Annotated in this window: 42 protein-coding genes, 13 tRNA genes, 3 rRNA genes and 8 pseudogenes (2 of these 66 running past the window's edge); 58 read left to right on the forward strand and 8 right to left on the reverse strand. The window is 39.2% G+C overall.

All coding sequences use genetic code 11. The features are described 5' to 3' along the window. The 9 genes from fmt to STRIC_RS08300 all read left to right on the forward strand — a co-directional run. Positions 1–337, forward strand: the 3' end of a protein-coding gene (gene fmt / locus STRIC_RS08260) for a methionyl-tRNA formyltransferase (RefSeq protein WP_008090017.1). The gene continues 599 nt to the left of window position 1, outside the view; only the last 337 of its 936 coding nucleotides appear in the window; its start codon lies off the left edge, out of view; it ends in the stop codon at positions 335–337. Further along, positions 327–1,649, forward strand: coding sequence for a 16S rRNA (cytosine(967)-C(5))-methyltransferase RsmB (gene rsmB / locus STRIC_RS08265; RefSeq protein WP_040832310.1), 1,323 nt, complete (start codon positions 327–329; stop codon positions 1,647–1,649). Before fmt ends, rsmB begins: the two co-directional genes overlap by 11 nt. Before the next feature lie 36 nt (positions 1,650–1,685). After that, positions 1,686–2,423: a Stp1/IreP family PP2C-type Ser/Thr phosphatase gene (locus STRIC_RS08270; RefSeq protein ID WP_008090192.1), complete on the forward strand. Its 738-nt coding sequence runs from the start codon at positions 1,686–1,688 to the stop codon at positions 2,421–2,423. Beyond that, positions 2,423–4,321: a Stk1 family PASTA domain-containing Ser/Thr kinase gene (gene pknB, locus STRIC_RS08275; protein WP_008090292.1), complete on the forward strand. Its 1,899-nt coding sequence runs from the start codon at positions 2,423–2,425 to the stop codon at positions 4,319–4,321. The genes STRIC_RS08270 and pknB overlap by 1 nt, the downstream gene beginning before the upstream one ends. Before the next feature lie 139 nt (positions 4,322–4,460). Continuing rightward, a complete protein-coding gene (gene liaF, locus STRIC_RS08280; RefSeq protein WP_040832312.1) occupies positions 4,461–5,153 on the forward strand; it encodes a cell wall-active antibiotics response protein LiaF in 693 nt (230 codons plus the stop codon). Further along, entirely contained in the window at positions 5,150–6,151 is a 1,002-nt protein-coding gene (locus STRIC_RS08285) for an envelope stress sensor histidine kinase LiaS (RefSeq protein WP_008090052.1), read from the forward strand. The genes liaF and STRIC_RS08285 overlap by 4 nt, the downstream gene beginning before the upstream one ends. Beyond that, on the forward strand, positions 6,144–6,785 hold the full coding sequence (locus tag STRIC_RS08290) for a response regulator transcription factor (protein WP_008089757.1): 642 nt from the start codon (positions 6,144–6,146) through the stop codon (positions 6,783–6,785). Before STRIC_RS08285 ends, STRIC_RS08290 begins: the two co-directional genes overlap by 8 nt. Positions 6,786–6,820: 35 nt before the next feature. Next, positions 6,821–8,221, forward strand: coding sequence for a bifunctional Cof-type HAD-IIB family hydrolase/peptidylprolyl isomerase (locus STRIC_RS08295; RefSeq protein WP_008089870.1), 1,401 nt, complete (start codon positions 6,821–6,823; stop codon positions 8,219–8,221). Continuing rightward, entirely contained in the window at positions 8,221–8,583 is a 363-nt protein-coding gene (locus STRIC_RS08300) for a S1 RNA-binding domain-containing protein (RefSeq protein ID WP_008089664.1), read from the forward strand. The genes STRIC_RS08295 and STRIC_RS08300 overlap by 1 nt, the downstream gene beginning before the upstream one ends. Here the strand turns inward: STRIC_RS08300 and cysK are convergent. Next, positions 8,469–9,431: pseudogene (cysK, locus tag STRIC_RS08305) on the reverse strand (cysteine synthase A). The gene STRIC_RS08300 and the pseudogene cysK sit on opposite strands and share 115 nt — an antisense overlap. A 116-nt stretch (positions 9,432–9,547) precedes the next feature. Further along, positions 9,548–10,189 carry a YigZ family protein gene (locus STRIC_RS08310; RefSeq protein WP_008090309.1) on the reverse strand — a complete coding sequence of 214 codons (642 nt, stop codon included), beginning with the start codon at positions 10,187–10,189 and terminating at the stop codon, positions 9,548–9,550. Between the two features lie 55 nt (positions 10,190–10,244). On the opposite strand from STRIC_RS08310, the pseudogene STRIC_RS08315 reads away from it, so the two are divergent. The 20 genes and pseudogenes from STRIC_RS08315 (at position 10,245) to STRIC_RS08410 (ending at position 20,510) form a co-directional block, all read left to right on the forward strand. Further along, positions 10,245–11,524: pseudogene (locus STRIC_RS08315) on the forward strand (DEAD/DEAH box helicase). Further along, positions 11,521–12,204 (forward strand): ComF family protein, encoded by a 684-nt coding sequence (locus tag STRIC_RS08320; RefSeq protein ID WP_008089971.1) that lies wholly within the window; start codon positions 11,521–11,523, stop codon positions 12,202–12,204. Before STRIC_RS08315 ends, STRIC_RS08320 begins: the two are co-directional and overlap by 4 nt. Before the next feature lie 56 nt (positions 12,205–12,260). Then, the gene (gene hpf, locus STRIC_RS08325; protein ID WP_008089825.1) at positions 12,261–12,809 is read left to right on the forward strand and encodes a ribosome hibernation-promoting factor, HPF/YfiA family; all 549 of its coding nucleotides are present in this window, start codon (positions 12,261–12,263) and stop codon (positions 12,807–12,809) included. Between the two features lie 334 nt (positions 12,810–13,143). Next, positions 13,144–14,692: ribosomal RNA gene (locus tag STRIC_RS08330) — 16S ribosomal RNA — on the forward strand. A 51-nt stretch (positions 14,693–14,743) separates the two neighbouring features. Beyond that, positions 14,744–14,816: transfer RNA gene (locus tag STRIC_RS08335), tRNA-Ala, on the forward strand. 272 nt (positions 14,817–15,088) lie between these two features. Next, positions 15,089–17,991, forward strand: a 23S ribosomal RNA gene (locus STRIC_RS08340). Between the two features lie 89 nt (positions 17,992–18,080). After that, a 5S ribosomal RNA gene (gene rrf / locus STRIC_RS08345) occupies positions 18,081–18,196 on the forward strand. The 16S, 23S and 5S rRNA genes sit together here with 13 tRNA genes alongside, the layout of an rRNA operon. 14 nt (positions 18,197–18,210) lie before the next feature. Further along, positions 18,211–18,283: transfer RNA gene (locus tag STRIC_RS08350), tRNA-Val, on the forward strand. 8 nt (positions 18,284–18,291) lie between these two features. Further along, a tRNA-Gly gene (locus tag STRIC_RS08355) sits at positions 18,292–18,362 on the forward strand. A gap of 32 nt (positions 18,363–18,394) precedes the next feature. Continuing rightward, positions 18,395–18,468: transfer RNA gene (locus STRIC_RS08360), tRNA-Ile, on the forward strand. Between the two features lie 12 nt (positions 18,469–18,480). Continuing rightward, positions 18,481–18,552 (forward strand) — tRNA-Glu (locus STRIC_RS08365). Between the two features lie 10 nt (positions 18,553–18,562). Beyond that, positions 18,563–18,652, forward strand: a tRNA-Ser gene (locus STRIC_RS08370). A gap of 10 nt (positions 18,653–18,662) precedes the next feature. Continuing rightward, a tRNA-Met gene (locus tag STRIC_RS08375) sits at positions 18,663–18,736 on the forward strand. Between the two features lie 20 nt (positions 18,737–18,756). Next, positions 18,757–18,829 (forward strand) — tRNA-Phe (locus tag STRIC_RS08380). 17 nt (positions 18,830–18,846) lie between these two features. Continuing rightward, positions 18,847–18,927, forward strand: a tRNA-Tyr gene (locus STRIC_RS08385). 6 nt (positions 18,928–18,933) lie between these two features. After that, positions 18,934–19,004, forward strand: a tRNA-Trp gene (locus STRIC_RS08390). A gap of 11 nt (positions 19,005–19,015) precedes the next feature. After that, positions 19,016–19,088, forward strand: a tRNA-His gene (locus STRIC_RS08395). An 8-nt stretch (positions 19,089–19,096) separates the two neighbouring features. Beyond that, positions 19,097–19,168, forward strand: a tRNA-Gln gene (locus STRIC_RS08400). An 18-nt stretch (positions 19,169–19,186) separates the two neighbouring features. Beyond that, a tRNA-Leu gene (locus STRIC_RS08405) sits at positions 19,187–19,270 on the forward strand. Positions 19,271–19,488: 218 nt separating this feature from the next. Further along, positions 19,489–20,510 (forward strand): annotated as a pseudogene (locus STRIC_RS08410) (IS30 family transposase). 459 nt (positions 20,511–20,969) lie between these two features. Here STRIC_RS08410 and STRIC_RS12985 read toward each other — a convergent pair. Together STRIC_RS12985 and STRIC_RS11935 are read right to left on the reverse strand one after the other, a co-directional pair. Further along, on the reverse strand, positions 20,970–21,233 hold the full coding sequence (locus STRIC_RS12985; RefSeq protein ID WP_050897397.1) for a hypothetical protein: 264 nt from the start codon (positions 21,231–21,233) through the stop codon (positions 20,970–20,972). A gap of 69 nt (positions 21,234–21,302) precedes the next feature. Next, positions 21,303–22,208 (reverse strand): annotated as a pseudogene (locus tag STRIC_RS11935) (tyrosine-type recombinase/integrase); the annotation flags it as partial. 131 nt (positions 22,209–22,339) lie between these two features. On the opposite strand from STRIC_RS11935, the gene STRIC_RS08420 reads away from it, so the two are divergent. The 4 genes and pseudogenes from STRIC_RS08420 to STRIC_RS08435 form a co-directional block, all read left to right on the forward strand. Beyond that, positions 22,340–22,861: an NUDIX hydrolase gene (locus STRIC_RS08420; RefSeq protein WP_008090325.1), complete on the forward strand. Its 522-nt coding sequence runs from the start codon at positions 22,340–22,342 to the stop codon at positions 22,859–22,861. A 178-nt stretch (positions 22,862–23,039) separates the two neighbouring features. Next, on the forward strand, positions 23,040–23,939 hold the full coding sequence (locus STRIC_RS08425; protein WP_008089635.1) for a prenyltransferase: 900 nt from the start codon (positions 23,040–23,042) through the stop codon (positions 23,937–23,939). Positions 23,940–23,954: 15 nt separating this feature from the next. Next, positions 23,955–25,163 carry an NAD(P)/FAD-dependent oxidoreductase gene (locus STRIC_RS08430; protein ID WP_008089987.1) on the forward strand — a complete coding sequence of 403 codons (1,209 nt, stop codon included), beginning with the start codon at positions 23,955–23,957 and terminating at the stop codon, positions 25,161–25,163. A gap of 81 nt (positions 25,164–25,244) precedes the next feature. Beyond that, positions 25,245–25,616 (forward strand): annotated as a pseudogene (locus STRIC_RS08435) (cytochrome ubiquinol oxidase subunit I); the annotation flags it as partial. A gap of 56 nt (positions 25,617–25,672) precedes the next feature. On the opposite strand, the pseudogene STRIC_RS08440 reads toward STRIC_RS08435, so the two are convergent. Next, positions 25,673–26,693 (reverse strand): annotated as a pseudogene (locus STRIC_RS08440) (IS30 family transposase). Positions 26,694–26,772: 79 nt separating this feature from the next. On the opposite strand from STRIC_RS08440, the pseudogene STRIC_RS08445 reads away from it, so the two are divergent. The 4 genes and pseudogenes from STRIC_RS08445 to cydC all read left to right on the forward strand — a co-directional run. Further along, positions 26,773–27,843 (forward strand): annotated as a pseudogene (locus STRIC_RS08445) (cytochrome ubiquinol oxidase subunit I); the annotation flags it as partial. Next, complete coding sequence (cydB, locus tag STRIC_RS08450) at positions 27,844–28,866, forward strand: cytochrome d ubiquinol oxidase subunit II (RefSeq protein ID WP_008089704.1); 1,023 nt, start codon at positions 27,844–27,846, stop codon at positions 28,864–28,866. Further along, the gene (gene cydD, locus STRIC_RS08455; protein ID WP_008089674.1) at positions 28,866–30,581 is read left to right on the forward strand and encodes a thiol reductant ABC exporter subunit CydD; all 1,716 of its coding nucleotides are present in this window, start codon (positions 28,866–28,868) and stop codon (positions 30,579–30,581) included. Before cydB ends, cydD begins: the two co-directional genes overlap by 1 nt. Next, positions 30,581–32,323: a thiol reductant ABC exporter subunit CydC gene (gene cydC, locus STRIC_RS08460; protein WP_008089809.1), complete on the forward strand. Its 1,743-nt coding sequence runs from the start codon at positions 30,581–30,583 to the stop codon at positions 32,321–32,323. The genes cydD and cydC overlap by 1 nt, the downstream gene beginning before the upstream one ends. A 75-nt stretch (positions 32,324–32,398) precedes the next feature. On the opposite strand, the gene STRIC_RS08465 is transcribed toward cydC, so the two are convergent. Beyond that, on the reverse strand, positions 32,399–33,379 hold the full coding sequence (locus STRIC_RS08465; RefSeq protein ID WP_008089948.1) for a polyprenyl synthetase family protein: 981 nt from the start codon (positions 33,377–33,379) through the stop codon (positions 32,399–32,401). Between the two features lie 204 nt (positions 33,380–33,583). On the opposite strand from STRIC_RS08465, the pseudogene ispE reads away from it, so the two are divergent. The 4 genes and pseudogenes from ispE to STRIC_RS08485 all read left to right on the forward strand — a co-directional run bounded on the left by ispE (position 33,584) and on the right by STRIC_RS08485 (position 36,467). Further along, positions 33,584–34,425 (forward strand): annotated as a pseudogene (gene ispE / locus STRIC_RS08470) (4-(cytidine 5'-diphospho)-2-C-methyl-D-erythritol kinase). A gap of 67 nt (positions 34,426–34,492) precedes the next feature. Continuing rightward, a complete protein-coding gene (locus STRIC_RS08475; protein ID WP_008089804.1) occupies positions 34,493–34,936 on the forward strand; it encodes a zinc-dependent MarR family transcriptional regulator in 444 nt (147 codons plus the stop codon). Between the two features lie 3 nt (positions 34,937–34,939). Further along, positions 34,940–35,659 carry a metal ABC transporter ATP-binding protein gene (locus STRIC_RS08480; RefSeq protein ID WP_040832315.1) on the forward strand — a complete coding sequence of 240 codons (720 nt, stop codon included), beginning with the start codon at positions 34,940–34,942 and terminating at the stop codon, positions 35,657–35,659. Beyond that, positions 35,652–36,467 (forward strand): metal ABC transporter permease, encoded by an 816-nt coding sequence (locus tag STRIC_RS08485; protein ID WP_008090439.1) that lies wholly within the window; start codon positions 35,652–35,654, stop codon positions 36,465–36,467. The genes STRIC_RS08480 and STRIC_RS08485 overlap by 8 nt, the downstream gene beginning before the upstream one ends. A 566-nt stretch (positions 36,468–37,033) precedes the next feature. Here STRIC_RS08485 and STRIC_RS08490 read toward each other — a convergent pair. Together STRIC_RS08490 and tyrS are read right to left on the reverse strand one after the other, a co-directional pair. Then, positions 37,034–38,071, reverse strand: a complete 1,038-nt coding sequence (locus tag STRIC_RS08490) for a DNA/RNA non-specific endonuclease (RefSeq protein WP_040832317.1) — start codon at positions 38,069–38,071, stop codon at positions 37,034–37,036. Between the two features lie 284 nt (positions 38,072–38,355). Further along, entirely contained in the window at positions 38,356–39,612 is a 1,257-nt protein-coding gene (gene tyrS / locus STRIC_RS08495; protein WP_008090163.1) for a tyrosine--tRNA ligase, read from the reverse strand. A gap of 91 nt (positions 39,613–39,703) precedes the next feature. Here tyrS and pbp1b point away from each other — a divergent pair, with 91 nt between their 5' ends. The 17 genes from pbp1b to STRIC_RS11600 form a co-directional block, all read left to right on the forward strand. After that, positions 39,704–42,016 carry a penicillin-binding protein PBP1B gene (gene pbp1b / locus STRIC_RS08500; protein WP_156033610.1) on the forward strand — a complete coding sequence of 771 codons (2,313 nt, stop codon included), beginning with the start codon at positions 39,704–39,706 and terminating at the stop codon, positions 42,014–42,016. A 264-nt stretch (positions 42,017–42,280) separates the two neighbouring features. Continuing rightward, positions 42,281–45,847 (forward strand): DNA-directed RNA polymerase subunit beta, encoded by a 3,567-nt coding sequence (gene rpoB, locus STRIC_RS08505; protein WP_008089909.1) that lies wholly within the window; start codon positions 42,281–42,283, stop codon positions 45,845–45,847. A gap of 90 nt (positions 45,848–45,937) precedes the next feature. Then, positions 45,938–49,576: a DNA-directed RNA polymerase subunit beta' gene (rpoC, locus tag STRIC_RS08510; RefSeq protein ID WP_040832320.1), complete on the forward strand. Its 3,639-nt coding sequence runs from the start codon at positions 45,938–45,940 to the stop codon at positions 49,574–49,576. 126 nt (positions 49,577–49,702) lie between these two features. Then, on the forward strand, positions 49,703–50,068 hold the full coding sequence (locus STRIC_RS08515) for a DUF1033 family protein (RefSeq protein ID WP_008090041.1): 366 nt from the start codon (positions 49,703–49,705) through the stop codon (positions 50,066–50,068). An 81-nt stretch (positions 50,069–50,149) separates the two neighbouring features. Beyond that, positions 50,150–51,094 carry a competence type IV pilus ATPase ComGA gene (comGA, locus tag STRIC_RS08520; RefSeq protein ID WP_008089649.1) on the forward strand — a complete coding sequence of 315 codons (945 nt, stop codon included), beginning with the start codon at positions 50,150–50,152 and terminating at the stop codon, positions 51,092–51,094. Next, complete coding sequence (gene comGB / locus STRIC_RS08525; RefSeq protein ID WP_050897398.1) at positions 51,027–52,061, forward strand: competence type IV pilus assembly protein ComGB; 1,035 nt, start codon at positions 51,027–51,029, stop codon at positions 52,059–52,061. Before comGA ends, comGB begins: the two co-directional genes overlap by 68 nt. Beyond that, a complete protein-coding gene (comGC, locus tag STRIC_RS08530) occupies positions 52,062–52,388 on the forward strand; it encodes a competence type IV pilus major pilin ComGC (protein WP_008090323.1) in 327 nt (108 codons plus the stop codon). Further along, positions 52,363–52,791: a competence type IV pilus minor pilin ComGD gene (comGD, locus tag STRIC_RS08535; RefSeq protein ID WP_008090412.1), complete on the forward strand. Its 429-nt coding sequence runs from the start codon at positions 52,363–52,365 to the stop codon at positions 52,789–52,791. Before comGC ends, comGD begins: the two co-directional genes overlap by 26 nt. 7 nt (positions 52,792–52,798) lie before the next feature. Then, a complete protein-coding gene (gene comGE / locus STRIC_RS08540; protein ID WP_234944206.1) occupies positions 52,799–53,038 on the forward strand; it encodes a competence type IV pilus minor pilin ComGE in 240 nt (79 codons plus the stop codon). Next, positions 52,998–53,459, forward strand: a complete 462-nt coding sequence (comGF, locus tag STRIC_RS08545; protein ID WP_050897399.1) for a competence type IV pilus minor pilin ComGF — start codon at positions 52,998–53,000, stop codon at positions 53,457–53,459. Before comGE ends, comGF begins: the two co-directional genes overlap by 41 nt. Positions 53,460–53,481: 22 nt before the next feature. Next, on the forward strand, positions 53,482–53,766 hold the full coding sequence (comGG, locus tag STRIC_RS08550; protein WP_162097589.1) for a competence type IV pilus minor pilin ComGG: 285 nt from the start codon (positions 53,482–53,484) through the stop codon (positions 53,764–53,766). Positions 53,767–53,814: 48 nt separating this feature from the next. Further along, positions 53,815–54,768 carry a class I SAM-dependent methyltransferase gene (locus STRIC_RS08555; protein ID WP_008089827.1) on the forward strand — a complete coding sequence of 318 codons (954 nt, stop codon included), beginning with the start codon at positions 53,815–53,817 and terminating at the stop codon, positions 54,766–54,768. 56 nt (positions 54,769–54,824) lie between these two features. Beyond that, positions 54,825–56,018 carry an acetate kinase gene (locus STRIC_RS08560; protein ID WP_008089899.1) on the forward strand — a complete coding sequence of 398 codons (1,194 nt, stop codon included), beginning with the start codon at positions 54,825–54,827 and terminating at the stop codon, positions 56,016–56,018. A 143-nt stretch (positions 56,019–56,161) separates the two neighbouring features. After that, positions 56,162–56,368: a helix-turn-helix transcriptional regulator gene (locus STRIC_RS08565; RefSeq protein ID WP_008090214.1), complete on the forward strand. Its 207-nt coding sequence runs from the start codon at positions 56,162–56,164 to the stop codon at positions 56,366–56,368. 4 nt (positions 56,369–56,372) lie between these two features. Then, entirely contained in the window at positions 56,373–56,825 is a 453-nt protein-coding gene (locus tag STRIC_RS08570; protein WP_008090045.1) for a hypothetical protein, read from the forward strand. Between the two features lie 8 nt (positions 56,826–56,833). Next, the gene (locus STRIC_RS08575; protein WP_008090147.1) at positions 56,834–57,514 is read left to right on the forward strand and encodes a CPBP family intramembrane glutamic endopeptidase; all 681 of its coding nucleotides are present in this window, start codon (positions 56,834–56,836) and stop codon (positions 57,512–57,514) included. Positions 57,515–57,586: 72 nt separating this feature from the next. Beyond that, positions 57,587–57,671, forward strand: the 5' end (the start) of a protein-coding gene (locus STRIC_RS11600; RefSeq protein ID WP_008090293.1) for a hypothetical protein. 755 nt of this gene lie beyond the right edge of the window; 85 of the gene's 840 nt are visible here — the first part of the coding sequence; it begins with the start codon at positions 57,587–57,589; its stop codon lies beyond the right edge, outside the window.

Here is a 57,671-nt window from a genome sequence, read left to right on the forward strand (position 1 = left end):
TTTTTCTCCTAATATCTCTTCAGAAGAAGAAAAGTTAGATTGGACAAAAAGTGCCCAAGAGCTTTTTAATCACGTTAGAGGCATGAATCCCTGGCCGGTAGCTCATACTCTCTTGGAAGGGCAACGCTTTAAACTTTATGAAGTTGTTCTATGTGATGGTCAAGGAGCACCTGGTGAAATTATCGTGAAAGATAAAAAGCAACTGATCGTAGCAACAGGTCAAGGAGCGCTCTCTCTAAAAGTTGTTCAACCAGCTGGAAAACCTAAAATGGCAATTACAGACTTTTTGAATGGTGTGGGAAGAAAGCTTGAAGTAGGTGATTTCTTTGGCGAATAACTGGAAAAGCTCTGCTAGAGGAAAAGCTCTCGTGATTATTGAAGAGATTTTGGACAATGGTGCTTATTCTAATCTAGCTTTGAAGCAAGAACTCAATCAAAAAGGCCTCAATGACAAAGACAAAGCTTTAATCACAGAGATTGTCTATGGTACCATCTCAAGAAAATTGACCTTGGAGTGGTATTTATCTCATTATATTCAAGATCGCGATAAACTTGATAAGTGGGTCTACTATTTATTGATGATTAGCCTTTATCAAATGCTCTATTTAGATAAAATTCCAAATCATGCTATTGTCAATGATGCTGTTACGATTGCTAAGAACAGAGGGAATAAAAAAGGGGCTGAAAAATTTGTCAATGCTATATTAAGACAGTTTACTGACAAGCCTTTGCCTGAAATAAGCAGTATCAAACGAAAAAATAAAAGATACGCCATCCAGTATTCTTTGCCAACTTGGTTGGTCAAAAAACTTTATGATCAATTTGGAGAAAATCGTGCCCTAGCCATTATGGAAAGCTTATTTAAGCGAAGTAAAGCAAGTATTCGAGTGGTTAATTCTGCCTTGTTTGAACAAATCAAGGAGGACACAGGAGCGCAAGAGTCTCTTTTGGCAGAAACTGCTTTAACAAAAGCATCTGGACATTTTGCTGCATCTGACTATTTTAAAAATGGTAATATCACCATTCAAGATGAAACCAGTCAGCTTGTTGCCCCAACTTTAGAGATTAAGGGTGATGAGAAGATATTAGATGCCTGTAGTGCACCGGGTGGCAAAACTGTCCATATGGCATCTTATCTAACGAGTGGTCAGATTACAGCTTTAGATTTATATGACCACAAGTTAGCCTTAGTTAGAGAAAATGCTGAGCGTTTAAATCTTTCAGATAAAATTGAGACAAAGGTTATGGATGCTCGTGAGGTCCATAAGGAGTTTGCTAAAGATAGCTTTGATAAGATTTTAGTAGATGCGCCTTGCTCGGGTATTGGATTGATTAGACGAAAACCAGATATCAAATACAATAAAGATAGCCAAGATTTTATGACGCTACAAGAAATACAATTGGAGATTCTGTCTAGTGTTTGTCAAACCTTGCGCAAAGGTGGTATAATAACCTATAGTACATGCACTATTTTTGATGAGGAAAATAGTCAAGTCATCGAAAAATTTTTACAAAGTCATCCTAACTTTGAACAAGTAAAACTAAATCATGAACGAGCAGATATCGTCAAGGATGGATGTCTTACGATTACACCAGAACAATACCAGACAGATGGCTTCTTTATTGGACAAGTCAGACGCGTCTTGTAGTTTTTAGGAGGAAACTGACCCAGTCAGAAAAAACATATGAAGATTTCATTAAAAACAGATATTGGGCAAAAGCGCTCAAACAATCAAGATTTTATCAACAAATTTGATAATAAAAAAGGAATCACTTTAGTCATTTTAGCAGATGGGATGGGAGGACACCGAGCTGGTAATATTGCTAGCGAGATGACTGTTACCGACCTCGGTAGAGAATGGGTGAAAACAGATTTTACCGAACTGAGTCACATTCGAGATTGGTTACTTGAGACCATCGAAGCTGAAAATCAAAGGATTTATGATTTAGGTCAAAGTGAGGACTATAAAGGTATGGGGACGACTGTTGAAGCAGTAGCTTTGGTAGAGTCTAGCGCTATCTATGCTCATATAGGTGATTCTCGGATTGGTTTAGTTCGTGAAGGAGTATACACCTTACTTACTAGTGATCATTCATTGGTGAATGAACTTGTGAAAGCTGGTCAACTAACTGAAGAAGAAGCAGCTAGTCATCCTCAAAAAAATATCATTACACAGTCTATAGGACAAGCTTCTCCCCTTGAACCAGATCTAGGTATTAAAGTCTTAGAAAAAGGCGATTACCTAGTGATTAACAGCGATGGATTGACCAATATGATTTCAAATGATGAAATTGTAGACATCTTAAATCAAGATATTAGCCTAGATGACAAAAATCAGGAAATGGTTAATTTAGCTAATTTAAGAGGAGGTCTTGATAATATCACTGTCGCCTTGGTTCACCACGAAAGCGAGGAAGAATGATGATACAGATTGGCAAGTTATTTGCTGGTCGTTATCGTATTCTTAAATCTATAGGCCGCGGTGGAATGGCGGATGTTTATTTAGCTAATGATTTGATTCTTGATAATGAAGATGTGGCCATAAAGGTTTTACGAACGAATTATCAAACAGATCAGGTAGCAGTTGCGCGTTTTCAACGTGAAGCACGCGCGATGGCTGAGCTAAACCATCCCAATATAGTTGCCATCAGGGATATAGGTGAAGAAGACGGTCAGCAGTTTTTAGTGATGGAATATGTGGATGGGTCTGATCTGAAAAAATACATTCAAGATCATGCCCCACTCTCTAACAATGAAGTTGTTAGAATCATGGAAGAGGTCTTATCAGCTATGACTTTGGCCCATCAAAAGGGGATTGTTCATAGAGATTTAAAACCGCAAAATATTCTTCTCACAAAATCTGGAGTGGTCAAAGTTACTGACTTTGGTATTGCGGTAGCTTTTGCTGAAACAAGTTTGACTCAAACCAACTCTATGCTAGGAAGTGTTCATTACTTATCACCAGAACAAGCGCGTGGTTCCAAAGCAACCATTCAAAGCGATATTTATGCTATGGGAATTATGCTATTTGAGATGTTGACAGGTCACATTCCTTATGATGGGGATAGTGCTGTTACCATTGCTCTACAACATTTCCAAAAGCCGCTTCCATCTATTATTGAGGAAAATCATAATGTCCCTCAGGCGTTAGAAAATGTCGTTATTAGAGCAACAGCTAAAAAGCTAAGTGATCGTTATGGCTCAACATTTGAAATGAGTAGAGACTTGATGACAGCATTGAGCTACAATCGTAGTCGCGAGAGAAAAGTTGTTTTTGACGACGTTGAAAGCACTAAACCGTTACCAAAAGTAACGCCAGCTCCAATTACGACACCAAAAACAAGTCCTGTGACACCGACCACTACTGAAAGCCGATTAGAGCAAACGAATCAAATGGATACCTTACAGAAACCCCAGAAGAAGAAAAAAAATGGTCGTTTCTTAGGAACTCTATTGAAAATATTATTTGCCCTCTTTATTGTAGGTGTTGCTTTGTTTACTTACCTTGTCTTGACCAAACCAACCTCTGTTAAAGTGCCTAATGTAGTTGGTTCTAGCTTAACTGTGGCTAAACAAGAATTGCAAGCTAAAGGTTTAAAAGTTGGTGCAGTTCATCAAGTAGAGAGTGATACGGTTGATGAAGGGCATGTCATTAAGACAGATCCTCAAGCTGGGACAGCAAGACGTCAAGGTGCTAAAGTAGCTATTTTCCTTTCTATTGGCAATGCTGGTTTTGAAATGGAAAATTATAAAGGAATTGATTACCAAGTTGCCATGAGTAGCTTAATGGAAACCTATGGTGTTCCTAAGTCAAAAATTAAAATTGAGCGTATTGTAACGAATGAGTACAATGAAAACACAGTGATTAGTCAATCACCAAGTGCAGGAGAAAAATTCAATCCAAAAGGTAAATCGAAGATTACCCTAAGTGTGGCAGTTAGTGATACTGTTATTATGCCTATGGTGACAGAGTATAGTTATGCAGAAGCTGTTAATACGCTAACAGCACTAGGTATTGATGCTTCACGTATTAAAGCTTATATACCAAGCTCCACTTCTTCAACAGGATTTGTCCCCCTTAATTCACCAAGTTCAAAAGCCATTGTTAGTGGTCAAAGTCCCTATTATGGGACACAACTGAGCTTATCAGAAAAAGGGGAAATTAGTCTTTACCTTTATCCTGAAGAAAGCAGCCCATCAAGTAGTAGTTCCACTCATTCTGAAACCTCTACCACAAGTAGTAGTTCTTCAGGTGAAAACACAGGAAGTTCAAGTAACACTGAATTAACACCAGTTGATCCAGCAAATGGAACACCTTAATGAAAGTTAATTAAAAAGAGTGCTTTAGCCAGATGAGTCATTCTGGAAAAGGTATTCTTTTTCTTTTTGAGAACTTATGACTAGCAGATGAATTTTCTCTACTTTTTTGATAAAATGGCAAGGTAAAGAAAGGGGAACGATGAAAAAATTTCAATTCTTTCTACTTGTTGAATGTATGTTATTGGCTATGGGAATTATGACCATTTTGGCCAATGATTTGTCAAGTTTTATCCTCATTTTGGTTCTCATTTTGCTAGCCTTACGTTTTTATAATCAAGATAGTCGCAATAATTTTTTATTAACAGTTAGTTTACTGCTCTTATTTTTGATTTTTATGCTCAACCCCTACATTATTATGGCTGTACTTTTAGGGATTGTTTATATCTTTATTAATCACTTTTCCCAAGTCAAAAAGAAGAATCGTTTTGCTTTAATCCGTTTTGCTCAAGAAAATATTGCTGTCAAACAGGTTAAAAATCAGTGGATAGGTGCAGCTAACTACGAAAGTGACTATTATTATTTTGAAGATATCAACATTATTCGTATCTCAGGAAATGATACTATTGATTTAACCAATGTTATTGTCACGGGCATGGATAATGTCATCATCATTCGAAAAATTTTTGGCAATACCAAACTATTAGTCCCTATTGATGTGGCTGTTACTTTAGATGTCAGCTCTATCTATGCTAGTGTTGACTTTTTTGAAACTCAAGAATATGATTTGCGTAATGAGTCTATTAAACTAGGGCAACCAGAAGAAAATGCTCTCAAAAAAGTGAAAATTATAGTGACCACGATTGCAGGAAATGTTGAGGTGGCCAGACGATGACAAAACGTTATTATGCTTTAGTATGGCTCTATTCGACCATTACCATTCTCTCTATCGTTTTTGTGGTTATGGATAATCTGGGGATAACCTTTGAATATCTGAGACAAAATGTCTGGCAGGTAGAACGGCTCGCCTTCTCGATTCTCCTTTTGATTGTTTCAGTAACTCTGCTTTTGTTGCTCTTGTGGATTATCTTAGATGATAACAGTAAGCGCAACATCAATCAAAATTTAAGAAGAATCTTGAATAATCAGCGAATTTACTTAGAGGATAGTTCAGAAACCAATGCCAATCTGATTCGCTTATCCGAGAAGATGTCACATCTAACAGCCAATATGCAAAAAAAAGAAAGTGCCTATTTAATAGATGGTCAAAAAATTGTTCAGCAAGAGCGAAAACGCATTGCTAGAGATTTGCATGATACTGTTAGTCAAGAATTATTTGCTTCTTCTATGATTTTATCCGGGGTCTCTATGAGTCTAGAAAATTTAGATAAGGAAGCCCTTCAAACGCAGTTAGTAACAGTTGAAGCCATGCTCCAAAATGCTCAAAATGATTTACGAATCTTGTTGCTCCACCTAAGACCAACGGAATTAGCCAATAGAACCTTATCAGAAGGATTGAACATGATCTTAAAAGAGTTAACGGATAAAAGTGATATTGAAGTGGTTTATAAAGAAAATATCCTCTCCTTACCAAAGGCTATGGAAGACAACCTTTTTAGAATTGCACAAGAGTTTATCAGCAACACACTCAAGCATGCCAAAGCTAGTCGACTAGAAGTCTACCTCAATCAAACAGAAGCCGAAGTTCAACTTAAAATGATTGACAATGGGATTGGTTTTGATATGGATCAAGTGAGAGATTTAAGCTATGGCTTGAAAAATATTGAAGATCGTGTCGATGATCTTGCAGGAACCATTAAGCTGATAAGTCAAGAAGGCAAAGGAGTTTCAATGGACATCAGATTACCAGTAGTAGGAGAGAATAATGACTAAATTAAAAATAATACTTGTAGATGATCATGAAATGGTTCGTATGGGCCTCAAAAGTTTTTTTAATTTACAAGCTGATATTGAAGTAGTAGGAGAAGCCTCTAATGGACGTGAGGGTGTAGACTTAGCTCTTTCTCTCAAACCAGATGTTGTGGTTATGGATTTAGTCATGCCAGAGCTTGATGGAGTTGAAGCGACTTTAGAAATTCTAAAAGAATGGAAAGAAGCCAAAGTCTTAGTTTTGACGTCTTATCTTGATAACGAAAAGATTTATCCTGTCATTGATGCAGGTGCCAAGGGCTACATGTTAAAAACCTCAAGTGCAGCTGAAATTTTAAATGCAATTCGAAAAGTAGCTAAAGGTGAATTAGCTATCGAAACAGAAGTGGATAAAAAAATCAAAGCTCATGACCAAAATCCTGATTTGCATGATGACTTAACAGCAAGAGAATATGATATTTTACATTTGCTGGCTAAAGGTTATGACAATCAAAGAATCGCAGATGAACTCTTTATCTCTTTAAAAACAGTTAAAACACACGTGTCCAATATTTTAGCTAAATTACAAGTCGAAGATCGAACACAGGCTGTTGTGTACGCTTTCAGACACCGTTTAGTGCCCGAAGACGATAATTAATGTTATAATAAGGGTATAGTTTAATGGAGGATTGTATGGACGCAAAGCTAAAGTATAAAGCTAAGAAAATTAAGATGGTTTTCTTTGATATTGATGACACATTAAGAGTGAAAGAAACAGGCTACATGCCTCAATCAATTCAGAGAGTCTTTCAACAATTAAAAGAAAAAGGTATTTTAGTTGGGATTGCTTCCGGCCGTGCCAGATATGGCGTTCCTCAAGAAGTTCAGGATTTAGAGGCTGACTATTGTGTTAAACTTAATGGTGCCTATGTTAAAGATGATAAGAAAAATATTATTTATCAAGCTCCGATTCCTGCAGAAGTTGTTGTTGGATTTAAAGAATGGGCTAATCAAATGGGTATTTATTATGGAATGGCAGGACGTCATCAAGCCGTATTGTCCACTCATAACCCTATGATTAATGATGCGATTGATAAGGTTTATGCCCAATTAGAGATTTGTCCAGATTTTAACGAGCAACATGATGTTTATCAAATGTGGACTTTTGAAGATAGAGGTGATGATTTACAATTGCCTGCAGAATTATCGGAACATCTTCGTTTAGTCAGATGGCACGATCATTCGTCTGATGTGGTTCTGAAGAATACCTCAAAAGCGGTGGGTGTTGCTAAAGTTGTTGAACATCTTGGTTTAAAACCAGAAAATATTTTAGTGTTTGGTGATGAGTTAAATGACTTGGAACTTTTTGATTACGCAGGAATCAGTATAGCTATGGGTATTTCGCATCCAAAACTAAAAGAAAAAGCAGATTTTATCACAAAAAAAGTAGAAGAAGACGGTATTTTATATGCCTTGGAGGAATTAGGTTTGATCGAAAAAGAATTACAGTTTCCACAATTAGATATAGTGAATCATGATGGTCCAAAAGCTATCATTAAAACGAATCATGGTGATATGAGAGTAGCTCTATTTCCAGAAAGAGCTCCAAAAACAGTAGCGAACTTCTTAGGTTTAGCTAAAGAGGGCTATTATGATGGTATTATCTTCCATCGCATTATCCCTGAATTTATGATTCAAGGGGGAGATCCTACTGGGACAGGTATGGGTGGACAATCCATTTATGGCGATAGTTTTGAAGATGAGTTTTCGGATGAATTATACAATTTGCGTGGTGCACTATCAATGGCAAATGCAGGTCCAAACACAAATGGAAGTCAATTCTTCATTGTTCAAAATGCTAAAGTGCCATACGCACAAAAAGAGTTAGAGCGTGGTGGTTGGCCAGTTCCCATTGCCTCATCTTATGCTGAGAATGGTGGAACACCTCACTTAGACCGTCGTCACACGGTATTCGGACAATTAATGGATCAAGCTTCCTATATGGTTTTAGATGATATCGCCAATGTTGAAACAGGAGCACAAGATAAACCTAAAGAAGACGTTGTAATCCAGACAATTGAGGTATTAGATTAATGAAAATAGGCGACAAGCTACAAGGGACCATAACTGGAATTAAACCCTATGGTGCCTTTGTTGCCCTTGAAGATAACACAACCGGTTTGATCCATATTTCAGAAATCAAAACAGGTTTTATTGATAATATTAGTCATATCCTGAAGGTAGGCGATCAGGTCCTTGTGCAAGTCATAGATTATGATGAATTTAGTCGAAAAGCAAGTTTATCCCTACGAACATTGGAAGAAGAGAAGCACCATTTTCCTCATCGCCATCGTTTTTCCAATAGTAGGTGTAAAATTGGTTTCAAGCCTCTCCAAGAAAATCTTCCTCGATGGATAGATGACAGCTTAAAAGCATTAAGAGCGGTTGACAGGTAGCGCTCTCCGTTATCAGCTAGCAAGGCTAATACTTTTTTCCAGCTCCTAATTCTTTTGCAACTTGCAATGCATCGTAAATAGCAGCCCCTGAAGAAATACCAACAAGAAAACCTTCTTTAGCTTAGGATACGTCCGGTTGCTAAGGCATCTTCGGAGTCAACGCGAATAACGTGATCGTAGGCACTTGTGTCTAAAGTATTAGGAATAAAACCAGCTGAAATACCTTGAATTTTATGAGGGCCAGGCTCTTGTCCAGATAAGACAGCAGACTCACTAGCTTCTACTGCATAAATACTTGTTTTGGGATTGCTCTTTTTCAAGACGTGAGAGACACCAGAAATCGTTCCTCCTTTACCGACACCTGCTACAAAAGCATCAAGCCCTTTTTCTCCAAATGCACTGAGAATTTCTTGAGCGGTTGTTTCTTCGTGGATTTTTGGGTTAGCTGGGTTATTAAATTGTGAGGGGATCCAAGCTCCCAACTCTTTTGATAATTCTTCAGCCTTAGCAATAGCTCCCTTCATTCCCTCACTTCCAGGAGTAAGGACTAGTTTTGCTCCGTAAGCTTGAATTATTTGACGGCGTTCCATACTCATCGTTTCTGGCATAACAATAATGACCTTATAACCTTTAGTTGGTTCAATAATGGTATCTCCAGCTTTAATTAGGCCATCTTTTTCAGCCGTTTCAATCATCGCCAAGGCAATACGATCTTTTACTGAGGAACCAGGATTAAAAGCCTCTAACTTAACATAGACATCTGCCATTTCTTTATCTGTGATATTATTTAATTTAACAATAGGGGTATTACCAACCAATTCGGTAATATTACCATATAATTTAGTCATGATGGTCTCCTTTTATTTTAATGTTTTCGCTATAAAGAAAGTATAGGTAGAAATTAAAGCAAAGTAAAGTAGCAATTTGTTATCACAGTGATAATAAATAACTATCACATTTATTTTTAATTTGAATCATTTAAAGGAAGTTCAATAATTTTAGGTGGGATTTTTGAAAAGGTAACCTTCCCAAAGTAAAAATCAGTCAAGCGACTTGTTAAACTGCTAAAGTCCTCAGCATCAAGATATAGCTTTGTTTGGACAACTTCTAAAAAGACTGTCTCCATTTCAATTAAGCCTACTTGTTCTAAAAATTGTGAATAGAGCTGGTATTGGGGATAACTTAACTCAATTTCTAGTCCCACTTGTTCTTTGACCTCAACAATTTTTAAAGCTTTAATTGTAGCAGAGGTAGCAGCGGAATAGGCTCTAATAAGACCACCTGTCCCCAACTTAACACCTCCAAAGTATCGTGTTACCACAGCTACTACATTAGTCAGTCCTTGCTTTTCCAAAACAGATAACATTGGGATACCAGCAGTACCAGAGGGTTCCCCATCATCACTTGAGCGTTTAATTTGTGATTGGTCTCCTATAATCATTGCTGAACAAGAGTGATTGGCTTTATAATGTGTTTTTTTGATTTGATTGATAAAGGCTCTAGCATCCTCTTCTTCATAGACACGTTTCATTTGACAAATGAAACGAGATTTTTTAACCTCGCTTTCAAAAAGTCCGTCGGTCATTATCGTTTTATAGTTTTTCATAAGTAAATCTTACAGAAAAAAATAAGATTTAGCAAAAAATATCGAATAATAAGATATGGACGAAAAAGATCACTTATATGGAAGATTATGGTTGGAAAAGCAATTATCAGAAGCTCTTAGAGAAGAAGGGCAATCGTTGGAAAGTATGCCCAAAGTATCAGGGAGACTAACATGTCAAAGATGCTCCAATCAAAAGTTTATAGAGCAATTGCCTAATGGGGCTTATTATTGTCGAGTTTGTCTTATTTTTGGACGAAACCAATCCGATAAAGCTTTGTACACTTTTCCACCGCTCATTTTCCCGCGAGGTAACTTTCTGATGTGGGAGGGACAATTGACTTGTCATCAAAAAAAGATTTCAGATCAATTAGTATCAAATACTTCCTCGAAAAAACCAACCTTAATTCATGCCGTTACCGGAGCAGGGAAAACAGAAATGATTTATGCAAGCATTGCTAGTGTGGTTAATCAAGGAGGCTGGGTGTGTATAGCTAGTCCAAGAGTAGATGTAAGATTAGCACGAGATTTTTCGTGTGAGGTGTGCCTAATGCATGCTCAGTCACTTGCCTATAAACGATGTCCTATTATTATTGCTACGACTCATCAGTTGATGAAATTCTATAAAGCTTTTGACCTCTTGATAGTAGATGAAGTGGATGCATTTCCTTTTATTGACAATATTCACCTCAATTATGCTATCACTCAAGCATGTAAGAAAGATTCGGTTCAAGTATTGCTTACAGCAACAAGTACTCAAGATTTAAATCAGAAAGTCAAAAATAAGCAATTAACAATGTTGACCTTGGCCAGACGATTTCATGGTCATCATTTAGTGGTACCTACTTTTAAACAACTCTTCTCACTTGAGAAGTATCTTAAGCAAAAAAATTGCCTAAGCGACTGATTCAATTGATAAAAGGACAGCGTCAAACAGGATTTCCATTGTTACTATTTGTACCAACAATCCAAATGGCAAAAGAACTTTTTCTTATTTTAAAAGAGTACTTTCCACAGGAAAAAATGGCTTATGTATCAAGTGTTTCGGAAGATAGGTTAAGTAAGGTAAAAGAGTTTCGTGAGGGACATATCAATGTATTGCTAACAACAACTATTTTAGAAAGAGGTGTCACTTTTCCAAAGGTTGATGTCTTTGTTATTCAAGCCAATCACAAAGTTTTTCGAGATAATAGTTTAGTTCAAATTTCTGGTCGAGTAGGTAGATCTAAAGAAAGACCAGAAGGACAATTGGTATTTTTACATGATGGAATCAGTCGTGCTATGAAACAAGCCGTAAAAGAAATCCGATTAATGAATCAAAAAGGATATGAAATATGAGGTGCTTATTATGCCAAGAGAGCTGCAGACAAGAGCTTTCGTTGATTGACCTTTTTCTTTTTAGAAATCAAAAAAATCCGATTTGCACAAAATGCCAATTACAATTTAAAAAAATAGACTCTACTTATTGCCCTTCTTGCTATAAACCCAACCAAAAATCAATTTGTCAAGATTGTATAGATTGGAAGAAAAAAGGTTATTTGCCAAGCCATCGTGCCTTATATGCTTATGATTCTGCTATGAAAGAATATTTCCAGAAATACAAATTTCAAGGGGATTACATACTAAAAAAAGTTTTTGCTAAAGATATAGAAAATCTAATCAAGAAAAATTATTCCGATTACACCATAGTTCCAGTTCCTGTCAGTCAAGTGCGTTTATCAGAAAGAGGTTTTAATCAAGTGTCTGCTCTCTTGGATGAAACTAACTGTATCTATCAAAATCTCTTTGTAAGACTAGATGACAGTAGGCAATCAAGTAAAAGTAAAAAAGAAAGACAAATAGCAGAAGGAACATATTATTTAAATCAAACAAAAGAGTTACCTCAAAAAATTCTTATATTTGATGACATCTATACAACTGGAAATACCATTGTTTCCTTAAAAAAGAACTCAGTCGCTATGGTCGCAAGGAGGTTAAGAGTCTCTCTATTGCACGTTAAAACTTGCAAATTTTCATGAAAGTGGTATGATAGTATTAAAGAAAGCGCTTAAAGCGCATAGAAAAGAGGTATCCTATGATTAAATTTAGTATTCGTGGAGAGAACATCGAAGTAACAGAAGCTATTCGCGATTATGTTGAATCAAAGCTTACTAAGATTGAAAAGTACTTTGTAGAAGAGCAAGAAATAGATGCACGCGTCAATTTAAAAGTTTACCGTGAAAAATCCGCAAAAGTGGAAGTGACCATTCCTTTAGGTTCTGTTATGCTAAGAGCAGAAGATGTTTCTCAAGATATGTACGGTTCAATTGATTTAGTTGTTGATAAAATTGAACGTCAAATTCGTAAAAATAAAACTAAAATTGCTAAGAAACATCGTGAAAAAATTTCAACAGGTCAAGTTTTCACTACTGAGTTTGAAGCTGAGCAGGTTGAAGAAATTCCAGAAGTAAAAGTGGTTCGTACAAAAAATGTTACCCTAAAACCAATGGATGTTGAAGAAGCTCGTTTGCAAATGGAACTCTTAGGACATGACTTCTTTATCTATACAGATGCTGAAGATGGTGAAACAAATATTCTTTACCGTCGTGAAGATGGTGATTTAGGATTGATTGAAGCTAAGTAAATACCTTACTTTATTGAAAATAATGGAAAGTTTTAACTTTCCATTATTTTTTTTAAAAAAGTTATTGACAGAATGATCTATAATCTAGTATACTAATTGAGTTGTCAAAAAAAACAGATATATTTTCTGAAAACAAAAAGAAAATATTTCAAAAAAGTAGTTGACAAGTTTTCTTAGATTTGATAGAATAAAGAAGTTGTCTCGCAAGAGATAAAGACCTTTGAGAACTGAATAAGACGAACCAAACGTGAGGGTGATATGGAGACATATTAACCCGTACAAAAAACGAGAAATAAATCTGTCAGCGACAGAAAAGAACGAGTAAGTTCAAACTATAAATGAGAGTTTGATCCTGGCTCAGGACGAACGCTGGCGGCGTGCCTAATACATGCAAGTAGAACGCTGAGGACTGGTGCTTGCACTAGTCCAAGGAGTTGCGAACGGGTGAGTAACGCGTAGGTAACCTACCTCATAGCGGGGGATAACTATTGGAAACGATAGCTAATACCGCATGACAATTAAGTACACATGTACTAAATTTAAAAGGGGCAATTGCTTCACTATGAGATGGACCTGCGTTGTATTAGCTAGTTGGTGAGGTAACGGCTCACCAAGGCCACGATACATAGCCGACCTGAGAGGGTGATCGGCCACACTGGGACTGAGACACGGCCCAGACTCCTACGGGAGGCAGCAGTAGGGAATCTTCGGCAATGGACGGAAGTCTGACCGAGCAACGCCGCGTGAGTGAAGAAGGTTTTCGGATCGTAAAGCTCTGTTGTTAGAGAAGAACGGTAATGGGAGTGGAAAATCCATTACGTGACGGTAACTAACCAGAAAGGGACGGCTAACTACGTGCCAGCAGCCGCGGTAATACGTAGGTCCCGAGCGTTGTCCGGATTTATTGGGCGTAAAGCGAGCGCAGGCGGTTCTTTAAGTCTGAAGTTAAAGGCATTGGCTCAACCAATGTACGCTTTGGAAACTGGAGAACTTGAGTGCAGAAGGGGAGAGTGGAATTCCATGTGTAGCGGTGAAATGCGTAGATATATGGAGGAACACCGGTGGCGAAAGCGGCTCTCTGGTCTGTAACTGACGCTGAGGCTCGAAAGCGTGGGGAGCAAACAGGATTAGATACCCTGGTAGTCCACGCCGTAAACGATGAGTGCTAGGTGTTAGGCCCTTTCCGGGGCTTAGTGCCGCAGCTAACGCATTAAGCACTCCGCCTGGGGAGTACGACCGCAAGGTTGAAACTCAAAGGAATTGACGGGGGCCCGCACAAGCGGTGGAGCATGTGGTTTAATTCGAAGCAACGCGAAGAACCTTACCAGGTCTTGACATCCCGATGCCCGCTCTAGAGATAGAGTTTTACTTCGGTACATCGGTGACAGGTGGTGCATGGTTGTCGTCAGCTCGTGTCGTGAGATGTTGGGTTAAGTCCCGCAACGAGCGCAACCCCTATTGTTAGTTGCCATCATTCAGTTGGGCACTCTAGCGAGACTGCCGGTAATAAACCGGAGGAAGGTGGGGATGACGTCAAATCATCATGCCCCTTATGACCTGGGCTACACACGTGCTACAATGGTTGGTACAACGAGTCGCAAGCCGGTGACGGCAAGCTAATCTCTTAAAGCCAATCTCAGTTCGGATTGTAGGCTGCAACTCGCCTACATGAAGTCGGAATCGCTAGTAATCGCGGATCAGCACGCCGCGGTGAATACGTTCCCGGGCCTTGTACACACCGCCCGTCACACCACGAGAGTTTGTAACACCCGAAGTCGGTGAGGTAACCTTTTAGGAGCCAGCCGCCTAAGGTGGGATAGATGATTGGGGTGAAGTCGTAACAAGGTAGCCGTATCGGAAGGTGCGGCTGGATCACCTCCTTTCTAAGGAAATGGAATACGTTTATCGTCTTATTTAGTTTTGAGAGGTCTTGTGGGGCCTTAGCTCAGCTGGGAGAGCGCCTGCTTTGCACGCAGGAGGTCAGCGGTTCGATCCCGCTAGGCTCCATTAAAACAGGATACTAACAGACGGTTCGCTTGCGAAAACTTCTGTAGAAAATTAGGAAACTGACAAAGTGTGTTTACACACAAGGAAGTTTATCTATTTTCCTAAGAAGTTAGTCTGGAGTTCAACTCAAGTTTCTGTTTTATCTATAGTCCATTGAAAATTGAATATCTATATCAAATTCCACGATCAGAAATGATTGTAGAAAAGTAACAAGAAATAAACCGAAAACGCTGTAAGTATTTAATGAGTTTAGGTCGCAAGACCAAAAATAAGGTTAAGTTAATAAGGGCGCACGGTGGATGCCTTGGCACTAGAAGCCGAAGAAGGACGTGACAAACGACGAAATGCTTTGGGGAGCTGTAAGTAAGCGCTGATCCAGAGATGTCCGAATGGGGGAACCCGGCATGTAATGCATGTCATCCATGACTGTTAAGGTCATGAGAAGGAAGACGCAGTGAACTGAAACATCTAAGTAGCTGCAGGAAGAGAAAGCAAACGCGATTGCCTTAGTAGCGGCGAGCGAAACGGCAGGAGGGCAAACCGAGGAGTTTACTCCTCGGGGTTGTAGGACTGCGACGTGGGACTTTAAAATGATAGAAGAATTACCTGGGAAGGTAAGCCAAAGAGAGTAACAGCCTCGTATTTAAAATCGTTTTGAGCCCTAGCAGTATCCTGAGTACGGCGAGACACGCGAAATCTCGTCGGAATCTGGGAGGACCATCTCCCAACCCTAAATACTCTCTAGTGACCGATAGTGAACCAGTACCGTGAGGGAAAGGTGAAAAGCACCCCGGGAGGGGAGTGAAATAGAACCTGAAACCGTGTGCCTACAACAAGTTCGAGCCCGTTAATGGGTGAGAGCGTGCCTTTTGTAGAATGAACCGGCGAGTTACGTTATGATGCGAGGTTAAGTTGAAGAGACGGAGCCGTAGGGAAACCGAGTCTTAATAGGGCGCTTTAGTATCATGATGTAGACCCGAAACCATGTGACCTACCCATGAGCAGGTTGAAGGTGCGGTAAGACGCACTGGAGGACCGAACCAGGGCACGTTGAAAAGTGCTTGGATGACTTGTGGGTAGCGGAGAAATTCCAAACGAACTTGGAGATAGCTGGTTCTCTCCGAAATAGCTTTAGGGCTAGCGTCGATGTTAAGTCTCTTGGAGGTAGAGCACTGTTTGGGTGAGGGGTCCATCTCGGATTACCAATCTCAGATAAACTCCGAATGCCAACGAGATATAATCGGCAGTCAGACTGCGAGTGCTAAGATCCGTAGTCGAAAGGGAAACAGCCCAGACCACCAGCTAAGGTCCCAAAATATATGTTAAGTGGAAAAGGATGTGGGGTTGCACAGACAACTAGGATGTTAGCTTAGAAGCAGCTATTCATTCAAAGAGTGCGTAATAGCTCACTAGTCGAGTGACCCTGCGCCGAAAATGTACCGGGGCTAAAACATATTACCGAAGCTGTGGATTACCTTTAGAGGTAATGGTAGGAGAGCGTTCTATGTGTGAAGAAGGTGTACCGTGAGGAGCGCTGGAACGCATAGAAGTGAGAATGCCGGTATGAGTAGCGAAAGACAGGTGAGAATCCTGTCCACCGTAAGACTAAGGTTTCCAGGGGAAGGCTCGTCCGCCCTGGGTTAGTCGGGACCTAAGGAGAGACCGAAAGGTGTATCCGATGGCCAACAGGTTGATATTCCTGTACTAGTGTATATAGTGATGGAGGGACGCAGAAGGCTAACTAAAGCGTGCGAATGGAAGAGCACGTCTAAGCAGTGAGGTGTGATATGAGTCAAATGCTTATATCTAATACATTGAGCTGTGATGGGGAGCGAAGTTAAGTAGCGAAGTTAGTGATGTCACACTGCCAAGAAAAGCTTCTAGCGTTTAACTATACACTACCCGTACCGCAAACCGACACAGGTAGTCGAGGCGAGTAGCCTCAGGTGATCGAGAGAACTCTCGTTAAGGAACTCGGCAAAATGACCCCGTAACTTCGGGAGAAGGGGTGCTGACTTAGGTCAGCCGCAGTGAATAGGCCCAAGCAACTGTTTATCAAAAACACAGCTCTCTGCTAAATCGTAAGATGATGTATAGGGGGTGACGCCTGCCCGGTGCTGGAAGGTTAAGAGGAGTGCTTAGCGTAAGCGAAGGTATGAATTGAAGCCCCAGTAAACGGCGGCCGTAACTATAACGGTCCTAAGGTAGCGAAATTCCTTGTCGGGTAAGTTCCGACCCGCACGAAAGGCGTAATGATTTGGGCACTGTCTCAACGAGAGACTCGGTGAAATTTTAGTACCTGTGAAGATGCAGGTTACCCGCGACAGGACGGAAAGACCCCATGGAGCTTTACTGCAGTTTGATATTGAGTATCTGTACCACATGTACAGGATAGGTAGGAGCCATTGAAGACGGGACGCCAGTTTCGTTTGAGGCGATGTTGGGATACTACCCTTGTGTTATGGCTACTCTAACCCAGATAGGTGATCCCTATCGGAGACAGTGTCTGACGGGCAGTTTGACTGGGGCGGTCGCCTCCTAAAGAGTAACGGAGGCGCCCAAAGGTTCCCTCAGACTGGTTGGAAATCAGTCGCAGAGTGTAAAGGTATAAGGGAGCTTGACTGCGAGAGCTACAACTCGAGCAGGGACGAAAGTCGGGCTTAGTGATCCGGTGGTACCGTATGGAAGGGCCATCGCTCAACGGATAAAAGCTACCCTGGGGATAACAGGCTTATCTCCCCCAAGAGTTCACATCGACGGGGAGGTTTGGCACCTCGATGTCGGCTCGTCGCATCCTGGGGCTGTAGTCGGTCCCAAGGGTTGGGCTGTTCGCCCATTAAAGCGGCACGCGAGCTGGGTTCAGAACGTCGTGAGACAGTTCGGTCCCTATCCGTCGCGGGCGTAGGAAATTTGAGAGGATCTGCTCCTAGTACGAGAGGACCAGAGTGGACTTACCGCTGGTGTACCAGTTGTCTTGCCAAAGGCATCGCTGGATAGCTATGTAGGGAAGGGATAAGCGCTGAAAGCATCTAAGTGCGAAGCCCCCCTCAAGATGAGATTTCCCATGATTTTATATCAGTAAGAGCCCTGAGAGATGATCAGGTAGATAGGTTAGAAGTGGAAGTGTGGTGACACATGTAGCGGACTAATACTAATAGCTCGAGGACTTATCCAAACCGAAGTCAATATTGACAGCGAGGCGGTTTCTTGATAGAATATAGATATTCAATTTTGAGTGGACTACACAAGTAGTGCCCAAAAGAGTTAAGTGACGATAGCCTAGGAGATACACCTGTACCCATGCCGAACACAGCAGTTAAGCCCTAGAACGCCTGAAGTAGTTGGGGGTTGCCCCCTGTTAGATACGGTAGTCGCTTAGCTTATACCACTCAATGGGAGTTTAGCTCAGCTGGGAGAGCATCTGCCTTACAAGCAGAGGGTCAGCGGTTCGATCCCGTTAACTCCCATTTTTTAAGCGGGTGTAGTTTAGTGGTAAAACTACAGCCTTCCAAGCTGTTGTCGCGAGTTCGATTCTCGTCACCCGCTTTATAGTTTTACCAAGCTATAATATTAAGCTTGGGCGCGTAGCTCGGGTGGTTAGAGCGCACGCCTGATAAGCGTGAGGTCGGTGGTTCGAGTCCACTCGTGCCCATTATCATATTATGGTCCGTTGGTCAAGGGGTTAAGACACCGCCTTTTCACGGCGGTAACAGGGGTTCGAATCCCGTACGGACTATATTATATTTGGAGGATTACCCAAGTCCGGCTGAAGGGAACGGTCTTGAAAACCGTCAGGCGTGTAAAAGCGTGCGTGGGTTCGAATCCCACATCCTCCTTTAAAAATAACGCGGGATGGAGCAGTTAGGTAGCTCGTTGGGCTCATAACCCGAAGGTCGTAGGTTCAAATCCTGCTCCCGCAATACATAAGATTTATGTAGTTGGCTCGGTAGCTCAGTTGGTAGAGCAATGGATTGAAGCTCCATGTGTCGGCGGTTCGATTCCGTCTCGCGCCATTAAAATTTAATATTTTGGAAAGATAGCGAAGAGGCTAAACGCGGCGGACTGTAAATCCGCTCCTTCGGGTTCGGGGGTTCGAATCCCTCTCTTTCCATCCTAAACGGGCATAGTTTAAAGGTAGAACTAAGGTCTCCAAAACCTTCAGTGTGGGTTCGATTCCTACTGCCCGTGTTTGGAATATGGCGGGTGTGGTGAAGTGGTTAACACATCAGATTGTGGCTCTGACATTCGTGGGTTCGATTCCCATCACTCGCCTATTTTATTGGGGTATAGCCAAGCGGTAAGGCAAGGGACTTTGACTCCCTCATGCGTTGGTTCGAATCCAGCTACCCCAGTTTAAAATTATTTTTAAAGCCGGCGTGGCGGAATTGGCAGACGCGCTGGACTCAAAATCCAGTGTCCTCACGGACGTGCCGGTTCGACCCCGGCCGCCGGTATACTTGAAAAGACAAGGTTTCTAGGCCTTGTCTTTTTGTTTTATATTGATAATTTTCTTTCAAAGTTACTAAAAATTACTTACAATATTTTTACAAGTTATTATTAGTTTTTTTGTAATATAATATAAAGCCCCGCGTTGTAAAATGAAGTGCAACAAAAAAGACATGTTCGTCTGATATACTAGAATTCCCCAATTCAGTATGGAAAGCAGATGAACATGTCCAACATTAATTCTACCAGAAAATCATCCTATTCTCATCTTTCAGCCACAGAACGGGGTGAAATTGCTGCTTATCTTAAAATGGGAAAGAAACCCGCTGAGATTGCTCGACTCTTGGGTCGTCACCGTTCTACAATCTGCCGAGAAATAAAACGTGGTTCAGTAGAACAGGTAAAGGATAAGAATGGAAAACAAACCTTCTTCAACGCCTATTTCGCTGATAGTGGGCAACGTGTCTATGAAACCAATCGTCAAAAGAGTTCTTATCTCAAGTTGAATGACTGCTCCGCTAGGTTCATTGAACAATTAGAATCTGCCTTGACGGCTAACATTCGTCTCCATAGTGTGGATAGTTTTGTTCAGACTTACAAAGTGAACCATCCTGAAGAAGTCGTCCCCTCTACCAAAACGATTTATCGTTATATCAAAGAGGGGGTATTAGCTATTAAACCAATCGATTTGCCTAAGATGGTTAGTATCAGAAAACGTTCTAAGAAAGTCATGAAGACGAATAAGAAGACTTTAGGTAAATCTATCGAAGAACGTCCAGAATATATTAATGATCGTTCTGAATTTGGGCATTGGGAGATTGATTTGGTTCTCGGCAAGAAAACCAAGGTGAAGCTGTTATGTTGACTTTGGTAGAGCGCCAGACACGCTATGCACTAGGAGTTAAGCTAGAAGACAAGCAGTCCCAAACCATTAACCGTGCTGTCACGCATCTCATCAGTCAGTATCCTATTGCATCCATCACAGCGGATAATGGTTCTGAGTTTAGTTTACTCTCAAACTTAGAAGCTGTTGAAGTTTACTTTGCACATCCCTATTCTTCACATGAGAGAGGAAAAAACGAGAACTTCAATGGCCTCCTCAGAGAATATGTCCCTAAAGGAGTCTCACTTAATCCACTAACCTCTGAAGAACTTGACAATTATATTACTGCCATCAATGAGCGCCCAAGACGACTTCTTCAATATCAATCCTCAAAATTCCTGTTTGAGCTATCCCGAACAGCTTAACATCTGGAACTCTAGTTATCTATGAACTGGTTGCACTTGACTTGACAACTTGCGTATAATATAAAGAATTTAAAAGGAGGGCATATTGGATATATTACGTCCCCGAGTCATAGAGGTTAAGGAATAATGTCAGTACTTCTTAAATATGCTCTAGAACAATTTAACGAAAGTCTTCATCACAGCTCTTACAGATAATAAAGCTAATCGAGCAACTATAGAAAAATTGGGTGGAATTTTTGATTCGTTCTATATTAGATCGGATGGCAAAGAGATTGCAAGATACTGGGTACCAACTTCATAAAACTTTTTAAAATAATCTAGATACTTAAAGACCATAAATTTATTATCATTTGTGGTTTTTGTATTTTTATGGCTTTCTAAAGCTTAGTGTATGCTGATCAAACATTTTTTTATATTTTGACCGCTTATCAGGTAATATATTTAGATTAAATTGCTCTCCTATCTCAGATACGATATTGTCATTGGAACTATTATAGTATCATTTGAATGTAATGATAAATGTTCTAACAGTTTAAAATTGTATACTCTCCACAATGGATAATCTTGAAAATTTCTTTTTCTAAGATTATTTGGTAATTGATTATTTAATAAAGTCCCAACTTGTTCTGGGTCAAAAACAAAGGAATTTTTCAATCGATTTTTTAGTTCCCAGGCACATGTTGTTTTCCCACTTCCAAATGCTCCGTTTATCCAAATGATCATCTGTATACACTCCTGTCCCATTGAATAATAATAACATTGTAACATTTTATATAGATAATTTTATTGATGTTAGATTAATGAATTCAACTTATCCGCCAAACTCTTCTGCTTAGATGGATATAGATGTGAGTATGTATCAATTGTAGTAGAGATAGAAGCGTGTCCTAAGCGTTCTTTTACTACTAAGTAATATCTTCACCTTGATTAATAAGTAAAGAGGCGTGTGAGTGACGGAAATCATGGATCCTAATTTTTTTAAGGTTAGGATCTCTTTTTAATATCTTTTTATAAAACTTCTCAATAGCATTTTTAGAAATAACAATTGGAGAGTTCTGGAATATCTGTAATTCATTTGTATCACAAGTAATAAAATTGTTAAGCAGTTTATATTGAGTCTTTTTCTACTCTTTTAATTCAGCATTTAATTTTTTATGGATTGTGATACGTCTCATACCTGCTTTAGTTTTAGTGGTAGATAAGTAGCTAATGCCTTTACTGATATATATTGATTTTGTAATGTGAATTGTTTGAGTTGTGAAGTCAATATCATTCCATATTAATGCTAACGCCTCGCCAAGTCGTATACCAGTAAAGAATAAACAAGTAAATCATAATTGATAATTATATTCTTCTGGTTCAAATAAGTTCAGAAATTTTTTTAAATTCTTCGATTGACCAATAATTAAGTTGAGCTTTTGCAATTGGAAGTTTCTTTAACATTTTAACAGGGTTATTTGTGTAATAACCTTTTTTGATACCGATATCAAGTATCTTCTTAAGTAGTACCGCTATTTTATTAATTGTATTTGGATTAAGTAGCTTATTACTATTTTGAGCAATAGTATTTTGTAGGTATTCTCTATACTTATAGATATCATCATAATCTAGTTTATTAACGTGTTTTACTTTATAAAACTAATTTTTTATATGCCTATTATAATTATTATCTTGAGTATTGAAATAACTTTGTTTTCTAAAAGCTTGCAAGATGAACCATTATAAAAATGGTCTCTTTTTATTTTTAAACTTCTTAAAATAATCCTTTTATTTTGGTGTAATTTTAGTGTGATTCTCGTTTTAGATTGGAATGATTACAAGGAGAAATTATGGTTGAGCTATGGGATGTTTATGCGAGGAATCATGAGCTCACTGGACAAACAATGGAAAGAGGTAGTTCTTTTGAAAATGATTGTTATCATTTAGTGGTTCATCTTTGTCTTTTTAATCGTCAGGGAGAGATGCTAATTCAGCAACGTCAAGATGATAAAGCTGGTTGGCCTTCTTATTGGGATCTGACTGTTGGAGGAAGTGCTTTAACTGGGGAGACATCTCAAGTAGCTGCTGAAAGAGAGTTATTTGAAGAACTAGGCCTTAAAATCAATCTTAATGAGCTACGTCCACAGTTTACGATTAACTTTGATCATGGGTTTGATGATATTTTCTTACTTGAAAAAGAGGTTGATATCAATAGCCTTGTTTTTCAAGCGGAGGAAGTACAAGCTGCGAAGTGGGCTTCAAAAGCAGAGATTAATAGAATGATTACTGAAGGAACTTTTATTCCTTATTATCCTAGTTTGATTGATCTGTGTTTTGATCTAGTAGGAAAATACGGCGCTCATCAATTGTAAGGATTGATATCGGATAGTTTTTAAACTTTGGTAGTGGGAATGATTATCAAGGTCAAGAATAGTTAGATAATTTCATTTTTTGTCTATTATCAAGCGATATTATTTTTCAAATGACTGCTTTTACTCTATAATAGGAATGTTTAGGAGAAATTTTAATGAAGTGGGGTGACGTTTCTACATGACAATTCCTGTTTTTATGGAATTAGTTGAAATGAAGGCTAAGACAGCCAGTGTTTTACCTTTTTTAATCGGTCTGTGTTTTAGTTCTTATTATTACGGGTCTATTCATCCGTTGTTGCTAGTTTTATTTTTTATTTCTATGTTTCTTTTTAATATGTTTGTAGATATTTGGAATAACTACAATGATTATCATCGAGCATTAGATAAAGAGTATCAATATCAGACTAACATTATTGGAAGAGAAAAGCTATCCCTTAAGCAGATTGAGGGTCTGATGGCGGTTTTTTTGCTTTCATCAGCTTTTATTGGTTTCTATTTAGCTTGGTTGGTTGGCTGGCCAATTCTATTAATGGGAGGCTTTTGTTACGCTGTAGGCATTTTTTATTCGTCTGGATCAAGGCCTCTGTCTAGTTTAACCTTAGGAGAATTTTTTTCAGGTTTTACTATGGGATTCATGATCACCCTAATTTGCGTCTATTTAAATACCTATGAGCTATTTGAGTGGCGATTCCAAAACTTGTGGTCTATTTTTCTAATTTCTCTTCCCAATACCTTATGGATTGCTAACTTGATGTTAGCCAATAATCTATGTGATAAGGAAGAAGATGAAAAAAATCATCGTTACACTCTTGTTCATTATATTGGGACAAGGGGTAGCTTACTTTTATTTACTTTGTTAACTATTTTAGCTTTTGTGGCCATTATATTGGAATACCTTTTTGGACTTGCTCCAGCAACTATATTGTTAACGTTATTGATGATTCCTTTTGTCTATCAACAAACCAAATTATTGTGGTTGAAACAAGTTAAAAAAGAAACCTTCGTGTGTGGCATTCGTATTTTGGCTGTCGGATCTTTTCTGCAGGCCTTTACGTATTTCCTAGGCATGATTTTTTAAAGGAGTTTATTGATAATGAAAGAAATACTTGTACTTGGTGCAGGCTATACTGGCTTAAAAGCCGTTCGTCAATTGCAAAAACAAAAGGGTGATTTTCATATTACCTTAGTTGACCGTAATGATTATCATTATGAAGCTACAGAACTTCATGAAGTGGCTGCTGGGTCTCAACCAAAGGAAAAAATTTCCTATCCCATTATGGATGTAATTTGTTCTGAAAAAGTGACTTTTATTCAAGATGAAGTCACTAAGATTGACGCGGATCAACAAATGGTTACCTTAAGAAATAAAGGACAGCTGACTTATGATTATGTGGTTGTTTCTTTGGGCTTCACCTCAGAAACCTTTGGTATTCCAGGTGCTAAAGAGAATGCTTTACAAATGGTTACTGTTGAGGGGGCAGAGGCAATCCATCATCATATTCTGGAAATGATGTCTAAATACCAAGAGACTAAAGATAAAACCTATCTACGCTTGCTGATTTGTGGTGCTGGTTTTACAGGGATAGAGTTGGCTGGTGCTTTTGTTGATGAAAGAAAGCGTTATGCTAAACTTGCAGGTGTTAATCCTGAAGAAATTGAAATTATCTGTGTAGAGGCTGCGACCCGCATTTTGCCGATGTTTGATGATAAGTTAGCACAACATGGTGTAAACTTGCTGAAAAAATTGAATGTTAACTTGATGACGGGCTCAATGATTAAAGAAATTAAGCCAGGTCAAGTCATGTATGTCACTCATCCAGAGGATAAGGACTTTAAGTCAATCGAAGCCAAAACTATCGTTTGGACAAGTGGTGTAAGTGGTAGCCCAGTAATGGGAGAGTCTGGATTTAATCAACGCCGTGGACGTGTAATGGTAAACAGTGATTTGCGTGATCCAGCTCATGAATCAGTTTATGTGATTGGTGATGTATCAGCCTTTATGGATAAGAGCTGTAATCAGCCTTTCCCAACAACTGCTCAAATTGCGACACGTATGGGAACGCACGTTGCTAAGAATATTCTTCACCAATTAAAAGGTGAAGCAACTGAGGACTTTAGCTACAAAGGGTTAGGGACAGTTGCTTCTGTTGGAAATACAAGAGCCTTTGGTGTGGTTGGAAAAACTGCTGTCAAATCCTATCCTGCTTCTGTTATTAAAAAGAGTATTATGAATAAGTCCTTATTGGATATCGGTGGGCTTAAAGAGCTCTTAGCCAAAGGGCGTTTTGATTTGTACCATTAATAATCAAAGAATGACTTTATTCCTTGTTCTTAAACTGAGGCTTTAAAGCCTTTATCATCTACTAAAATCGGAGGAGATTTTATGACTATTGAAACCTTAGCACGTTTTCAATTTGCAATGACGACAATCTTTCACTTTTTCTTTGTTCCCTTCTCAATTGGGACCTGTTTGATTGTTGCTATCATGGAAACGTGTTATGTGGTGACTAAAAATGAAGACTACAAAAAGTTAACCAAATTTTGGGGTAATATCATGCTCTTGAGTTTTGCTGTCGGAGTCGTGACAGGGATTATTCAAGAATTTCAATTTGGAATGAACTGGTCTGATTATTCTCGCTTTGTGGGAGATATTTTTGGGGCACCGCTAGCTGTAGAAGCTTTATTAGCTTTCTTCTTGGAATCCACCTTCTTAGGTGTCTGGATGTTTACTTGGGACAATAAGAAAATCAGTAAAAACGCAAGTTGTCAAGTCAAGTGCAACCAGTTCATAGATAACTAGAGTTCCAGATGTTAAGCTGTTCGGGATAGCTCAAACAGGAATTTTGAGGATTGATATTGAAGAAGTCGTCTTGGGCGCTCATTGATGGCAGTAATATAATTGTCAAGTTCTTCAGAGGTTAGTGGATTAAGTGAGACTCCTTTAGGGACATATTCTCTGAGGAGGCCATTGAAGTTCTCGTTTTTTCCTCTCTCATGTGAAGAATAGGGATGTGCAAAGTAAACTTCAACAGCTTCTAAGTTTGAGAGTAAACTAAACTCAGAACCATTATCCGCTGTGATGGATGCAATAGGATACTGACTGATGAGATGCGTGACAGCACGGTTAATGGTTTGGGACTGCTTGTCTTCTAGCTTAACTCCTAGTGCATAGCGTGTCTGGCGCTCTACCAAAGTCAACATAACAGCTTCACCTTTGGTTTCTGCCGAGAACCAAATCAATCTCCCAATGCTCAAATTCAGAACGATCATTAATATATTCTGGACGTTCTTCGATAGATTTACCTAAAGTCTTCTTATTCGTCTTCATGACTTTCTTAGAACGTTTTCTGATACTAACCATCTTAGGCAAATCGATTGGTTTAATAGCTAATACCCCCTCTTTGATATAACGATAAATCGTTTTGGTAGAGGGGACGACTTCTTCAGGATGGTTCACTTTGTAAGTCTGAACAAAACTATCCACACTATGGAGACGAATGTTAGCCGTCAAGGCAGATTCTAATTGTTCAATGAACCTAGCGGAGCAGTCATTCAACTTGAGATAAGAACTCTTTTGACGATTGGTTTCATAGACACGTTGCCCACTATCAGCGAAATAGGCGTTGAAGAAGGTTTGTTTTCCATTCTTATCCTTTACCTGTTCTACTGAACCACGTTTTATTTCTCGGCAGATTGTAGAACGGTGACGACCCAAGAGTCGAGCAATCTCAGCGGGTTTCTTTCCCATTTTAAGATAAGCAGCAATTTCACCCCGTTCTGTGGCTGAAAGATGAGAATAGGATGATTTTCTGGTAGAATTAATGTTGGACATGTTCATCTGCTTTCCATACTGAATTGGGGAATTCTAGTATATCAGACGAACATGTCTTTTTTGTTGCACTTCATTTTACAACGCGGGAATCAGTAAAAAGCTACATCTAAGCTTTATTTGGCTTGTGGTTTTTGGTTCTTTGATGTCTGCCATGTGGATTTTGATTGCTAATAGCTTTATGCAACACCCTGTTGGCTACGAAATCATTAATGGTCGTGCTCAGATGACAGATTTCTTTGCCTTAATTACCAATCCACAATTCTTCTATGAATACGGCCATGTCATTACAGGTGCCATTACAATGGGTGGTATTCTCGTTGCGGGTATGTCAGCCTTTAAACTATTGAACAAAGAAAGCCTTAAAGAAAGCACGGTTAACCTTTATAAGAAATCTGTTCGTATTGGCTTATTGGTTTCATTGATTGGGTCTATTTCAGTAATGGGAGCTGGAGATTTACAGATGAAGGCTCTTTTACACGATCAACCGATGAAGTTTGCTGCTATGGAAGGGGATTATGAAGACTCTGGAGATCCAGCAGCTTGGACCGTTGTCGCTTGGGCAAATGAAGCTGAAAAACAACAAGTCTTTGGCATTAAAGTTCCTTACATGTTGAGTATTTTATCTTATGGAAAACCTTCGGGTTCAGTTCTTGGGATGAACACGGCTAATAAGGAGCTGGTAGCTAAATATGGTAAGCGCAATTATTTCCCAATGGTAAACTTGCTATTCTATAGTTTCCGTATTATGGCTGGATTTGGGATGTTGATGTTTGGTGTTTCTGCCTTAGGACTTTTCTTAAGCCGTCCTAAAAAACCAATTTTATTTAATCAGAAATGGTTATTACGTATTCTGGCTTTAACGACTTTTGCGCCATTTATTGCCAATACCTTGGGTTGGATTATCACAGAGCAAGGGCGTTACCCTTGGACAGTTTATGGTCTCTTTACCATCAAAGACAGTGTGTCTCCGAATGTTTCTGTACCGTCATTACTCATTTCAAATGGTGTTTACTTTGTGCTGTTTAGTGGCTTAGGATTGATGATGACTTTGGTGATTCGTGAATTGCATAAAGGTCCTGAATACGAGGAGGCAAAATTACAATTAGCTTCTCAAGCTTCTATGGATCCATTTGATAAGGGGGCATTTTAGATGACTGGTTTACAATTTTTTTGGTTCTTTCTGATTGGTCTTTTATTTGTAGGTTTCTTCTTTTTAGAAGGGTTTGATTTTGGTGTCGGTATGGCAGTTCAAACCTTGGCTCATAATGAGCATGAAAAAGATCAGATTGTTGAGACCATTGGTCCTGTTTGGGACGGGAACGAAGTATGGTTGCTAACTGCAGGTGGCGCTATGTTTGCTTCTTTTCCATATTGGTATGCCTCTTTGTTTAGTGGGTATTACCTCATTTTATTGATGATTTTGTTTGGTTTGATTATTCGAGGGGTTTCTTTTGAATTCAGACACAAAGTTCCAGAGCATCAAAAACGGATTTGGAATTGGACATTGACTATCGGTTCTGCAATGGTGCCGTTCTTCTTTGGGCTGATGTTTGTCAGTGTGATTCAAGGTATGCCTATTGATGCTAAGGGTAATCTTTCTGCTCAATTTGGAGATTATATCAATCTTTTCTCAGTAGTTGGTGGTGTGGCTGTCTTACTGTTGGCTTACCTACATGGTTTAAATTATATTGGGTTAAAAACGGTAGGACCTGTTAGAGACAGAGCACGTAATTATGCACAACTCTTGTATTGGGTTCTTTACCTTGGTTTGGTCGTTTTTGCTTTGCTTTTATGGCGCAAAACCGACTTCTTTAGTCATCGTCCTTTGGTAACTTTAGGTTTACTTGTATTGATTGTTCTCTTGTCGTTATTTGCACATATGAGTGTTTTCAAACAAGCAGAAAAGCAAGCCTTCATGGCTAGTGGTTTGACCTTTGTTGCTTTGGTGGCACTTTTATTCCAAGGCTTGTTCCCGCGTGTGATGATTAGCTCAACAGATGCCAAATTTGATCTTTTGATTAAGGATGCGTCGTCATCTCCTTATACTTTAAAAATTATGTCTTTTGTTGCTATTGGTTTGGTACCTTTTGTATTAGCTTATACTGCTTGGGCTTATTATATTTTTAGAAAACGTGTCGGTCTTCCAAAACTGATGCTTAAGGGAGAAAAATAATGCTAGATAAGGCTCTTATGCGCTTGTCTGGTATTCATAAAATGATGGGATTGCTTGCGGGACTTGATGTTCTACAGGCAATCTTTATTATCGGACAAGCTTATTATTTAAGTCATACTATTGCGGGATTATGGAAAGGACAGTCGCTAAAACATCAACTTTTGGCTATTCTTTTGTTTGGGATTTCTTATGCCGGTCGTCATTTGATGACCTATCTAAAAAATCGTTTACTAGACACATTTGCGGCTAAGCATGCTGGCCAATTAAGAGGGCAACTCTTATCTAAGCTATTTGACTTAGGTCCTCAAATTGTTCAAGAAGAAGGCAGTGGCAATGTCATCACCATGGCTTTGGATGGTATCCAATTGGTGGAGAATTATATTCATCTCATCTTGAGCAAGATGATTAATTTAAGTATTATTCCATGGCTTATTTTATCCTTTGTGACTTACTTAGATTGGCAATCTGGCATGGTTTTGCTCCTTGTTTTTCCCTTAATCATTGTTTTTATGATTATTCTAGGTTTCGCAGCTCAAGCTAAAGCAGATAAGCAATATGCTTCTTATCAACTGTTATCAAATCATTTATTGGATGCTCTAAGAGGTATCGATACCTTAAGTTTTTTTGGACTTAGTAAACGCTATGCCAAGAGTATTTATCGTAGTAGTGAGGCTTTTCGAAAGGCAACGATGAGTAGTCTGCGAATGGGAATGTTATCCACTTTTGCTTTGGATTTCTTCTCTACCTTATCCATTGCCATTGTAGCGGTACTTTTGGGCTTACGCTTGATTAAAGGGGAGATTATCTTATTTCCTGCTTTGACGGTTTTGATTTTGTCACCGGAATACTTTTTACCTGTTCGGGACTTTTCAAGTGATTACCATGCTACTTTGGATGGTAAGAATGCTTTTAGAGCGATTCAAAAAATCTTAGCGCGTGAAAGTCAAAAAGAAGAGCAAGTTTCCGTGCAAGCTTGGCATGCAAAAAGTCAGCTTCGCTTAGAAGATGTTTCCGTCAACTATGGGGATAAAGTGCTTCTGGAAGGAACTCATCTTTCAGTGACAGGTTTTCAAAAAATCGGTATTATTGGGATGAGTGGCTCTGGGAAGTCTACCTTAATCAATTTATTGAGTGGCTTTTTAGCTAGCCACAGTGGACAGTTTGACTTAGACGGTCAAAAGGTGGCCAACCTTGATCAAAAAGCTTGGCGACAGCAGTTGCTCTATATTCCTCAAAATCCCTATGTCTTTGAGGCTAGTTTAGGAGATAATATACGTTTTTATTGTCCAGAAGCTAGTGATGAAGCTGTTTTAGAAGCTATTCATGTGGTAGGTTTGGACCAGCTACTAGCAGAATTACCAGAAGGTTTAGAAACGCGAATTGGTAATGGCGCAAGACCACTTAGTGGTGGTCAGGCTCAGCGTATTGCTTTAGCACGTGCCTTTTTGGATCAGAAGCGTCGTATAATGATTTTTGATGAACCAACAGCCCACCTTGATATTGAAACAGAGTTAGAATTAAAAGAAAAAATGCTGCCGCTCATGGCCAATCGCTTGGTTTTCTTTGCCACCCATCGCCTTCACTGGCTTAATCAGATGGATCTGATATTGGTGTTAGATCAAGGTCGCTTGGTTGAATATGGGGACTACAGCAATCTGATGGCTAAAAAAGGTTATCTTTATCAATTGAAAGCAGCAATGGGAGGAAATCGCTAATGTCTATGCCTTTATTAGATGCCTTGAAAGAGGATAAATGGGTTAAGCCATATCTTAAGCAATATAAATTTTCCCTTGCTTTAGCTCTTTTTTTAGGATTTGCAACCTTTTTTGCGGCTGCTGCCTTGATGTTTAACTCTGGTTTTTTAATTAGTAAATCGGCTACCAGACCTTATAACATTCTTTTGGTTTACATTCCTATTGTTTTGACTAGAGCATTTGGGATTGCCCGTCCTGTGTTTCGTTACATGGAACGTTTGACCAGTCATAACTGGGTTTTGAGAATGACTTCAAAACTAAGGGTCAGACTATATAAAAGTGTGGAACAAGATGCCATCTTTCTTAAGAGAAACTTCCGATTGGGAGATGTTATGGGCTTGTTATCTGAGGATATCAATCATCTTCAAAACCTCTATTTGAGAACGATTTTTCCAACCTTTATTGCTTGGCTCCTTTATGTTTTTTTAGTTGTGGCTTTGGGTTTCTTCTCCATCTGGTTCTCCCTTTTTATGGCTTTTTATCTCTTGATTTTACTTCTTGTCTTTCCTCTTTGGTCTGTCTTAGTTAACGGGGCGCGACAAAAGAAAGAGAAGCTGCTAAAAGAAGCTCTCTATACTGATTTAACAGATAACGTTATGGGGATTGCTGATTGGATCTTTAGTCAGAGGAGTCAAGAGTATGTGCAACTTCATGAAGCCTCTCAAACACAATTAGCAGCCACTCAAGCAGCAATGAGGCGTTTTAATCATCTTCGCAATCTGCTTTTTGAACTGCTCTATGGTGGCCTTGTTCTTGTCACTTTATTTTGGACCTCTAGCCGTTTTGGTGGTGGGTCTGGCCAAGAAGCTAATTGGATTGCAGCTTTTGTCTTATCACTTTTTCCTCTGGTTGATGCCTTTGCAGGCCTTTCAGCTGCTGCGCAAGAGAGTAACAGTTACGCGGATTCGATCGAACGCCTTAATGCTTTGCCAGAAGTAAACGTCAGTGAGAAGGTCGTTCCTGTTGTGACACCTCCTTTTGATATTGCTATTGAAGACCTTACTTTTCGTTATCAGCTAGATAGTAAAAAGGTTCTTGATCATCTAAGTTTAACCATTAAGGAAGGACAGAAACTAGCTATTTTAGGGCGAAGTGGTTCTGGAAAATCCACTTTAGCTCATTTGTTAAGAGGTGATTTATTGCCTTGTCAGGGCCCGATTAGGTTAGCTGGTATACCTGTTCAGGAATTAGGAGATAAGGTGGCAGACTACATGGGAGTCATTCAACAATCGCCCAATACTAGCTTAGGAAATAACCTTCGATTGGGGAATGAAGCAGCTAGTGATGAGGCCCTATGGGAAGTATTAGAACGTGTTGGACTTAAAGCCATGGTTGAGGCTTTACCAAACGGTCTTGAAACTATGGTAGATGAGGCAGGCTTGCGTTTTTCTGGTGGCGAACGTCACCGCTTAGCTTTAGCTCGGATTTTATTGCAAGATACACCGATTGTCTTACTAGATGAACCAACTGTGGGGCTTGACCCAATCACAGAACAACACCTATTAACCACTTTCATGGAAGTCTTGAAAGATAAAACCCTGATTTGGATTACCCATCATTTAAAAGGCATTGAGTATGCTGATCAGGTCATCTTTATTGAGGATGGTAAGCTAGAGATGTCTGGCTCGCCAGAAGATCTCTACTACAACAATTCTAGATATCGCCAATTGAAACTGATTGATGATGGCGAGGATATCGACTGATAAAGACGGATTAAAGCAAAGAAAAACTTGGGAATTTCCCAAGTTTTTCTTTGATCTTTTTAAAGGAGTGTTGGCTTATATTTGGCGCTTTAGTAGATGATTGGTCAGTTTTAAGAGATCATTTTTGGCTTTTGCTTCAGGTAATTGTTGAATATCAAGGATGGCTTTTTGGGTGAAACGTCTTGCCAATTGTCGCGATGCCTCAACGCCGCCAATTTCTTTGACAAGCTTGGCTACACTCTTGCGATCTTCTAGGCTAATCTTTTCTTTTTTGTCTAAAAGCTCTTTGAAGGCTTCAGGTTTTTGCTCTAATGCAAATAGTAGCGGAAGGCTATAGACCCCATTTGGTAAATCTTCTAAGACGGGCTTGTTGAAGGTTTTTGGGTCAGCGGTGTAATCTAAAATATCATCTAAAATTTGAAAGGCCATGCCAATATTGTGGCCAATACGACCAGCTAATCTCACAATATCAGAAGTGGCACCGCCAAAATAAGCCCCTTCTTTGGCTGCTAAGCGAAAGAGCTCAGCTGTTTTTCCCGAGACGGAGTGCAAGTAGTCTCGGACAGATTGGACTTGATTAAATTGGAGATGCATTTGATTGAGTTCACCCATTAAAATCTTTTTCATGGCTTTGGCATTGATAGCTAGATAAGGTGTATCAACCATTGTTTCCAAAATGAGTTCAAAAAAGACGGTAAAAAGCAAATCGCCAGTGTAAACCGCGACATCTTTTCCGAATTTGCTTTGAACAGTGGCTTGTCCACGTCGCAAGGGAGAATCATCAATGATATCATCGTGCATCAAAGTCGCCATGTGAAGTATTTCTAGAGAGCTTGCGATTTTGGTTAAATCGGTAGTTTCAGCCTTTTTAGAGTCTCCAAACCCAGCAAATAAGTAGAAAAAAGCAGGTCTCAGGTATTTGCCTCCAGAGACACTTAGTTCGACAATAGCTGTTTCGATTTCAGGGTTTCGAATCACCACTCGCTTTTCAATTAAGTCGCAAATATCCTTAATTTTAGCTTGCATCTGAGGGTTTTTACTCCAAAAGGATGACATCCAGTTACTCCTTGCTTACTTTATTCCTTTATTTTACCGTATTTCAGTCTTTATGACCAGACTTGTGACGATAAGTTTTAGAGAGGCTTTTAAGCAGGTGGATTTCAGTCTTGTTTTCCTATTTAATCATAATAATATTTATTTGAATTTTTCATAATCTTTGTGTATATTTGTTACTATAAGACATGAGGGGTAAGGAGTATTATGGTTACAATTATTGAGAGAGCTCCTGCAAAAATCAATCTGGGGCTAGATATTCAGGGGAAGCGATTAGATGGCTATCATGATTTAGATATGGTGATGGTCAGTGTTGATCTATGTGATTATGTAACGGTTGAGGCGTTAGAGCAAGATGAGATTCTCTTTAGCTCAAACTGTCCAAAGATGCCGACCAATCAAAAAAATGATGTTTATAAAGTGGCCCGATTAATCAAGGATCAATTTCAAGTCAGTAGAGGGGTCTCTATCTTTCTAGATAAACATATTCCTGTTTGCGCGGGTATGGGTGGTGGTTCTAGTGATGCTGCAGCTACGATTAGAGCCTTGAATCAATTGTGGCAACTTGATTTAACACAAGAACAAATGATTGCTATTGGGATGCAAATCGGAAGTGATGTTCCTTATTGTTTGTCTGCAGGTTGCGCACAGGTTACAGGTAAAGGAGAAGTGGTCAAGCCAATCAAGGGGCGTCTGTCTTCTTGGGTGGTTTTAGTCAAGCCGGAATTTGGGATTTCAACCAAGACAGTCTTTCCAGATGTAGACTGTGAGACTATTTCGCGCGTGTCGATTCCTAATTTGGTAGCAGCAATTGAGCTTGATGATTATCAGGCTTTAATAGCAAGCATGGGTAATTCTTTGGAAGATATTTCCAAACCTATGATTCAAAAAATTAAGGATAAAATGGTGCAGTCAGGAGCTGATGTGGCTTTGATGACGGGAAGTGGCCCACCGTTTTTGCCCTTTGTCAAACGGAAAAACAGGCCAACAGGGTGGTCAATAGCTTAAAAGGATTTTGTAAAGAAGTGTATAAGGTAAGGACCCTTTGAACCTTACCTTTGTTTGCTTCTTAATGGCCTTCGTGTTATAATTAACTGGTTAATGAAAGAGGTAGTTATGGGGACTTTAGAAAAGAAAATTGATGATTTAGTTAATCAAATTTTGATGAAAGCTGAAAATCAGCATGAGTTGTTATTTGGGGCTTATCAGAGTGATGTCAAATTGACAAACACACAAGAACACATTTTGATGCTCTTATCGCAAGAAAAGTTAACCAATACTGATTTGGCAAAGCTCTTAAATATCAGTCAGGCAGCGGTGACAAAAGCTATCAAGAGCTTGGTTAAGCAAGATATGTTGGCAGGAACTAAGGATACGGTGGATGCTAGGGTAACTTATTTTGAGTTAACAGAGTTGGCTAAGCCAATTGCCAAAGAACACACACATCATCATGATGAAACGTTAAATGTCTACAGTCGCTTATTGGAGCATTTCTCTGCAGAAGAAAAAGTGGTTGTGGAAAAATTCTTGACAGTCTTTGCAGAAGAATTAGAAGGGTAGTCAATGAGATACATATCAGTGGAAAATCTCTCTTTCCAATATGAAGCTGAGCCAGTTCTAGAAGGAGTCAACTATCATTTGGATAGCGGGGAATTTGTCACATTGACCGGTGAAAATGGGGCAGCAAAATCAACCTTAATTAAGGCAACCTTGGGTATTTTGAAACCCAAAATTGGTCAAGTGACGATTGCTAAGCAAAATATTGAAGGAAAAAAATTACGTATTGCTTACTTGCCCCAACAGGTGGCTAGTTTTAATGCAGGTTTCCCCTCAACAGTTTATGAATTTGTCAAATCGGGACGTTTCCCAAGAAGCGGTTGGTTTAGACCTTTAAATAAGCACGATGAAGAACACGTCAGAACCAGTTTGGAATCAGTTGGGATGTGGGAAAATCGTCATAAACGTATAGGTAGTTTATCAGGTGGTCAAAAACAGCGGGTTGTGATTGCTCGAATGTTTGCTTCAGACCCTGATATTTTTGTTCTTGATGAGCCAACAACAGGTATGGATAGTGGGACAACAGATACTTTTTACGAATTGATGCACCACAGTGCTCATCAACATGGCAAAGCTGTCTTAATGATTACTCATGATCCAGAAGAAGTCAAAGATTACGCCGATCGTAATATTCATTTGGTAAGAAATCAGAATTTACCGTGGCGTTGCTTTAATATTCACGATAGTGAAGTACCTCATCATGAAGGAGGTCATCACCATGCTTGATATTCTCTCCTATGATTTTATGCAACGCGCTATTTTAGCGGTGATTGCCATTAGTATTTTTGCGCCGATTTTAGGAATCTTTTTGATTCTCAGACGCCAAAGTTTAATGAGTGATACTCTTAGCCACGTGTCTTTAGCTGGTGTTGCTTTTGGTGTGGCTCTTGGTGTTTCTCCAACCATTACAACGGTTATCGTTGTAGTTTTGGCGGCTATTTTGTTGGAATATTTACGTGTGGTTTATAAGCACTATATGGAAATTTCAACAGCTATTCTCATGTCTTTGGGGCTTGCTTTATCATTGATTACTATGAGTAAATCAGCTAGCTCTTCAAATATGAGTTTGGAGCAATATCTCTTTGGCTCGATTATTACAATTAGCCAAGAACAGGTCATTGCGCTATTTGTCATTGCGGCTATTATTTTGCTTTTGACGCTTTTCTTTATTCGTCCCATGTATATTTTAACTTTTGATGAAGATACTGCTTATGTAGATGGCTTGCCTGTTCGCTTGATGTCAGTTCTCTTTAACATTGTTACTGGTATTGCGATTGCTTTGACGATTCCAGCAGCTGGAGCTCTATTGGTATCAACTATCATGGTGCTGCCTGCCAGTATCGCAATGAGATTGGGTAAAAACTTTAAAACAGTTATCTTACTGGGAATTGTTATCGGTTTTAGCGGTATGTTATCTGGTATTTTCTTATCTTATTTCTTTGAAACGCCAGCTAGTGCCACTATTACCATGATTTTCATTAGTATTTTCCTCTTAGTTAGTCTAGGTGGAATGCTTAAAAAACGGTTATTTTAATAAGAAAAATCCTCACATGTTTCACGTGTGAGGATTTATTTATAAATGCTTTAAAAAAGGGGTAAGGTCCCAGTTTTCTTGATTAAGCTAGTCTCGGATAACACGTGCTTGTGTATAGTTCTGACACTAAAGCAATCTTTCTTGAGATTTAGGACGGTTGATATGATTGGAAATCAAGAATTAGAATGATAGATAGTCGTTAAAAATCATATTTGTTCACTTGTCCTTGGGTATTCTCATAATGTGTGTATCAATAGTACTTTTCTTTTCTTTCAATCCAATGAGCTCGGTATTATTCTAAAAGTATTTCATATGAGACTTTTTAATAAAAGTTTAGTCACTTTACATTATAGGTTATATGGAATCTTTTATTCAGTCAGAGAGACTTATAGTCACTTTGATGGACTTACTCATTATAGAAATTATAGACCTAATATTTTAACTATAGCAACAAACAAATAAAAATAAACGGATTTAATTTCGTACCATATAGGTCTAAATCCTTTTAATAATAAATTATCCAACTTTTTGAGGGCAGTAGAATTATTTTCACAGTGTGATGATTACTACCAAGGAAGGCCTGCTGCAGCAATTTCAGCTTTTGAGGCATATTGACCATTTGGTCGGTGCCATCGCCCTCTGCTATCTCTGGTATAACCATTAGCCGCTTGTTGTGCCTGTTGAGCTTGCTCCTGTGCTAGAGCCGCTTGTTGAGCTTGAGCAATTGCTGCTTGTCTTTGTTGTTCTGCTTCTTGAGCAGCTTTTTGAGCGGCAGCTTCAGCCTCAGCTTTTGCTTTCTCTTCAGCTTGCCGTTTTTCTTCGTTTGCTTTTTTCTGGGCTTGTACCTTTTGCTCTGTAGCTGATGCAACAGTATTTTGCGCGCGTCCGGTAGCGTAATCGATGCTTGCGTTTGGCGAGCTATTGTCTAAAGTAACTTTACTAATCCCATTGGAATCTTGTATTGATTTACCGCCAATCGTGATTGCAAGGAGTTTTCCATCATTATCAATTCCAACGTACTGTAGTTCAATCTGTCTAGGAATCAATTCACGGTCTTTGTATATTGGAGTTACCTTATAATCAAGGTAGTAATTAGGGTGATTGGCAAGCCAAGAATCAAGTCTTTTTTCATAAAAGAGAATACTCTGCTCATTGGAGGAATCCATTCCCTTATATTTTCCTGAATTAACCCAGCTTGTTAGTGGAACGAGATTTTTTACTTCTTCATCTAAGCCAGAGAATTGATAGCCAATTAAGTGTCCGCGGTTCATCAACCAAGCCTTTTGTTCACCATTGTCAAAATAAAATTGATAGTTGTGCCAACCAACGGGATTTGTTTTTAAGCGTACTTTACGTTTACGTCTAGGTTCACTACTATCATTTAGCTGGATATGTGCGCCCCTAGCTCTTTTTTGTTGGTCTAAAGGTTGTAGAATCAGTTGTCTTTTCTTTTTAAAAGGCAAAAGCCCCAAGTCGGTCTCTTTGATGCTGGTCGTTGTTACAGTTGCCTTTGAGGTTTCTCCAGAGACAGGAGGTATGTAGTAACTGAACAGAGAAGTGGTGAGAACAAGGAGTGCAAATTTTGCAAACAGTTTATTTCTCATACTTTGCTTTCTAGCTCATTTTTTACGTGGTTTGAGCGGTACACGTTATCTATAACCTCAAGGGATTGACTTGAGAAAATAGTTTAAGTAATAGTTGGGGCTACCTAAAAAGGGAGCAGTATGGAACGTTATTCCATCAAAAAAGGATTTATCCTCTCTTGTTATCAGAGAATAAATCCTTTTTTGTGGTCTAATACTAGTTTTTCAAGAATAGAAATTCTAGGACATAGGTTTCTTTACTCTAATGACTAAATAACTATGAAATAAAGAAGTAATTGAGATTATTAATAAGTGAGAACAGCGTACTTTTTCTTACCACGACGGATGACTGTTAATTGATTATCAATTTTATCATTGTCACTTAATTGGTAATCTAAATCTTGAACGCGGTCTCCGTTAATGTAGATGGCTCCGTTTGTCACATCTTCACGCGCTTGGCGTTTGGAAGGTGAAATCTTAGCAGCTACTAAAATCTCGACAATATTAAGGTTGTCCTTAGCTTGAACAGCATAGTTAGGAACGTTGCTCAATCCTTGTTTTAATTCACTTGCAGATAGTTCTTTGATGTTTCCAGCAAAGAGTTGCTCTGTAATATTAAGTGCTTGCTCATAAGCAGCTTGTCCGTGGACTAGAGTAACCACTTCACGAGCTAATGTTTTTTGAGCTAAACGTTCATGACGCGCAGCTTCGAATTCTTTTTCGATGGTATCAATTTCGTCTAAGCTCAAGAAGGTAAAGATTTTCAAGAAGCGGATTGCATCATCATCCATCACGTTTAACCAGAATTGGTACATCTCATATGGAGATGTTTTATCTGCGTCTAACCAAACGGCATTTCCTTCAGATTTTCCAAATTTTTTGCCAGTTGAGTCAGTAATTAATGGAACGGTCATAACATGACCGGTTTTATCAGCTTTTCGACGAAGCAATTCAGTACCGGCAGTCATATTGCCCCACTGATCAGAACCACCAATTTGGAGAGTGACGTTGTGTTTGGCATTCAATTCATAGAAATCAAAGCCTTGCATGATTTGGTAAGCAAATTCGGTGTATGAAATGCCTGTTTCGATTCGTTTTTTAACAGAATCTTTACTCATCATGTAGTTGACGGTAAAGTATTTGCCGACATCGCGAAGGAAGTCAATAAAGCTAATTTGAGAGAACCAGTCGTAGTTATTTACAAGTTCAGCTTTATTATCGCCATTTTCAAAATCAAGGAAATTTGATAATTGACCTTTAATCTTGTCACTCCACTCCAAAACTGTTTCTTTGGTTTGAAGACTACGTTCAGCATCTTTAAAGGAAGGGTCTCCAATTAAACCTGTGGCCCCCCCCACAAGAGCGTAGGGTTTATGCCCTGCAAGCTGTAAGCGACGAGAAGTCAAAATAGCCACCAAGTGACCTAAGTGTAAGCTATCTGCTGTTGGATCATAACCGGTATAATAGGATACTTGCCCTTCTGTTAGTGCTTTGACAAGGGCTTCTTCATCGGTCGTTTGAAAGACCAAGCCACGAGCTTTGAGTTCTTCAAAAATATTCATAGGCTTTCTCCATTTTCATTATAGTTTCGAATCATTATATCAAAAAACGCTACTGCTATGCAAGCTTTATCAAAGTTTGGTATAATGGTAAATGAGGTATTTTATGGTGACATCAAAAAAGAAACACAGTAAGAGAAGAAAAGCGACTTTAGGGCCTTTAGATTTTGGCCCAGTCATTTTGCGTACAGTGAAGTTAATGTCTAACTTTTTTTACATTATTCTCTTTCTTTTTGGCATGCTTGGCCTAGGTATGGCTTTTGGTTATTTAGCTAGTCAAATTGATTCTGTTAAGGTACCTAGTAAAGACAGTTTAGTCAAACAGGTCAAATCCCTAACCATGATGTCCCAAATTGATTATTCCGATAACAGCTTGGTGACGATGATTGATACGGATCTTCTAAGGACCCCAGTAGCTAACGATGCTATTTCAGACAATATTAAAAAAGCCATTGTTTCAACAGAAGATGAGAATTTCAATGCTCATAAAGGGGTAGTTCCCAAAGCTGTTTTTCGTGCGACACTAGCTTCTGTTTTAGGGTTTGGTGAATCTAGTGGTGGTTCGACTTTGACACAACAGCTAGTCAAGCAGCAAGTATTGGGAGATGATCCTACCTTTAAACGAAAATCTCGTGAAATCATCTATGCTTTGGCACTAGAGCGTTACATGTCTAAGGATGATATCCTTTCTCATTATTTAAATGTCTCTCCTTTTGGTCGTAATAATAAGGGACAAAATATCGCTGGTATTGAAGAAGCAGCAAGAGGTATTTTTGGTGTTACTGCTAAAGATTTGACGATTCCACAAGCCGCTTTCTTAGCCGGCTTGCCTCAAAGTCCTATTGTTTATTCTCCTTACCTTTCAACGGGACAATTTAAATCAGAAGAAGACATGTCCTATGGTATTCAGCGTCAACAAAATGTTCTTTACAATATGTACCGTTCTGGCTTGTTGACTAAAAAAGAATATGAGGATTACAAAGCCTACCCTATCAAACAGGACTTTATTCAGCCTGAAGCTGTTACGGTGAATACACATGACTACCTTTACTATACGGTTTTAGCAGAGGCTCGAAAAGCCATGTATAACTACCTTATTAAAAAGGACAAGGTGTCAAGCCGTGAGTTAAAAAATGATGAAACCAAGGCTGCCTACCAAGAGCGTGCACGAACGGAATTGCAACAAGGTGGCTATAAGATAACAACAACTCTAAACAAGCCAATCTATAATGCGATGCAGAATGCTGCTGCACAATTTGGTAGTCTCTTAGATGATGGAACTGGTATGGTCCAGATGGGAAATGTTCTAACAGACAATAGTACAGGAGCTGTATTAGGATTTATTGGTGGACGAGATTACAATTTAAATCAAAATAACCATGCTTTTGATACTATTCGTTCACCAGGATCTAGTATCAAACCGATCATTTCTTATGGTCCAGCTATTGACCAAGGATTGATGGGAAGTGCTAGCATACTGTCTAACTATCCGACGACCTATTCAAGTGGCCAAAAGATTATGCACGTTGATAGCGAAGGGACGGCTATGATGACTCTGCAAGAAGCTTTAAATACTTCTTGGAATATTCCAGCCTTTTGGACACAGAAGTTATTGCGTGAAAAAGGGGTGGATGTTGAGAATTACATGACTAAAATGGGCTATCGCATCGCTGATTATTCCATTGAGAGTTTGCCACTTGGAGGAGGGATTGAGACCTCAGTTGCTCAGCAAACCAATGCATACCAAATGATTGCTAATAATGGTCTTTATCAAAAACAATACCTTGTTGATAAAATTACAGCTAGTGACGGCACAGTTGTTTACAAACATGAGAATAAACCTGTTCGTGTCTTTTCAGCACCAGCTGCGACTATTATGCAAGATTTGTTAAGGGGCCCGATTTCTTCTGGTTCAACCACAACCTTTAAGAGTCGTTTAGCAGCGATTAATCCTTCCTTAGCTAATGCTGATTGGATTGGAAAAACAGGGACAACAGAGAATTATTCAGATGTTTGGTTGATGCTGGCAACCCCTAAAGTAACTCTTGGTGGTTGGGCTGGTCATGATGACAATGCTTCGTTAGCACCTTTGACAGGTTATAATAACAATTCTAATTACTTGGCGCATCTAGCGAATGCTATCAATCAAGCTGATCCAAATATTTTTGGTAATGGGCAACGTTTTGCTCTTGATGGCGGTGTCATCAGAGCTTCCGTTCTTAAATCAACTGGTTTGCAACCTGGAACAGTAACCGTTAATGGTCGTCCATTAACTGTCAATGGCGAAATGACCACTAGCTTGTGGGCACAAAAAGGACCAAGTGCTATGACTTATAAATTTGCCATTGGTGGAACCGATGCAGACTATCAAAAAGCCTGGTCTAATTTTGGTGGTAAAAAAAATTAAGCTTGCTTTTTTAAAGAAAATAGTGTATAATATTATTAACTATTTGTCGTCCAATCTAGTTGAAATATTGTCCAACTAGGAAGAACAGCAGTTAAATCAAACTGATAAAGTCAGATTTAGCTGCTCTTTTTGTGTCTATTTTTAGATAAAAACGGGTCTTGTAACCCATATTTAAAGATTCTAAAAATTCACACTTGGGACAAATGATAACTTAGTTGTTCTTTGCAGCAAAGCAAAGCTTAAAAAGAAAAAGGAGCTAAAAACTTGGCAGGACATGAAGTTCGATACGGAAAACACCGTACACGTCGTAGCTTTTCAAGAATCAAAGAAGTTCTTGATTTACCAAATTTGATTGAAATTCAAACTGACTCATTCCAAGATTTCTTAGATTCAGGGTTGAAAGAAGTATTTGAGGATGTACTTCCTATTTCAAATTTCACCGATACCATGGAACTTGAGTTTGTTGGTTACGAATTTAAAGAACCAAAATATACCCTTGAGGAAGCACGTATCCACGATGCCTCTTATTCTGCACCAATCTTTGTGACTTTCCGTTTAGTTAACAAAGAAACAGGTGAGATTAAGACACAAGAAGTTTTCTTTGGTGATTTCCCAATCATGACTGAAATGGGTACCTTTATCATCAACGGTGGTGAGCGTATTATCGTTTCTCAGTTGGTGCGTTCACCAGGTGTCTACTTCAATGATAAAGTAGATAAAAACGGTAAAGTGGGCTATGGCTCAACCGTCATCCCTAACCGTGGTGCTTGGTTAGAACTAGAAACTGACTCAAAAGATATTGCCTATACACGTATTGACCGTACACGTAAGGTTCCATTTACAACACTCGTTCGTGCTCTTGGATTCTCAGGTGATGATGAAATCGTTGATATCTTTGGTGAAAGTGACCTTATTCGTAATACGATTGAAAAAGATATCCACAAAAACCCTTCAGACTCTCGTACAGATGAGGCTCTTAAAGAGATTTATGAGCGCTTAAGACCAGGTGAGCCTAAGACTGCTGATAGTTCACGTAGTCTCTTGATTGCGCGTTTCTTTGATGCACGTCGTTATGACTTGGCAGCTGTTGGACGTTACAAAGTTAACAAAAAACTCAATATTAAAACACGTCTTTTGAACCAAATTATTGCCGAAAACCTTGTGGATGGAGAAACTGGTGAAATCTTGGTTGAAGCGGGTACTGAGATGACTCGTAGCGTGATTGAATCTATCGAAGAACATCTTGATGGTGACTTGAACAAGTTTGTTTACACACCAAATGATTACGCTGTTGTTACGGAACCAGTTGTCCTTCAAAAATTCAAGGTTGTCTCTCCAATTGATCCTGATCGTGTGATCACTATCGTTGGTAATGCTAACCCAGATGATAAAGTGCGTGCTCTTACCCCAGCTGATATCTTGGCAGAAATGTCTTACTTCCTTAACCTTTCTGAAGGACTTGGAAAAGTAGATGATATCGACCACTTGGGTAACCGTCGTATTCGTGCTGTTGGTGAATTGCTTGCTAACCAGTTCCGTATTGGTCTTGCTCGTATGGAACGTAACGTTCGTGAGCGTATGTCTGTTCAAGACAATGATGTTTTAACACCACAACAAATTATCAATATCCGTCCTGTAACGGCTGCTGTTAAAGAATTCTTCGGTTCTTCTCAGTTGTCACAGTTTATGGACCAACACAACCCACTTTCTGAATTATCACACAAACGTCGTCTATCTGCCTTAGGACCTGGTGGTTTGACACGTGACCGTGCGGGTTATGAAGTGCGTGACGTTCACTACACTCACTATGGACGTATGTGTCCGATTGAAACGCCTGAGGGACCAAACATTGGATTGATCAATAACTTATCATCTTTTGGTCACTTGAACAAATACGGATTCATTCAAACGCCATATCGTAAAGTTGACCGTACAACTGGTAAGGTAACTAGCGAGATTGTTTGGTTGACTGCCGATGAAGAAGATGAGTACACTGTAGCTCAGGCAAACTCAAAACTTAATGAAGACGGTACTTTTGCAGAAGAAATCGTAATGGGTCGTCATCAAGGTAATAACCAAGAGTTTTCTGCAAGTATTGTTGACTTTGTTGACGTTTCTCCTAAACAGGTAGTTGCGGTTGCGACAGCATGTATTCCTTTCTTGGAAAACGATGACTCAAACCGTGCCCTTATGGGTGCCAACATGCAACGTCAGGCTGTACCATTGATTGATCCTAAAGCGCCATTTGTTGGTACTGGTATGGAATATCAAGCAGCCCATGACTCTGGAGCTGCAGTTATTGCCCAACATGATGGTAAAGTTGTCTTCTCAGACGCTGAAAAAGTAGAAGTTCGTCGTGAAGATGGCTCACTTGATGTTTACCATGTGACAAAATTCCGCCGTTCTAACTCAGGGACAGCCTATAACCAACGCACACTTGTAAAAGTTGGTGATATTGTTGAAAAAGGTGACTTTATCGCTGACGGTCCTTCAATGGAATGCGGTGAAATGGCCCTTGGACAAAACCCAGTCGTTGCTTACATGACTTGGGAAGGTTACAACTTTGAGGATGCCGTTATCATGAGTGAGCGTCTTGTTAAAGAAGATGTTTACACTTCAGTTCACTTAGAAGAATTTGAATCAGAAACACGTGATACAAAGCTTGGACCTGAAGAAATCACACGCGAAGTACCAAACGTTGGTGAAGAAGCCCTTAAAGACCTTGATGAGATGGGTATCATCCGCATCGGTGCTGAGGTTAAAGAAGGCGATATCTTAGTTGGTAAAGTAACACCTAAGGGTGAAAAAGACTTATCTGCTGAAGAGCGTCTCTTGCACGCTATCTTTGGAGACAAATCACGTGAAGTGCGTGATACCTCACTTCGTGTTCCTCACGGTGGAGACGGTATCGTTCGTGACGTTAAAATATTTACACGTGCCAACGGAGATGAATTACAATCAGGCGTAAATATGCTAGTTCGTGTTTACATTGCCCAAAAACGTAAAATCAAAGTTGGGGATAAAATGGCCGGTCGTCACGGAAACAAAGGTGTCGTTTCTCGTATCGTTCCTGTAGAAGACATGCCTTATTTACCAGACGGAACGCCTGTTGATATCATGTTGAACCCTCTTGGGGTGCCATCACGTATGAATATTGGACAGGTTATGGAACTTCACTTAGGTATGGCTGCTCGTAATTTGGGTATTCATATCTCGACACCAGTCTTTGACGGTGCTTCAGCTGAAGACCTTTGGGATACTGTTCGTGAAGCTGGTATGGATAGCGATGCTAAGACCGTTCTTTATGATGGCCGTACTGGTGAACCATTTGACAACCGTGTCTCAGTTGGTGTCATGTACATGATCAAACTTCACCACATGGTTGATGACAAACTTCATGCCCGTTCTGTAGGTCCTTACTCACTTGTTACCCAACAACCACTTGGTGGTAAAGCACAATTTGGTGGACAACGTTTCGGTGAGATGGAGGTTTGGGCCCTTGAAGCTTATGGTGCTTCAAATGTTCTTCAAGAAATCTTGACTTACAAGTCAGATGATGTCACAGGACGTTTGAAAGCTTATGAAGCGATTACCAAAGGTAAACCAATTCCAAAACCAGGTGTTCCAGAATCATTCCGCGTTCTTGTGAAAGAATTGCAATCACTTGGTCTTGACATGCGTGTCCTTGACGAAGATGACAATGAAGTAGAACTTCGTGATCTTGATGAAGGTGAAGATGATGACGTGATGCACGTTGATGATCTTGAAAAAGCGCGTGAAAAACAAGTTCAAGAAACTCAAGAAGTTTCAGAAACAACTGAAGACAAATAAGCCATCAATTCTTATTAAACAATTATTTACTAGACTGGGGCAAGTGCCCCAGAAGCTAGTAAAGTCATCAAAGGCAGAAAGGTAAAACTAGTGGTTGACGTAAATCGTTTTAAAAGTATGCAAATCACATTAGCCTCACCAAGTAAAGTCCGCTCATGGTCTTATGGTGAAGTTAAAAAACCTGAAACAATCAACTACCGTACATTAAAACCAGAACGTGAAGGACTCTTTGACGAGGTTATCTTTGGTCCTACAAAAGACTGGGAATGTGCGTGTGGAAAATACAAACGTATCCGTTATAAAGGAATCGTATGTGACCGCTGTGGTGTCGAAGTGACTCGTGCCAAAGTGCGTCGTGAACGTATGGGACATATCGAGTTAAAAGCTCCTGTATCACATATCTGGTACTTCAAAGGTATTCCATCTCGTATGGGATTAACCCTTGATATGAGTCCTCGTTCTCTAGAAGAAGTTATTTATTTTGCTGCTTACGTGGTTATCGATCCTAAAGATACGCCGCTTGAGCCAAAATCTCTCTTAACAGAACGTGAGTATCGTGAAAAAATTCAAGAGTATGGACATGGTTCTTTCATCGCTAAGATGGGAGCAGAAGCTATCCAAGATCTTTTGAAACGCGTAGACTTACCAGCAGAAATCGCTGAATTAAAAGAAGAATTAAAATCGGCAACTGGGCAAAAACGTATCAAAGCTGTGCGTCGTTTGGATGTGCTTGATGCTTTTAACAAATCTGGAAATAAACCAGAATGGATGGTACTTAACATCCTTCCAGTAATTCCACCAGATTTACGCCCAATGGTTCAATTAGATGGTGGCCGTTTCGCCGCATCTGACTTGAATGATCTCTATCGTCGTGTTATCAACCGTAACAATCGTCTTGCTCGTTTATTAGAACTTAATGCTCCTGGTATTATCGTTCAAAATGAAAAACGTATGTTACAGGAAGCCGTTGATGCTTTGATTGATAACGGTCGTCGTGGTCGTCCTATCACAGGACCAGGAAGTCGTCCTTTGAAATCATTAAGCCACATGCTTAAAGGTAAACAAGGTCGTTTCCGTCAAAACTTGCTTGGTAAACGTGTTGACTTCTCTGGACGTTCCGTTATCGCCGTAGGTCCAACCCTAAAAATGTACCAATGTGGTGTGCCACGTGAAATGGCTATCGAACTCTTCAAACCATTTGTGATGCGCGAAATTGTTGCTCGTGAATTTGCTGGTAACGTTAAGGCAGCTAAACGTATGGTTGAACGTGGTGATGAACGCATTTGGGATATTCTTGAAGAAGTTATCAAAGAACATCCAGTTCTACTTAACCGCGCACCGACTCTTCACAGACTTGGTATCCAGGCATTTGAACCGGTTCTTATCGATGGTAAGGCACTTCGTCTTCACCCACTTGTGTGTGAGGCCTACAATGCCGACTTCGATGGTGACCAAATGGCCATCCACGTACCACTTTCAGAAGAAGCACAAGCAGAAGCACGTCTTTTGATGCTTGCCGCAGAACATATCCTTAACCCTAAAGATGGTAAACCAGTTGTTACCCCATCTCAGGATATGGTTCTTGGTAACTACTATCTTACAATGGAAGATGCTGGCCGTGAAGGCGAAGGCATGATCTTCAAGGATAAAGATGAGGCAGTTATGGCTTATCGAAATGGCTATGCTCATCTTCATAGTCGTGTAGGTATTGCTGTTGATAGCATGCCAAACAAGCCATGGAAAGATAGTCAAAGACATAAAATCATGGTGACAACAGTTGGTAAGATTCTCTTTAACGATATCATGCCAGAAGACCTTCCTTACCTTCAAGAGCCAAATAACGCTAACTTGACTGAAGGAACACCTGATAAATACTTCCTTGAGCCAGGACAAGAAATCCAAGAAGTCACTGACGGCTTAGAAATCAATGTGCCATTCAAGAAGAAAAATCTTGGAAATATCATCGCAGAAACCTTTAAACGTTTCCGTACGACAGAAACATCAGCCTTCCTTGACCGCTTGAAAGACCTTGGTTACTACCATTCAACTCTTGCTGGTTTAACAGTGGGTATTGCTGACATTCCTGTTATTGATAATAAAGCTGAAATCATTGAAGCAGCTCACCACCGTGTTGAAGAAATTAACAAAGCCTTCCGTCGTGGTTTGATGACTGATGATGATCGTTATGTTGCTGTTACGACAACATGGCGTGAAGCAAAAGAAGCTCTTGAAAAACGTTTGATTGAAACACAAGATCCTAAGAACCCTATCGTTATGATGATGGACTCAGGTGCCCGTGGTAACATCTCAAACTTCTCACAGCTTGCCGGTATGCGTGGTTTGATGGCTGCTCCTAACGGACGCATCATGGAACTTCCAATCCTATCAAACTTCCGTGAAGGGTTGTCTGTTTTGGAAATGTTCTTCTCCACTCACGGTGCTCGTAAAGGGATGACCGATACGGCCCTTAAGACAGCCGACTCAGGATACCTTACTCGTCGTTTGGTTGACGTTGCCCAAGATGTTATTATCCGTGAGGATGACTGTGGAACTGACCGTGGTCTTCTTATCCGTGCGATTACAGATGGTAAAGAAGTAACAGAAACACTTGAGGAGCGCTTACAAGGACGTTACACTCGTAAGTCAGTGAAGCACCCTGAGACTGGTGAAGTCTTGATTGGTGCTGATCAGTTGATTACAGAAGACATGGCTCGTAAGATTGTCGAAGCTGGCGTTGAAGAAGTAACTATTCGTTCTGTCTTTACCTGTGCGACACGTCATGGTGTTTGTCGTCACTGTTATGGTATCAACTTGGCAACAGGTGATGCTGTTGAAGTTGGTGAAGCTGTTGGTACAATTGCTGCCCAATCAATCGGTGAACCTGGAACACAGCTTACCATGCGTACCTTCCATACGGGAGGGGTTGCCTCAAACACTGATATCACGCAAGGTCTCCCTCGTATCCAAGAAATCTTTGAAGCACGTAACCCTAAAGGGGAAGCAGTTATCACAGAAGTTAAAGGTACAGTGGTTGAGATTGAAGAAGATGCTACTACACGTACTAAGAAAGTTTACGTTCAAGGTAAAACTGGTATGGGTGAATACGTGGTACCATTTACAGCACGTATGAAGGTTGAAGTTGGCGACGATATCAATCGTGGAGCTGCTTTGACAGAAGGTTCTATTCAACCAAAACGCTTATTAGAAGTTCGTGATACCTTGTCTGTTGAGACTTACTTATTGGCTGAGGTTCAAAAAGTTTACCGTAGCCAAGGGGTAGAAATCGGCGATAAACACGTTGAGGTAATGGTTCGCCAAATGCTTCGTAAAGTACGTGTTATGGATCCAGGTGATACGGACCTTCTTCCAGGAACGCTTATGGACATTTCAGACTTTACTGAAGCCAATAAAGATATCCTTATTTCAGGTGGTATTCCTGCAACATCTCGTCCTGTTCTTATGGGTATTACAAAAGCCTCACTTGAAACTAACTCTTTCTTATCTGCTGCATCATTCCAAGAAACAACTCGTGTTCTTACAGATGCTGCTATTCGTGGTAAGAAAGACCATCTCCTTGGTCTTAAAGAAAATGTTATCATTGGTAAAATCATCCCAGCTGGTACTGGTATGGCGCGTTACCGTAACATTGAACCACAAGCCATCAATGAAGTAGAAGTTATTGAAGAAGCAAGTGTTTCTGAAGAAGCACCACTTGTTGAAGCAGAATAATCTAAAAAAGAAGTCTATCAAAGGCTTCTTTTTTTGGTTTAGGGTTGGCATTATAGTCCTTATGAGCAGATATTTTTTAAAATGGATTTTATTTAGCTATAATAGCCATAAGAAGGAAGTAAGGGTATGTATCAAGTAATAAAAATGTATGGTGATTGGGAGCCTTGGTGGTTCATTGACGGATGGCAAGATGATATTTTAGAAGAAAAGCAATTTGAAAATTGGCAGGAGGCTTTGGGATATTTTGATCAAGAGTGGCAGACTCTGAGAAAAGCTTACCCTAGTTTTCATAGCCAAAAAAATTTATTAGCTACTTTTTGGGAAAAGAGAGATACCAGATGGTGTGATGATTGTGGGGATGATTTACAGCAATATCATTCTATTTTATTATTAAAAGATAGAGATATTGTACCAAGCCGCTATTACCTTCCCCAGTTTGAGCAGCGAAATGACTCACCCCATACACCACTTACTTGCAAATGGAACATTTAAATTATTATTTTTAGAAAAAGAGAGAAAGTTGTTTTCAATACTTTCTCTCTTTTTTTCGAATAATAAAGTAAGGAGGTCATCATGGTTCAAGATTTAGCAAAAGCAATCATAACTCAAGCACTAGCGCTAGGGGCTCAGGATATTTATATTCTTCCTAATATAGACGGCTATTATCTTTGGGCAAGAGTAGGAAGTGAGAGGAAAGCTTTAGATGTGGATGGGTGTCATCGGGTGGCTAATCTTATTAGTCACTTTAAATATGTTGCAGGAATGAGTGTCGGTGAAAAAAGACGTTGCCAGTTAGGGGCTTGCGATTACCAATTAGATAAGCAAAAGGCAGTTTCCTTACGTTTGACGACTGTTGGTGATTATCGTGGGCAAGAAAGTTTAGTCATTCGTTTACTACATGATGGGCAAAAGGAGCTAAACTATTGGTTTGACGACTTTTCTTCCCTAAAAGAGGTCATTAGAGGTGCCAGAGGCCTATACCTCTTTTCAGGACCAGTGGGTTCTGGAAAAGCCACTTTGATGCACCAATTGATTTCGGAGACGTTTCAGGAATTACAGGTGATTAGTATTGAAGATCCAGTTGAAATCAAAGATGAGCGTATCTTGCAATTACAGGTTAATGATAGCATCGGCATGACCTATGACAACTTGATTAAATTATCGTTGAGGCATCGACCAGATCTTTTGATTATTGGTGAAATCAGAGACCAAGAAACAGCTAGGGCGGCTATAAGAGCGAGTATGACAGGAGCAATAGTCTTTTCAACTGTTCATGCCAAAAGCATTCCAGGAGTTTATGGACGTCTTTTGGAACTTGGGATAAGTCAGGCAGAGTTGGAAAATAGTCTTAATTTAATCGCTTATCAGCGTTTTATCAGTGGAGGAGCACTAATTGATTACAGTCAAAGAGACTTTGAAAAGCATAGCCCCCGAAAGTGGAATCAAAAAATTGACCAGCTTTTTAACTCAGGACATCTCACTGAGCAAGAGGCAAGGATCGAAAAAATTATCGCCTAAAGCACAATTAAAACTGGTGCAACTACTGGATAACCTATTATCAAATGGTTTTAGCTTGTCAGAGACGGTTAGCTTTTTGAAAAAGAGTCAACTACTTTCTAATAACGAGATAACAAAAATGGAAACTAGTCTTTTAAAAGGGGAGCCTTTGGCTGACATGCTTGCAAGCTTGGGTTTTTCAGAAGGAATTATAACTCAGGTCAATCTAGCGGATAGTCACGGTAATTTGGGATTAACGCTTCAGAAAGTCGGAGATTATTTAAAACAAGTACTCTTAATACGGCGAAAGATTGTGGAGGTCGCTACTTATCCTTTGATTCTATTTGTTTTTTTAATCGCGATAATGCTAGGTTTAAGGCATTATTTAATTCCACAATTGACTATTCAAAATCGACTAACTTATTTTTTGATGCACTTTCCAGAATTTTTCTTAGCTTCATTAGCTTTAGTAGCCTTAATGGTACTAGCTTTCCTGTTGCGATGGAGAAGACAAGCGCGGTTACAGCTGGTCAGTCGTTTTAGTCGATGGCCCATTTTCGGCTATTTTCTCAAACATTATTTAACAGCCTATTATGCTAAGGAATGGGGCAATTTAATTGGCCAGGGTTTGGAATTGCAAAGCCTATTAGCCATTATGGCTCAGGAGAAGTCTCAATTAATGCGAGAGCTTGCCAAGGACATGCAAAGTCATCTCCTATCCGGAAAAAGCTTTCACCAACAAGTAGCTGCCTATCCCTTTTTTAAAAAAGAGTTAGGGCTAATCATTGAATATGGCGATATGAAATCGAAACTGGGCTATGAATTAGAAGTCTATGCGCGTGAGAGTTGGTCTCGATTTTTTAGCCAATTACACCAAGCGACTCAACTGATACAACCGTTGATTTTTTTATTAGTCGCTCTTATTATCGTTGTTATTTACGCTGCTATTTTATTACCAATTTATCAAAATATGGGGGATGTTTTTTAAATGAAGAACTATTTATCAAGGCTAAAAGCACCTAAAGTTGCTGCATTCACACTTCTGGAAATGTTAATTGTTTTACTTATCATTAGTGTGTTGATGCTTTTATTTGTACCTAATTTAAGTCAACAAAAAGAAAAGGTAACTGACACAGGAAATGCTGCTGTGGTTAAAATTGTGGAAAATCAAGCAGAGCTTTATGAACTATCTCATGGTGCTAAGCCCACTTTAACTCAGCTTACTGATGAAGGCAGTATTACAGCCAAACAGCAAAAAGTTTATCAAGAGTATTATGGCAAGCATAAAGATGAAACTCAGAAATTATCACATTAAGGCTTTTACACTGATGGAAGGGGTTCTTTCTTTGTTTGTCATCACCTTTATGATTTTGTGCCTCTGGGTACCTCTCACAAACAGTTATGCGACAATCGAAGAACAACTCTTTTTCACACGATTTGAACACCTTTACCGTCATCATCAAAAAATGGCTTTGCTAAAGCAAGAAGAAATAGTCATAGCCCTACAAACTAGGCAGATTAGGGTGAAAGGGGATATTCTCAGAATTCCAAAAGGGATTCAATTGAAAACTAGCCAAGAATTAAAACTTGATAAGCAAGGAGGAAATCACTCTTTGGCTAAGATAAGTTTTGACAATAGGGGCAGACGAATCACGTATCATTTTTATTTAGGGAGTGGTAACTATCAAAAAACAAGTCAAAGCATTCATAGCTCTTGAAAGTCTAGTGGCTCTAGGACTACTATTAGTGCTAACAACTGTGATAATGAAGGCGCTAGAAGATTCTCGTCAGAGATTAAACCATTATCGACACAAGCAAGAAGTGTTGAACACAGCGGTCATGGCTATTCAAAGTCAACAAAGTCACTTATCAATCAATGATTGTCATCTTGAAGTGATTAGGACAGCAAAAGGGGTTATTATTCATGAAAATCAAAAAGAAGTTCTTAGAATGGAGCAAGAGTAAAGTAACTGCTTTTACTTTACTAGAATGCTTATTGACTTTGCTTATCATTTCGGGATCGCTCATAGTTTATCAGGGACTCACAAAAAGTCTTTTTGCTAATTGTCATTATCTCGCGAAAAATGATCAAGATCAGTGGCTTTTGTTTGCGCAACAGTTACGGACAGAACTAGCTGAATCTCATTTGCCAAAAGTGGTCAATAATAAATTATATGTTGAAAAAGGCAAGAAGTCCTTGGCTTTTGGTCAATACAAGAGTCATGATTTTAGGAAGACTTCTCAAACAGGTAGAGGGTACCAACCTATGCTCTTTCATTTGACCACTAGTAAGTTGACTTTAGAGGGAGAACGGCTCCATATTCATTTCAAATGGGAAAGTGGCTTGGAGAGGATATTTATCTATGATTTTCAAGAAAAAAGTTAAAGCAGGCGTACTTTTGTATTGCTTGTTTATATCTAGTGGTTTTTTATTAGTCTTACAAGTTTATCTGGCTCAAATCACTTATCAATATCAAGAATACCAGAGTCAAATAGATTACTCTAGGGCTCAGATAATGGCAGAAATAATTTTGCAAGAAAACAAGTTGGCTAATCAAGAGAAAGTCAATTATAATTGGGGAACAGCTAGTTATCATCTTAAAGGTAATAAGCGACAGGTTACTGTGACCTTTAAAAATAGTAGGAGCTATCATTTTATCTACCAAGCAAAGGATGTTGCTAAGACCAATTAGTAGTGAGGTATTCTTTGCAATTACCCTCAAATTTGGTATGATAGGTATATGAATTTTGAAACTATTGAAAAAGCCTACCAGCTGATTTTAGAGAATAGTCAACTGATTCAAAATGACTTAAAAACGCACTTCTATGACGCCTTGATTGAGCACAACTCCTTTTACTTAGGAGCCCCAGGTGCTAGTCAACAAGTGGCAGCCAGTATTGAGCGTTTAAAGGCATTAGAGTTGACTAAGGAGGAATGGCGTCGCGCCTACCAATTTATCTTTATCAAAGCTGGGCAAACTGAACAATTACAAGCCAATCACCAGTTCACACCAGATGCGATTGGCTTTATTATTTTGCATATTTTGGAGACATTGAGTCATTCGGATGCTATAGATCTGTTAGAAATAGGTAGCGGTACAGGTAATTTAGCCCAAACCATTCTTAATAACTCTCAAAAAACAATTAATTATTTGGGGGTTGAGGTAGATGATCTTTTAATCGATTTGTCTGCTAGCATTGCTGAGATTATGGAGTCATCAGCTCGCTTTATTCAAGAAGATGCCGTAAGACCGCAAATTTTGAAAGAAAGTGATTTCATTTTAAGTGATTTGCCAGTTGGTTTTTATCCTAATGATGCTATTGCAAAGCGTTATCAGGTAGCTAGTCATGAGGAGCATACCTATGCACATCACCTGTTAATGGAGCAATCTCTCAAGTACCTTAAAAAAGGAGGTTACGCAGTGTTTTTAGCTCCAGCTAACTTGCTGACCAGTTCACAAAGCCCACTCTTAAAGGCTTGGTTGAAGGATTATGCTCAGGTCGCTGCAGTTATGACTTTGCCGGATAATATTTTTGGAAATAAATCTAATGTTAAATCCATAGTAATCTTACAAAAGCAGACAGAAACCCCGACAGAAACCTTTGTTTATCCGATTAGAGACTTAAAAAATAGGGATAATATTCGGGATTTCATGCAAAAATTGAAAAAATGGAAACTCGATAATGCCATTTAGAACTTTTTTTGTTATTATAATATAACATCACAGAAAACGATTTCAGAGAGGAAAAAATGTCAAAAACAATTGCAATTAATGCAGGTAGTTCAAGTTTAAAATGGCAACTTTATCAAATGCCAGAAGAAGAGGTATTAGCACAAGGAATTATTGAGCGTATTGGTCTTAAAGATTCTATTGCTACCGTTAAGTATGATGGGAAAAAAGAAGAGCAAATTCTTGATATCCCAGATCACACAGAAGCTGTTAAAATGTTATTAAATGATTTGATTCATTTTGGAATTATTGCAGCTTATGATGAGATTACAGGAGTTGGACACCGTGTTGTTGCTGGTGGTGAACTTTTCAAAGAATCCGTTGTGGTTGATGATAAAGTTCTTGAGCAGATTGAAGAGTTATCTGTTTTAGCTCCCCTACATAACCCAGGTGCAGCTGCGGGTATTCGCGCTTTCCGTGATCTCTTGCCAGAGATTACAAGTGTTTGTGTCTTCGATACTTCTTTCCATACAACTATGGAAAAACACACTTACCTATACCCAATCCCACAAAAATATTACACTGATTACAAAGTTCGTAAATATGGTGCTCACGGGACAAGTCATATGTACGTTGCTGGTGAAGCAGCTAAAATGCTTAACCGTCCGTTAGAAGAATTGAAATTGATTACAGCTCATATTGGTAATGGGGTTTCAATTACAGCTAACCGTTATGGCAAATCAGTTGATACATCAATGGGATTCACGCCACTTGCTGGTCCTATGATGGGGACACGTTCTGGTGACATTGATCCAGCCATTATCCCTTACTTGATTGCGCAAGATCCTGAGTTGAAGGATGCTGCTGATGTGGTTAACATGCTTAACAAAAAATCAGGGCTTGGTGGTGTATCAGGTATTTCAAGCGATATGCGTGATATTGAAGCTGGCTTGGAAGAAAACAACCCAGATGCTATCTTAGCTTACAAGATCTTTATTGATCGTGTGAAGAAATTTATCGGACAATACTTTGCTGTCCTAAACGGAGCAGATGCTTTGGTATTTACAGCTGGTATGGGTGAAAATGCGTCATTGATGCGTCAAGATGTTGTGGAAGCTTTATCATGGTTCGGTATGGAAATCGATCCAGAGAAAAATGTCTTTGGATATCGCGGAGATATTTCAACAGCAGATTCTAAAGTTAAAGTCTTGGTTATTTCAACAGATGAAGAACTTTGCATCGCGCGTGATGTTGAACGCTTGAAAGCAAACTAGTACTATCTTAGTATAAAAATAAGCAATTCGAGATGCTTTATCTCGGATTGCTTTTTTGTGACTATTTTTTTAAAATAGGTTGACAAAAAATGTAAAGGAAACTATACTATAGTTGTAAAGTTTCCTTTACATTTGGAGGGTGTATGGACAATCGGATTCAGGAACTCAGAAAATCTCATGGCATAAGTCAAGCTGATTTGGCAGATGCCATGAGTGTGACGAGACAAACGATTATTTCGCTTGAAAAGGGAAGGTATAATGCTTCTTTAGAGTTAGCCCATCGTTTGGCACGTTATTTTGGTTTGGCAATAGAAGATATTTTTTTATTCGAGGATGATGATAAGGGGTGATGACATGTTTCAGAAAATGATAGCTGATTGGGTAAAACCAAAATCTCTAGCGACTTATAAAAGACAAGTCAGCCGATTAGCTACTTTAACATTGTGTTTAGGAATATGCTTTTTAGTTCTTTCTCTAGTTATAGACCTAAAGAGCTATAACCGTGGTTTTTTAGTAGGATTAGCTATAGGGTTGTTATTGTTAAGTGCTTCCAATTGGTATTGCATTTTGGATGAGAAACGATTGAAGGCCAATTATATTAAAACTTATGACGAGCGTCATCGACTGGTTACGAGATTAGCAGCTAATGGAACCCTTATCGTAAGCTTTAGCTTGCTTATTCTTTTTATTTGTTTAAATGCTTTTATGGGACTCGTCATCAGTTTTAGAAGCATTCTCATTGGTGGTTTGTATGTCTTGTTAATCACTTTTTTAGGATTGAAATGGTGCCTTGGGCGCCTCATTTAGGAGGAAATATGGAAACAACGTTTGCAAAACTCAAAAGCTTTTTAGTGAGATTAAAATGGTTGGCCTTTGCCTTGGTTATAGTGATTGTGGAGCAAAGTGCTCTTTTGCTGGTGAAGAAAGGACAAGCCTTGTGGCAAACGCTTTTACTTGCCCTTTTGATGCTAGTCATTAGCGGGGTCACTTATTGGATAGCCAAAAAAGTCAATTTAGTGGGTGGTAAGACCCTTTCACAAAAAGACTCTAAATGGCTTTGGATAGGTCTTGGAACCCTAGCTCTCTTTGTGATTAAGATGATTGGGGGTATTATTCTAATCATCGAAAAAGGACCTAATGCTAGCACAGCTAACCAGACTATTTTGGAAGAAGCTGGTTTACACCCTCTTTTATTATTAGTTTTAGTCGTCGTGTTGGCTCCTATTATGGAGGAGATTGTTTTTCGGGGCTTATTATTTGGTAAATTGTTTGGACCAAAATCCATTATCGGTCTTTTCTTGAGCAGTTTCCTATTTGGTCTCTTTCATGGACCCACTGATATCGGTAGTTGGGTGATTTATGGTGGTATGGGTCTGATGTTAGGATTTGTTTATTATCGGACTGAGAAGTTAAGCTACACCATGAGTATTCATTTTTTAAATAATGCTATTGCAGCTATTTTTCTATTAATAGCTATGTTTTTGAAACTGAAGTAAGCGAGGGCAAAAAGGATGTCATCTAAGAAGTCAATTCAGCAAAAATGCCATGATTGGGAAAAAAGATTCAAAATGATTGGTCATGTTTTAGTGGCCATTGGGTTTGTCTTGGTTGGAACTGGTCTTGTTTTTCTGGGGACTGGTAATCCCAACAAAG

It is taken from the genome of Streptococcus ictaluri 707-05 (assembly GCF_000188015.2).
Taxonomy (GTDB): Bacteria; Bacillota; Bacilli; order Lactobacillales; family Streptococcaceae; genus Streptococcus; species Streptococcus ictaluri.

Coding starts and splice junctions, on each gene's coding strand:
- STRIC_RS08270 (WP_008090192.1), top strand. CDS start 1,686: ATGAAGATTTCATTAAAAACAGATATTGGGCAAAAGCGCTCAAACAAT.
- pknB (WP_008090292.1), top strand. CDS start 2,423: ATGATACAGATTGGCAAGTTATTTGCTGGTCGTTATCGTATTCTTAAA.
- liaF (WP_040832312.1), top strand. CDS start 4,461: ATGAAAAAATTTCAATTCTTTCTACTTGTTGAATGTATGTTATTGGCT.
- STRIC_RS08285 (WP_008090052.1), top strand. CDS start 5,150: ATGACAAAACGTTATTATGCTTTAGTATGGCTCTATTCGACCATTACC.
- STRIC_RS08290 (WP_008089757.1), top strand. CDS start 6,144: ATGACTAAATTAAAAATAATACTTGTAGATGATCATGAAATGGTTCGT.
- STRIC_RS08295 (WP_008089870.1), top strand. CDS start 6,821: ATGGACGCAAAGCTAAAGTATAAAGCTAAGAAAATTAAGATGGTTTTC.
- STRIC_RS08300 (WP_008089664.1), top strand. CDS start 8,221: ATGAAAATAGGCGACAAGCTACAAGGGACCATAACTGGAATTAAACCC.
- STRIC_RS08310 (WP_008090309.1), bottom strand. CDS start 10,189: ATGAAAAACTATAAAACGATAATGACCGACGGACTTTTTGAAAGCGAG.
- STRIC_RS08320 (WP_008089971.1), top strand. CDS start 11,521: ATGAGGTGCTTATTATGCCAAGAGAGCTGCAGACAAGAGCTTTCGTTG.
- hpf (WP_008089825.1), top strand. CDS start 12,261: ATGATTAAATTTAGTATTCGTGGAGAGAACATCGAAGTAACAGAAGCT.
- STRIC_RS12985 (WP_050897397.1), bottom strand. CDS start 21,233: ATGATCATTTGGATAAACGGAGCATTTGGAAGTGGGAAAACAACATGT.
- STRIC_RS08420 (WP_008090325.1), top strand. CDS start 22,340: ATGGTTGAGCTATGGGATGTTTATGCGAGGAATCATGAGCTCACTGGA.
- STRIC_RS08425 (WP_008089635.1), top strand. CDS start 23,040: ATGACAATTCCTGTTTTTATGGAATTAGTTGAAATGAAGGCTAAGACA.
- STRIC_RS08430 (WP_008089987.1), top strand. CDS start 23,955: ATGAAAGAAATACTTGTACTTGGTGCAGGCTATACTGGCTTAAAAGCC.
- cydB (WP_008089704.1), top strand. CDS start 27,844: ATGACTGGTTTACAATTTTTTTGGTTCTTTCTGATTGGTCTTTTATTT.
- cydD (WP_008089674.1), top strand. CDS start 28,866: ATGCTAGATAAGGCTCTTATGCGCTTGTCTGGTATTCATAAAATGATG.
- cydC (WP_008089809.1), top strand. CDS start 30,581: ATGTCTATGCCTTTATTAGATGCCTTGAAAGAGGATAAATGGGTTAAG.
- STRIC_RS08465 (WP_008089948.1), bottom strand. CDS start 33,379: ATGTCATCCTTTTGGAGTAAAAACCCTCAGATGCAAGCTAAAATTAAG.
- STRIC_RS08475 (WP_008089804.1), top strand. CDS start 34,493: ATGGGGACTTTAGAAAAGAAAATTGATGATTTAGTTAATCAAATTTTG.
- STRIC_RS08480 (WP_040832315.1), top strand. CDS start 34,940: ATGAGATACATATCAGTGGAAAATCTCTCTTTCCAATATGAAGCTGAG.
- STRIC_RS08485 (WP_008090439.1), top strand. CDS start 35,652: ATGCTTGATATTCTCTCCTATGATTTTATGCAACGCGCTATTTTAGCG.
- STRIC_RS08490 (WP_040832317.1), bottom strand. CDS start 38,071: ATGAGAAATAAACTGTTTGCAAAATTTGCACTCCTTGTTCTCACCACT.
- tyrS (WP_008090163.1), bottom strand. CDS start 39,612: ATGAATATTTTTGAAGAACTCAAAGCTCGTGGCTTGGTCTTTCAAACG.
- pbp1b (WP_156033610.1), top strand. CDS start 39,704: ATGAGGTATTTTATGGTGACATCAAAAAAGAAACACAGTAAGAGAAGA.
- STRIC_RS08515 (WP_008090041.1), top strand. CDS start 49,703: ATGTATCAAGTAATAAAAATGTATGGTGATTGGGAGCCTTGGTGGTTC.
- comGA (WP_008089649.1), top strand. CDS start 50,150: ATGGTTCAAGATTTAGCAAAAGCAATCATAACTCAAGCACTAGCGCTA.
- comGC (WP_008090323.1), top strand. CDS start 52,062: ATGAAGAACTATTTATCAAGGCTAAAAGCACCTAAAGTTGCTGCATTC.
- comGD (WP_008090412.1), top strand. CDS start 52,363: ATGAAACTCAGAAATTATCACATTAAGGCTTTTACACTGATGGAAGGG.
- comGF (WP_050897399.1), top strand. CDS start 52,998: ATGAAAATCAAAAAGAAGTTCTTAGAATGGAGCAAGAGTAAAGTAACT.
- STRIC_RS08555 (WP_008089827.1), top strand. CDS start 53,815: ATGAATTTTGAAACTATTGAAAAAGCCTACCAGCTGATTTTAGAGAAT.
- STRIC_RS08560 (WP_008089899.1), top strand. CDS start 54,825: ATGTCAAAAACAATTGCAATTAATGCAGGTAGTTCAAGTTTAAAATGG.
- STRIC_RS08565 (WP_008090214.1), top strand. CDS start 56,162: ATGGACAATCGGATTCAGGAACTCAGAAAATCTCATGGCATAAGTCAA.
- STRIC_RS08570 (WP_008090045.1), top strand. CDS start 56,373: ATGTTTCAGAAAATGATAGCTGATTGGGTAAAACCAAAATCTCTAGCG.
- STRIC_RS08575 (WP_008090147.1), top strand. CDS start 56,834: ATGGAAACAACGTTTGCAAAACTCAAAAGCTTTTTAGTGAGATTAAAA.